The sequence below is a fragment of the Pseudoxanthomonas sp. LARHCG66 genome (assembly GCF_052871755.1).
In genome coordinates, this window is sequence record NZ_JBIXJW010000005.1 from 115,344 (window position 1) to 170,858 (window position 55,515).

The 55,515-nt window shown below is 66.0% G+C and carries 56 protein-coding genes and 2 tRNA genes (1 of these 58 cut by a window edge); 13 read left to right on the forward strand and 45 right to left on the reverse strand.

All coding sequences use genetic code 11. The features are described 5' to 3' along the window. The 17 genes in view from fabG to ACIPRS_RS15505 are tightly spaced (at most 24 nt apart) and all read right to left on the reverse strand, a layout consistent with a single transcriptional unit that may run on beyond the window. Positions 1-197 carry the 5' portion of a 3-oxoacyl-ACP reductase FabG gene (gene fabG, locus ACIPRS_RS15425; protein WP_446539188.1) on the reverse strand. Its footprint begins 568 nt before the window's first position, so 197 of the gene's 765 nt are visible here — the first part of the coding sequence; it begins with the start codon at positions 195-197; the stop codon falls past the left edge of the window. Continuing rightward, the gene (locus ACIPRS_RS15430; RefSeq protein WP_446539189.1) at positions 194-649 is read right to left on the reverse strand and encodes an ApeP family dehydratase; all 456 of its coding nucleotides are present in this window, start codon (positions 647-649) and stop codon (positions 194-196) included. Before ACIPRS_RS15430 ends, fabG begins: the two co-directional genes overlap by 4 nt. Beyond that, entirely contained in the window at positions 650-1,840 is a 1,191-nt protein-coding gene (locus tag ACIPRS_RS15435) for a beta-ketoacyl-ACP synthase (protein WP_446539190.1), read from the reverse strand. Next, positions 1,837-2,364 carry a DUF3261 domain-containing protein gene (locus tag ACIPRS_RS15440; RefSeq protein WP_446539191.1) on the reverse strand — a complete coding sequence of 176 codons (528 nt, stop codon included), beginning with the start codon at positions 2,362-2,364 and terminating at the stop codon, positions 1,837-1,839. The genes ACIPRS_RS15435 and ACIPRS_RS15440 overlap by 4 nt, the downstream gene beginning before the upstream one ends. 8 nt (positions 2,365-2,372) lie before the next feature. Further along, on the reverse strand, positions 2,373-3,605 hold the full coding sequence (locus ACIPRS_RS15445) for an NAD(P)/FAD-dependent oxidoreductase (RefSeq protein WP_446539192.1): 1,233 nt from the start codon (positions 3,603-3,605) through the stop codon (positions 2,373-2,375). Next, a complete protein-coding gene (locus ACIPRS_RS15450) occupies positions 3,602-5,962 on the reverse strand; it encodes an MMPL family transporter (RefSeq protein ID WP_446539193.1) in 2,361 nt (786 codons plus the stop codon). The genes ACIPRS_RS15445 and ACIPRS_RS15450 overlap by 4 nt, the downstream gene beginning before the upstream one ends. Next, positions 5,955-6,587, reverse strand: a complete 633-nt coding sequence (locus ACIPRS_RS15455) for an outer membrane lipoprotein carrier protein LolA (protein WP_446539194.1) — start codon at positions 6,585-6,587, stop codon at positions 5,955-5,957. The genes ACIPRS_RS15450 and ACIPRS_RS15455 overlap by 8 nt, the downstream gene beginning before the upstream one ends. Beyond that, positions 6,584-7,015 carry an acyl-CoA thioesterase gene (locus ACIPRS_RS15460; protein ID WP_142124719.1) on the reverse strand — a complete coding sequence of 144 codons (432 nt, stop codon included), beginning with the start codon at positions 7,013-7,015 and terminating at the stop codon, positions 6,584-6,586. The genes ACIPRS_RS15455 and ACIPRS_RS15460 overlap by 4 nt, the downstream gene beginning before the upstream one ends. Then, positions 7,005-8,546, reverse strand: a complete 1,542-nt coding sequence (locus tag ACIPRS_RS15465; RefSeq protein WP_446539195.1) for an HAL/PAL/TAL family ammonia-lyase — start codon at positions 8,544-8,546, stop codon at positions 7,005-7,007. The genes ACIPRS_RS15460 and ACIPRS_RS15465 overlap by 11 nt, the downstream gene beginning before the upstream one ends. Then, on the reverse strand, positions 8,539-9,483 hold the full coding sequence (locus tag ACIPRS_RS15470) for an acyltransferase (protein WP_446539196.1): 945 nt from the start codon (positions 9,481-9,483) through the stop codon (positions 8,539-8,541). Before ACIPRS_RS15470 ends, ACIPRS_RS15465 begins: the two co-directional genes overlap by 8 nt. Then, entirely contained in the window at positions 9,480-10,259 is a 780-nt protein-coding gene (locus ACIPRS_RS15475) for a glycosyltransferase family 2 protein (RefSeq protein WP_446539197.1), read from the reverse strand. The genes ACIPRS_RS15470 and ACIPRS_RS15475 overlap by 4 nt, the downstream gene beginning before the upstream one ends. After that, positions 10,249-11,931, reverse strand: coding sequence for an AMP-binding protein (locus tag ACIPRS_RS15480; protein WP_446539198.1), 1,683 nt, complete (start codon positions 11,929-11,931; stop codon positions 10,249-10,251). Before ACIPRS_RS15480 ends, ACIPRS_RS15475 begins: the two co-directional genes overlap by 11 nt. Then, a complete protein-coding gene (locus ACIPRS_RS15485) occupies positions 11,924-12,475 on the reverse strand; it encodes a hypothetical protein (RefSeq protein WP_446539199.1) in 552 nt (183 codons plus the stop codon). Before ACIPRS_RS15485 ends, ACIPRS_RS15480 begins: the two co-directional genes overlap by 8 nt. A 17-nt stretch (positions 12,476-12,492) precedes the next feature. After that, a complete protein-coding gene (locus ACIPRS_RS15490; RefSeq protein WP_142124725.1) occupies positions 12,493-12,747 on the reverse strand; it encodes an acyl carrier protein in 255 nt (84 codons plus the stop codon). 24 nt (positions 12,748-12,771) lie between these two features. Beyond that, on the reverse strand, positions 12,772-13,032 hold the full coding sequence (locus ACIPRS_RS15495) for a phosphopantetheine-binding protein (RefSeq protein WP_142124726.1): 261 nt from the start codon (positions 13,030-13,032) through the stop codon (positions 12,772-12,774). Next, the gene (locus ACIPRS_RS15500; RefSeq protein ID WP_446539200.1) at positions 13,019-13,816 is read right to left on the reverse strand and encodes a lysophospholipid acyltransferase family protein; all 798 of its coding nucleotides are present in this window, start codon (positions 13,814-13,816) and stop codon (positions 13,019-13,021) included. Before ACIPRS_RS15500 ends, ACIPRS_RS15495 begins: the two co-directional genes overlap by 14 nt. Then, positions 13,809-14,552 carry a beta-ketoacyl synthase chain length factor gene (locus ACIPRS_RS15505; protein ID WP_446539201.1) on the reverse strand — a complete coding sequence of 248 codons (744 nt, stop codon included), beginning with the start codon at positions 14,550-14,552 and terminating at the stop codon, positions 13,809-13,811. Before ACIPRS_RS15505 ends, ACIPRS_RS15500 begins: the two co-directional genes overlap by 8 nt. 140 nt (positions 14,553-14,692) lie before the next feature. Between ACIPRS_RS15505 and ACIPRS_RS15510 the strand changes: the two genes are divergently transcribed. From ACIPRS_RS15510 to ACIPRS_RS15520, 3 genes are all read left to right on the forward strand, one after another. Further along, a tRNA-Ala gene (locus tag ACIPRS_RS15510) sits at positions 14,693-14,768 on the forward strand. Between the two features lie 53 nt (positions 14,769-14,821). Next, positions 14,822-14,897 (forward strand) — tRNA-Glu (locus tag ACIPRS_RS15515). Between the two features lie 211 nt (positions 14,898-15,108). Then, positions 15,109-15,336: a hypothetical protein gene (locus ACIPRS_RS15520; RefSeq protein WP_142124729.1), complete on the forward strand. Its 228-nt coding sequence runs from the start codon at positions 15,109-15,111 to the stop codon at positions 15,334-15,336. 24 nt (positions 15,337-15,360) lie between these two features. Here ACIPRS_RS15520 and ACIPRS_RS15525 read toward each other — a convergent pair whose 3' ends face one another. Further along, a complete protein-coding gene (locus ACIPRS_RS15525; RefSeq protein WP_337732015.1) occupies positions 15,361-15,843 on the reverse strand; it encodes a DUF1249 domain-containing protein in 483 nt (160 codons plus the stop codon). A gap of 115 nt (positions 15,844-15,958) precedes the next feature. Next, complete coding sequence (ppsR, locus tag ACIPRS_RS15530) at positions 15,959-16,780, reverse strand: posphoenolpyruvate synthetase regulatory kinase/phosphorylase PpsR (protein ID WP_192202550.1); 822 nt, start codon at positions 16,778-16,780, stop codon at positions 15,959-15,961. A gap of 154 nt (positions 16,781-16,934) precedes the next feature. Here ppsR and ppsA point away from each other — a divergent pair, with 154 nt between their 5' ends. Together ppsA and ACIPRS_RS15540 are read left to right on the forward strand one after the other, a co-directional pair. Further along, the gene (gene ppsA / locus ACIPRS_RS15535; protein WP_446539202.1) at positions 16,935-19,325 is read left to right on the forward strand and encodes a phosphoenolpyruvate synthase; all 2,391 of its coding nucleotides are present in this window, start codon (positions 16,935-16,937) and stop codon (positions 19,323-19,325) included. A gap of 63 nt (positions 19,326-19,388) precedes the next feature. Beyond that, positions 19,389-20,369: a mechanosensitive ion channel family protein gene (locus ACIPRS_RS15540; protein WP_446539203.1), complete on the forward strand. Its 981-nt coding sequence runs from the start codon at positions 19,389-19,391 to the stop codon at positions 20,367-20,369. 57 nt (positions 20,370-20,426) lie between these two features. Here ACIPRS_RS15540 and orn read toward each other — a convergent pair whose 3' ends face one another. Next, positions 20,427-20,996, reverse strand: a complete 570-nt coding sequence (gene orn, locus ACIPRS_RS15545) for an oligoribonuclease (protein WP_446539204.1) — start codon at positions 20,994-20,996, stop codon at positions 20,427-20,429. Between the two features lie 100 nt (positions 20,997-21,096). Between orn and ACIPRS_RS15550 the strand changes: the two genes are divergently transcribed. Further along, entirely contained in the window at positions 21,097-21,567 is a 471-nt protein-coding gene (locus ACIPRS_RS15550; protein WP_446539205.1) for a DUF2721 domain-containing protein, read from the forward strand. On the opposite strand, the gene tadA is transcribed toward ACIPRS_RS15550, so the two are convergent. Continuing rightward, positions 21,564-22,031 carry a tRNA adenosine(34) deaminase TadA gene (gene tadA, locus ACIPRS_RS15555; RefSeq protein ID WP_446539206.1) on the reverse strand — a complete coding sequence of 156 codons (468 nt, stop codon included), beginning with the start codon at positions 22,029-22,031 and terminating at the stop codon, positions 21,564-21,566. The genes ACIPRS_RS15550 and tadA overlap by 4 nt on opposite strands. Positions 22,032-22,254: 223 nt before the next feature. On the opposite strand from tadA, the gene ACIPRS_RS15560 reads away from it, so the two are divergent. Next, on the forward strand, positions 22,255-23,121 hold the full coding sequence (locus ACIPRS_RS15560) for a right-handed parallel beta-helix repeat-containing protein (protein ID WP_446539207.1): 867 nt from the start codon (positions 22,255-22,257) through the stop codon (positions 23,119-23,121). A gap of 69 nt (positions 23,122-23,190) precedes the next feature. On the opposite strand, the gene guaA is transcribed toward ACIPRS_RS15560, so the two are convergent. The 3 genes from guaA to folD all read right to left on the reverse strand — a co-directional run bounded on the left by guaA (position 23,191) and on the right by folD (position 27,374). Then, the gene (gene guaA, locus ACIPRS_RS15565) at positions 23,191-24,756 is read right to left on the reverse strand and encodes a glutamine-hydrolyzing GMP synthase (RefSeq protein ID WP_446539208.1); all 1,566 of its coding nucleotides are present in this window, start codon (positions 24,754-24,756) and stop codon (positions 23,191-23,193) included. Between the two features lie 62 nt (positions 24,757-24,818). Next, entirely contained in the window at positions 24,819-26,276 is a 1,458-nt protein-coding gene (guaB, locus tag ACIPRS_RS15570; RefSeq protein WP_446539288.1) for an IMP dehydrogenase, read from the reverse strand. Between the two features lie 189 nt (positions 26,277-26,465). Beyond that, positions 26,466-27,374, reverse strand: a complete 909-nt coding sequence (gene folD / locus ACIPRS_RS15575; protein ID WP_446539209.1) for a bifunctional methylenetetrahydrofolate dehydrogenase/methenyltetrahydrofolate cyclohydrolase FolD — start codon at positions 27,372-27,374, stop codon at positions 26,466-26,468. A gap of 85 nt (positions 27,375-27,459) precedes the next feature. Here folD and ACIPRS_RS15580 point away from each other — a divergent pair, with 85 nt between their 5' ends. Together ACIPRS_RS15580 and ACIPRS_RS15585 are read left to right on the forward strand one after the other, a co-directional pair. After that, positions 27,460-27,756, forward strand: coding sequence for a DUF1244 domain-containing protein (locus tag ACIPRS_RS15580; RefSeq protein WP_337732024.1), 297 nt, complete (start codon positions 27,460-27,462; stop codon positions 27,754-27,756). Between the two features lie 13 nt (positions 27,757-27,769). Then, a complete protein-coding gene (locus tag ACIPRS_RS15585) occupies positions 27,770-28,543 on the forward strand; it encodes an alpha/beta hydrolase (RefSeq protein WP_446539210.1) in 774 nt (257 codons plus the stop codon). A gap of 9 nt (positions 28,544-28,552) precedes the next feature. Here ACIPRS_RS15585 and ACIPRS_RS15590 read toward each other — a convergent pair whose 3' ends face one another. The 3 genes from ACIPRS_RS15590 to ACIPRS_RS15600 form a co-directional block, all read right to left on the reverse strand. Further along, positions 28,553-30,394 (reverse strand): monovalent cation:proton antiporter-2 (CPA2) family protein, encoded by a 1,842-nt coding sequence (locus ACIPRS_RS15590; protein ID WP_446539211.1) that lies wholly within the window; start codon positions 30,392-30,394, stop codon positions 28,553-28,555. Between the two features lie 31 nt (positions 30,395-30,425). Further along, positions 30,426-30,677, reverse strand: a complete 252-nt coding sequence (locus ACIPRS_RS15595) for a hypothetical protein (RefSeq protein ID WP_446539212.1) — start codon at positions 30,675-30,677, stop codon at positions 30,426-30,428. 117 nt (positions 30,678-30,794) lie between these two features. Beyond that, on the reverse strand, positions 30,795-31,568 hold the full coding sequence (locus ACIPRS_RS15600) for an SDR family oxidoreductase (protein ID WP_446539213.1): 774 nt from the start codon (positions 31,566-31,568) through the stop codon (positions 30,795-30,797). A 113-nt stretch (positions 31,569-31,681) separates the two neighbouring features. On the opposite strand from ACIPRS_RS15600, the gene ACIPRS_RS15605 reads away from it, so the two are divergent. Beyond that, positions 31,682-32,632, forward strand: coding sequence for a helix-turn-helix domain-containing protein (locus ACIPRS_RS15605; RefSeq protein ID WP_446539214.1), 951 nt, complete (start codon positions 31,682-31,684; stop codon positions 32,630-32,632). Here the strand turns inward: ACIPRS_RS15605 and moeB are convergent, their stop codons facing one another. From moeB to ndk, 9 genes are all read right to left on the reverse strand, one after another. After that, complete coding sequence (gene moeB / locus ACIPRS_RS15610) at positions 32,633-33,772, reverse strand: molybdopterin-synthase adenylyltransferase MoeB (protein ID WP_446539215.1); 1,140 nt, start codon at positions 33,770-33,772, stop codon at positions 32,633-32,635. It lies immediately after the preceding gene. 36 nt (positions 33,773-33,808) lie between these two features. Continuing rightward, positions 33,809-35,026: a molybdopterin molybdotransferase MoeA gene (locus tag ACIPRS_RS15615; RefSeq protein ID WP_446539216.1), complete on the reverse strand. Its 1,218-nt coding sequence runs from the start codon at positions 35,024-35,026 to the stop codon at positions 33,809-33,811. Beyond that, positions 35,023-36,423, reverse strand: coding sequence for a ribosome biogenesis GTPase Der (gene der, locus ACIPRS_RS15620; RefSeq protein ID WP_446539217.1), 1,401 nt, complete (start codon positions 36,421-36,423; stop codon positions 35,023-35,025). Before der ends, ACIPRS_RS15615 begins: the two co-directional genes overlap by 4 nt. A gap of 181 nt (positions 36,424-36,604) precedes the next feature. Then, positions 36,605-37,792: an outer membrane protein assembly factor BamB gene (bamB, locus tag ACIPRS_RS15625; protein ID WP_446539218.1), complete on the reverse strand. Its 1,188-nt coding sequence runs from the start codon at positions 37,790-37,792 to the stop codon at positions 36,605-36,607. Next, positions 37,789-38,424: a YfgM family protein gene (locus ACIPRS_RS15630; RefSeq protein ID WP_446539219.1), complete on the reverse strand. Its 636-nt coding sequence runs from the start codon at positions 38,422-38,424 to the stop codon at positions 37,789-37,791. Before ACIPRS_RS15630 ends, bamB begins: the two co-directional genes overlap by 4 nt. Before the next feature lie 61 nt (positions 38,425-38,485). Beyond that, the gene (locus ACIPRS_RS15635; protein ID WP_337732035.1) at positions 38,486-39,301 is read right to left on the reverse strand and encodes a RodZ domain-containing protein; all 816 of its coding nucleotides are present in this window, start codon (positions 39,299-39,301) and stop codon (positions 38,486-38,488) included. After that, a complete protein-coding gene (gene pilW / locus ACIPRS_RS15640) occupies positions 39,298-40,119 on the reverse strand; it encodes a type IV pilus biogenesis/stability protein PilW (RefSeq protein ID WP_192202569.1) in 822 nt (273 codons plus the stop codon). The genes ACIPRS_RS15635 and pilW overlap by 4 nt, the downstream gene beginning before the upstream one ends. Continuing rightward, complete coding sequence (gene rlmN, locus ACIPRS_RS15645) at positions 40,109-41,296, reverse strand: 23S rRNA (adenine(2503)-C(2))-methyltransferase RlmN (RefSeq protein WP_192202788.1); 1,188 nt, start codon at positions 41,294-41,296, stop codon at positions 40,109-40,111. The genes pilW and rlmN overlap by 11 nt, the downstream gene beginning before the upstream one ends. Positions 41,297-41,342: 46 nt before the next feature. Beyond that, complete coding sequence (gene ndk, locus ACIPRS_RS15650; protein ID WP_162337947.1) at positions 41,343-41,768, reverse strand: nucleoside-diphosphate kinase; 426 nt, start codon at positions 41,766-41,768, stop codon at positions 41,343-41,345. 219 nt (positions 41,769-41,987) lie between these two features. Here ndk and ACIPRS_RS15655 point away from each other — a divergent pair, with 219 nt between their 5' ends. From ACIPRS_RS15655 to ACIPRS_RS15665, 3 genes are read left to right on the forward strand one after another with little or no spacing between them, the layout of a single operon-like run. After that, entirely contained in the window at positions 41,988-42,617 is a 630-nt protein-coding gene (locus ACIPRS_RS15655) for a TetR/AcrR family transcriptional regulator (RefSeq protein ID WP_192202570.1), read from the forward strand. A gap of 25 nt (positions 42,618-42,642) precedes the next feature. Continuing rightward, on the forward strand, positions 42,643-45,015 hold the full coding sequence (locus tag ACIPRS_RS15660) for a 3-hydroxyacyl-CoA dehydrogenase/enoyl-CoA hydratase family protein (RefSeq protein ID WP_446539220.1): 2,373 nt from the start codon (positions 42,643-42,645) through the stop codon (positions 45,013-45,015). 23 nt (positions 45,016-45,038) lie between these two features. Continuing rightward, complete coding sequence (locus ACIPRS_RS15665; protein WP_446539221.1) at positions 45,039-46,244, forward strand: acetyl-CoA C-acyltransferase; 1,206 nt, start codon at positions 45,039-45,041, stop codon at positions 46,242-46,244. Between the two features lie 72 nt (positions 46,245-46,316). On the opposite strand, the gene ACIPRS_RS15670 is transcribed toward ACIPRS_RS15665, so the two are convergent. The 9 genes from ACIPRS_RS15670 to rpsA all read right to left on the reverse strand — a co-directional run bounded on the left by ACIPRS_RS15670 (position 46,317) and on the right by rpsA (position 55,469). After that, a complete protein-coding gene (locus tag ACIPRS_RS15670; protein ID WP_446539222.1) occupies positions 46,317-46,661 on the reverse strand; it encodes a tRNA-binding protein in 345 nt (114 codons plus the stop codon). 5 nt (positions 46,662-46,666) lie between these two features. Next, entirely contained in the window at positions 46,667-47,965 is a 1,299-nt protein-coding gene (locus ACIPRS_RS15675; protein WP_446539223.1) for an NAD(P)/FAD-dependent oxidoreductase, read from the reverse strand. A gap of 60 nt (positions 47,966-48,025) precedes the next feature. Beyond that, positions 48,026-48,928, reverse strand: coding sequence for a UTP--glucose-1-phosphate uridylyltransferase GalU (gene galU, locus ACIPRS_RS15680; RefSeq protein WP_337732040.1), 903 nt, complete (start codon positions 48,926-48,928; stop codon positions 48,026-48,028). After that, the gene (locus ACIPRS_RS15685; protein WP_446539224.1) at positions 48,925-50,838 is read right to left on the reverse strand and encodes a polysaccharide biosynthesis protein; all 1,914 of its coding nucleotides are present in this window, start codon (positions 50,836-50,838) and stop codon (positions 48,925-48,927) included. Before ACIPRS_RS15685 ends, galU begins: the two co-directional genes overlap by 4 nt. A 21-nt stretch (positions 50,839-50,859) precedes the next feature. Continuing rightward, positions 50,860-51,831: a lipopolysaccharide biosynthesis protein gene (locus tag ACIPRS_RS15690; RefSeq protein ID WP_446539225.1), complete on the reverse strand. Its 972-nt coding sequence runs from the start codon at positions 51,829-51,831 to the stop codon at positions 50,860-50,862. After that, positions 51,831-53,009, reverse strand: coding sequence for a lipopolysaccharide assembly protein LapB (gene lapB / locus ACIPRS_RS15695; RefSeq protein WP_192202578.1), 1,179 nt, complete (start codon positions 53,007-53,009; stop codon positions 51,831-51,833). Before lapB ends, ACIPRS_RS15690 begins: the two co-directional genes overlap by 1 nt. A gap of 4 nt (positions 53,010-53,013) precedes the next feature. Continuing rightward, positions 53,014-53,301: a LapA family protein gene (locus tag ACIPRS_RS15700; RefSeq protein WP_192202579.1), complete on the reverse strand. Its 288-nt coding sequence runs from the start codon at positions 53,299-53,301 to the stop codon at positions 53,014-53,016. Positions 53,302-53,374: 73 nt separating this feature from the next. Continuing rightward, positions 53,375-53,680, reverse strand: coding sequence for an integration host factor subunit beta (locus ACIPRS_RS15705; RefSeq protein WP_192202580.1), 306 nt, complete (start codon positions 53,678-53,680; stop codon positions 53,375-53,377). A gap of 97 nt (positions 53,681-53,777) precedes the next feature. After that, positions 53,778-55,469: a 30S ribosomal protein S1 gene (gene rpsA, locus ACIPRS_RS15710; RefSeq protein ID WP_337732044.1), complete on the reverse strand. Its 1,692-nt coding sequence runs from the start codon at positions 55,467-55,469 to the stop codon at positions 53,778-53,780. Positions 55,470-55,515: the final 46 nt, after the last annotated feature.

The window sequence follows — 55,515 nt, forward strand, 5'->3', positions numbered from 1 at the left end:
GCTCCGCGGCCCAGGTCGCGGATCTGGCCAGCGACAGCCTCGGCTTCTTCCATCCGGCTGCGGCAATGCACGACGATGTCGAAACCATCCTGCGCAAGACGCAGCGCGATGGCCCGGCCGATGCCCCGGCTCCCACCGGTGACCAGAACGGTGCGCTCCCCGGGCGTGCTGTCGCCGGTGGTGGTGTCTCCCCTCATTGCTGCGTCGTCTCCAGATAGGCCATCGCGTCCGGCGGTTCGAACACGGACACGTTGGCAGTTGCCAGTTCTTCGCCGTCCCCCAGGATGCGGCAGCTGAACATTCCAAGCCCATTGTCGCCCAGCAGCTCGCGCGTTGCCTCTACCCGAAGCAATGCGCCCGTGCGGAACCACGAAACCCGGCTTTCGTAGCGGCGCGTGCCCAGCAGGAAGCCGATCGACGGCTCGCGGCCGGAGGCGCGGGCGTGGCAGCCCGCCCACGCGGCGATGGCCTGCGCCATGTATTCGACCCCCACCCAGGCGGGGACGCCTTCCGCATGGCAGAACGGTCCTTCATCGGGCACGCGCACTTCCACTGCCACGCTGTCTTCGCCCCAGGCAACGAGGCGATCGACCAGCCGCATCGTTCCCCGGTGCGGCACCACACGTTCGATGTCGTACAACTCACCCATTCACTCAGCTCCGAATACCAGCACCGCATTGCTGCCACCGAATGCGAACGACTGGCTCAGCACATGGCGCAGCGGGCCGTCGGCAGTGCTTCCGGGCCGCGCGAAGGACAAGGGCGGCAAGGCCGGATCCGGCACGCCATCCCACCAGTGCGGTGGCAACCGGCGCTGCGGGTTGTCGACCATTGCCAGCCAGCACAGGCCGGCTTCGACGGCACCCGCGGCGCCGAGCGTGTGGCCCGTCAGTGGCTTGGTGGAGCTCACCGGCACCTCGGACCCCAGTGCAGACGCCACCGCGCGGCTTTCCATCGCATCGTTCTGCGGCGTGGCCGTGCCGTGCAGGTTCACGTAGTCGATCTGCCCCGGCGACAGTTTGGCCCGCGCGAGCGCCTGGCCAATGGCGTCGATGGCGCCGATGCCCTGCGGCTCGGGCGCGGAGATGTGGTGGGCGTCTGAGGTTTCACCCCACCCCGCCAGCCGCACCGGCCCGGGCGAGCGTGTCATCAGGAAAAGGGCGGCACCCTCGCCGATGTTGATGCCGCGGCGGTGCGCCGAGAACGGATTGCATCGCTCGGCCGACACCGATTCCAGCGCCATGAAGCCGCGCACCGTGAACTGGCACAGTGAATCCGCGCCACCCGTGATGACGGCGTCCACCAGCCCGGCACGCAGCAGCCGTGCCGCGGATGCCATTGCCTTGGCGCTGGACGAACACGCGGTGGAGATCGTCCAGGCCGGTCCGCGCGCACCCGATTCGGCTGCGAGAAAACGCGAAGGCGCACCGATCTCCTGTTGCACGTAGTGGAACCCCTCGGGCCACTGTCGATGACGATGCCAATGCACCATCGCCTGCTCCGCCTCGCCTATGCCCGAGGTGCTGGTGCCGACCACGATGGCCACGCGTGCAGGCCCATGGCGTTCGATCGCCTGCTGCACCTGGTCGTGGATCTGCAGGTAGGCGGCGCGCAGCAGTGCGTTGTTCCGCCCGCGGAGCTGCACCGGATGGTGGTCGAGCGCGGGCAGCGCGGTGGTCACCGTACCCATCGCGAGGCGATGGCCAGGCACCAGGGTGTCGTTCTGTCTCACGCCCGAGGGAGCATCGTCGCGAAACAAGGCATCGCGCACCGACGCCTTGTCTGCGCCGAGTGCGCATACCAGCCCGAGATCGTTCAGGAAGAGCGCGTCGCCGCTCACGGGATCGGGGCTCCGCCGGCCGTCGATTCAATCGTCAGATGATAGCCGTCCGCCTTGTTGTGAACCCGCAACGTGGTCGCATCCACGCGCTCCCGCACCAGCCATGCGTGGCCATCCTTGCGCAGTTCGCGCTTGTCGCCGGACTCGACCAGTTCCCAGCCCACGGGCAAGGCGGCGCGCACGGCGTCCGCGGGCCACAGGCTGAACTGCACGTCGTCGAGCACGCGTTCACCCCGCACCGCCGCAGGCAGCCACGCCGCACGTTCTTCGGACAAGGTCGTGCCGTCCCATTGCAGGCGGACGCCGGTACGGCCCATGGCCTGCACGGCCAAACGCACGGCGTCGGCGTCGACTTCCAGCAATGCGTCGAGCTCCCGCACGTGTTCGCCGAAACGGAACACGAGGCGTTGCTGCAACGCGACCTTCTGGCCCAGCGCTGCCGGTGCCAGGCGCAGCGAAGGCAGCACGACCGCAGGCGATGCCGGACGCGTGGCGCACGCGGCCAGCAACAGTCCCGTCAGCAAGCAGGCGATCAGCCGGTGCACAGCTGCTCCAGGACGTGCAGGCGACGCTGCGTGTCGGCCACATAGGGGTTCTTCCTGTCCCACGCGTAGCCCGCCAGGATCGAACAGATCATCCGGCGGATGTCAGGCTGTGCATCGGGGTGGAAGATGATGCGCTGGAAACCACCGGCGTACCAGGACTCCACGAAACGCCGGAAGGTCTGCACGCCGCCCCGCAGCGGCACGGAAAAATCCGCTTCCCAGTCCACGGTTTCGCCCGCGTAATGGCGGGCCAGGCACTCGCTGGCCAGCTGCGCCGACTTGAACGCGATGGTGACGCCCGACGAGAACACCGGATCGAGGAACTCGCCCGCATTGCCCAACAACGCATAGCCCGGGCCCCACAGCGACGATACGTTCGCCGAGTAACCGGTGATCTGGCGCACCGGCAGCACCGCCCACTCGGCATTCTTCAGCAGGCGGGTCAGGTTCGGATCCTCGCCGACGATGGCCTGCAGGCGTTCGAGCCCGGTGCCCTGGTAGCGGTTGAGGAAGTCCATCTCCGCCACCACGCCCAGCGAGCAGCAACCATTGGAGAACGGGATCGTCCAGTACCAGACGTCCACGTGTTCGGGATGCGTGGTGATCAGGATCTTGTTGCGGTCGAACCCGGCGTCATGCGCGATGTGGTCGCGCACATGGGTGAAGATCGCCCCGCGCACCGGAAAGTTGGAAGGCGACTCCAGCTTCAGCAGACGCGGCAGCAGGCGCCCGAAGCCACTGGCATCCAGCATGAAATCCGCTTCGATGACGTATTCCTCGCCTTCCGGCGAACGCACGGTCACGCGCGGCGTCTCGCCCGGCTCGGCGGAAAGCACTTCATGGCGGTAACGCACTTCCGCCCCCATGCGCTCGGCGCCCTTGGCCAGCACGTGGTCGAACTCGGCGCGTTGCACCTGGTAGGTGGTGCCCCATCCCGGCGAGAACTTGTCGCGGAAATCGAACTCCGTGGTGCGCTCGCCACGCACGAACGCCGCACCATTCTTGTACTGGAAGCCGGCTTCCACCACGTCCTGCAGCAGACCGGCCGCCTCGATGTACTCCATGCTCTGCGGCAGCAGGCTTTCGCCGATCGAGAAGCGCGGGAACTGCTCGCGCTCGACGATCAGGACCTTGCGCCCCTGCTGGCGCAGCATCGCCGCGGCGACGGAGCCCGCGGGGCCCGCGCCGATGATGAGGATTTCCGTGCGTTCCGTCTTCATGCAGAGGTGTTTCCGTTCGAGGGGAGAGATTCCGGCGGAGGCCGGAACAGGGGGGAAAGCAGCCATACCAGGCCAATGCCGAACAACAGCGTGAGACCGAACGCGCGCAGCGCCGGGGTTGCCGACAGGCCCAGCAGGCCGAACGAGAGCCACGTACTGGCCGCGCCCACGCAGACCGCGAGCCATGCACTCGCGTCGCCGCGGTGCTCGACCAGGAAGATGCCGTAGTCGATCCCCATGCCCAGCAGCAACATCAGCGCCAGCACGTTGAACAACTGCAGCGGCTGGCCCAGCCAGCCCAGCAGCGCGACCGTCAGCAGGCCGGCCAGCAAGGTCGGCGTGATCACGCGCCACGCCTGCCCGCGGTAGCGGATCGCCAGCACGGCGAACACCACGCCCACGCCCGCCAGCAGCAGGCCGGTCATCATCCGCCGGTAGTGCGCGAGCAGGCGCGAGATGTCGGCGGTGCGATTGACCCAACGCACGCCGTCCAGCCCCGCCGCCTGTGCGGCGAAGGTGTCCAGCGCATCCTGGCGGGACAGGTCGTTCACCATCACCACCGACGCCACGCCCTGCCCCACCTGCCCGAGCCACAGATGCCGCACCGGCAGGGAAGCGGGCGACGCGAGGAAAGCGTCCATGTCGATGGAGGCGGCAGCGAACTCCCCACGCGGCACGGTCTCGCCGGTTACGTCCGACAGCCGCGCCAGCACGTCGCGCTCCACGCGTGCCGTCAACGCGGCATCCTCGTCCTGCCGACGCTGCGACGGCAGCCAATCGCTCAATGCACGGTGGCCACCGACCAGGCCTTGCTGCTCCACCTGGCGCAGCCGGGCGGTGAGGTGTTCTTCGCGCTGCAGCACCTGCTCGGCATCGCGCCCCTGGACCAGGAAGAACTGCGCCGGGCTGGGCATTCCCAGCAATCGCCCCACTTCGCGCTGCTGCGCGATCAGTGCCGGCGGCGATGATTGCAGGCCGCGCAGGTCATCGTTGGCTCGCAGCTTGATCAGGCCGGGTACCGCGACCAGCAGCACTGCGGCCGCCAGCACGCCAAAGGCACGACGGCTGGCCAATCTCGGCCATCGCGCGAGCGTGCCGCCCAGCCAGCGCGAGAATGCGGTGGTGCCCATGCGCCCCCCATCCAGCCAGGGAAACGCGAGGATCACCGTCAGGAATGCGGCCGTCAGCCCGACCACCGAGAACAGCGCCATCTGCCGCAGCCCGGGGAACGGCGCGAGCCCCAGTGCCAGGTAGGCCATGGCACTGGTCAGCAAGGCCAGCCACAAGCCCGGCAGCAGGTGCCGCAGCAATGACCAGCGACGCTCGGCGGCCACGCCCTGGCGCGAGGCGAACCAGTGGATGCCATAGTCCTCCGCGACGCCCACCAGACTGGCGCCGAAGATCAACGTCAGCAGATGGATCTTCCCGAACACCAGTACGGTGACGGTCAACGCCACCGCGCAACCGACCAGCAACGACAGCGCCACCAGCAGCAGCGGACGCAGCGAACGGAATGCCAGCCAGACCAGCAGCAATACCGCCGCCAGTGACCCCCAGCCGATGGTGTTGACCTCGCGGCTGGCCTGCACGGCCGCGGATTCCGCGTGCAGCGGCACGCCCGCCTTCAGCACCTGTATCCCGGGCGCGGCGGTGATCGCTGCGGACGCCGCGCCATCCAGCAGATCCTGCAACCGGCGTTCCCCGTCGAGCTTGAACGCGGATTCGCGCAGGGTGAACTGCAGCACGGCCCAGTGACGTCCTTCCGCCTGCAGCAGGCCATCGCCATCCAGCGCCAGGCCCGTGGAAGCGGCCTGCGCCTGCCACCACTGCGGCCACAAGCCCAGTGGATCACTGCGCCACTCGGTCAGGCGGGGCGCCCCCATCGGCCCATACAGGGCGGCGAGCGCGGATTCGGCCAGGGCATCGGCGGGTGTCTGCGCGAGCGCCTGCCGTTGCGCCAGTGTCAGCAGGCGGTCGCGATGCGGCGCGAAGAAAGTCCGCGCCTGCGCGAACCAGTCCTCCGGCGAGGCGTCCTTGACCAGCAACCCAGATGCCGTTGTGCCGGGAGACGACTGCACGAATGCATGGAAAGCTGCGCGCGCCTTCAGCGCCGCTTCCGGCGTATCCGCCCCCAGCATCACCACTACGTCGCGCGAACTGTTCCCGGCGATGCGCCGCGTGGCATCGGCGATCGCCGGGTCTCCGGTGTCCTGGGGCAACAACGCCAGCACGTCGCTGTCGATCCGCGGTGCCTGCCAGAACCGCCACTGGTGCCAGGCCACGGCCGCCAGCACCAGCAACCATGCAAGCGCCAGCCAACGCCAGCCCCGCAGCGGATGAAGGGACGGCTCACTCAAACCGGGCCGCCTCGTCGCGCGACAGGGTCGCCGGTGTTTCGCTCATCGCGCTGAAGCGCAGGTGGGTGACGTCGCCATTGGCTTCACGCAATTCGACCTCGCGCACGTAACGGTCGCCGGACAGGCGCACGGACGTGAACGCCTGCGCCAGCTGCCGTGAACGCGGCGCCAGCGTCATCCGCCACCCCTTGCCGGCTGCAGGCTCGGCTTTCACGTCGAAGGTCGACGTCAATGCCTTCATGTCGCCACTCATCAGCGCGAACATCATCGCATTGACGCTGCGAAGTCCCGGCTGCTGGCGTGCGTCCACTTCCACCCGCCGGCCGCCGTCGCGCTGCCGGCTGAGGATGCGGTCCTGCGTGATCACGATTTCGGAGGGAAACGGCGCGACCGTGGTCCAGACCACGCCCTTGCCACGTGCAAGCAGGAAACGACCGCTGGAACGCAACGGATTCCTGAAGCCAGCGACCTGCTTCTCCTGCGCGAACTCGCCGCGCAGCAGCGGCACCTGCGCGACCTGCCCTTGCACCTGCGCCAGCGGATCGGCTGCTGTCGCCGGCAGGATGCTTCCACCCGCCGCGACGGCCAGCAGGAACGCGGACAGGAATCCGCGGATCGTCTTCATGGCGCCTCCACTCCCAACCGCTGCCACAGGACAGGCGGGCACAGATACAGCATCTCGCCTGAAGCCGCGTCGACCGCGACCTGGATGGTGTGCGCGCGCGTCATCACCTCGCCGCTGGCGGCATCACGGATCTCGTAGTCCAGCTTCAACCGGTTCTCCCACTCGCTGATGCGCGCGGCCACCACCAGCGGCTGCGCGTACCGCAGTGGCCGGATGTACTTCACGCGCGTGTCGACGATGGGCCAGAGATAGCCCGACACCTGCATCTGCGGGTAGTCGTAGTCCAGGCGCTGCAGCAACGCGCACCGGGCGATCTCCAGATACTTGAAGTAGTGCCCGTGCCAGACCACCTGCATGGCATCGCAGTCATGGAAGGCCGGGCTCAGCGCGACTTCGATGGCCAGATGATCGCGCTGCTCAACCGGCATAGACGTTCCACCGCTCTTCGCGGATGTCGGCCAGCAACTGGCGAAGCTCGCCATCCAGTGCGCGGTCCTCTTCCACCAGCGGAATGCGCGCGCGCAGGTCCGCGTACATCGCGGCAGGACCATCGCGCAGCGTCGACTGCAGGCCCACGCGTTCGCGCAGTTCGAGGGCCTGGCGTGCCGACACCAGCATCCCCGCCATCACCTGCTCGGTCAGCTCGATCACGCGCAGGCAGTCCCGCGCGGCGATCGTGCCCATGCTGACCTTGTCCTGGTTGTGGCATTCGGTCGAGCGCGAGAAGACCGAGGCCGGCATGGTCAGCTTCAGCGCTTCGGCCGTCCACGCCGAAACGCTGATCTGCAACGCCTTCAGGCCATGATTGATGGCGGCGCGCGGCCCCGTCGCACCGGACAGGTTGGCGGGCAACCCATGGTTGTAGCGGGCGTCGACGATCAGGGCCAGTTGGCGATCCAGCAGGTCGGCCACGTTGGCCACGGTGTTCTTCAACGAATCCATCGCGAAGGCGATGTGGCCGCCGTAGAAGTGGCCGCCGTGCAGGATCTGCTCGCGGTCCGGGTCGATCAGCGGATTGTCGTTCGCACTGTTGAGTTCGGTCTCGATCAGCTGGCGGAAGAACGGGAGCGCGTCCTCCAGCACGCCGATCACGTGCGGCGCGCAGCGCAGCGAATACCGGTCCTGCAGCCGTTGTTCGTTGCGCGGAGGACGGTCGCTGTGCAGGTCCTCGCGCAGGCGCTGGGCCACCCGCGACTGGCCCGGGTGCGGCTTGGCGGCGAACAGCACCGCATCGAAATGGTGCGCGTTGCCGTTGCTTGCCAGCACGTTGAACGCAGTCAGCCGGGTGGCAAGCCGCGACAGGTACTCGGCGCGATGGAACGCGAGACATGCCAGCGCCGTCATCACCGCGGTGCCGTTCATGATCGCCAGGCCCTCCTTCGGGCGCAGCGTGAGCGGCTTGAGACCGATCTCGGCCAGCACCTCGGCGGCCGGTCTGCGACGGCCGGCATGCATCACCTCGCGCTCGCCGCAAAGCACCGCCGCCACGTACGACAGGGGCGTCAGGTCTCCACTCGCGCCCACCGATCCTTCCGCGGGAATCAGCGGCAGTACGTCGTGGCGCAACAACGCTTCCAGACCTTGCAGCAACGGCAGGCTGACACCGGACATCCCGCGCACCAGCGATGCCAGACGCGCCGCGAGCACTGCGCGCGTTTCGGTTTCATCGAGGAAACGGCCGAGACCGCACCCGTGGTAGGTGTACAGATGGTGCGGCAGTTCCGCGACCAGCGCCGGCGGAATGTTCACCGTGCAGGAATCGCCATACCCGGTGGTGACGCCATAGATGACGCCGTCCTCGTCCAGCAGCCGATCCAGGAAATCCGCGCCGCGCGTGATCCGCGCGCGGAATTCCGCGTCGTCCGACAGCACGGCCGGTACCTGCCGCCGTGCGAGCGCCACGACATCCTCGATGCGAAGAGGGGCATCACCGAAGACCGGGGACACGGATTCATTCATTGCGGGCGTCATGCGTTACCTGATCCCAGAAGGGGTAGAAGTTGAACCAGTCATAGGGAGAAAGGCGGACCTGCCGTTCCATCCACGCCGCGAACTGCGCAGCGTAGCCGGCCAGGGCGGCATCGCGCGAGCCACGTGGCAGTTCGATGCGTTCAGCAAAGGCTTCCAGACGCACGCGGTAGCCATCGCCATCATGCGTGCAGGCCATCGTGAACACGGGACACTTCAGCGCAGCGCCCAGCACGTAGGCCCCGATGGGAAACGGTGCTGCATGCCCGAGGAACGATGCCGTCACGCTGCGGCCGCCGCGCAGCGGCACCCGGTCGCCCGCGATGGCAACGAACTCGCCGCGCGCCACGCGCTCGGCCAGCTTCACCGCATCGGCAGGTCCCAGGTCGGTGACCTGCAGCAGTTCGACCCGACTGCCGGCATCCAGGCGACGGATCAGCCGGTTGAAGCGCTCGGCATGCGCGGTGTGCACCAGCGCGGTCAGGCGGAACCCGGGCACCTGGTCGGCCATGATCTGGCACAGCTCCAGGCAGCCCAGGTGCGCGGTGACGATCAAGCCGCCCTCGCCCGCCTTCACGCGGGCCAGCACATCCTTCCGCTCCATCCGCACCCGTTCCACCGGGTAGCGCTGGCCCAGCGCCAGGATCTTGTCGAGCAGGGTTTCGGCGAACATCGCGAAGTGATGCAGGCTCTGCCACATACCCGGCCGCCGTGGCGGCATGGCCTGGTACGCATGCGCCCGCTGCAGGTATTGCAGCGACGCGCGGCGCGCCGTGCCGTTGGCGAGCCAGTGGGTGAACACCACCGGATACACGCAGAGACGGAACGGCCAGCGCCCCAGCCAGCGATGTACCGCACACAGCAGCAGGATGCCGCGCACGGACGTGGATTCGCCGATCTCGGCCCAGTGCTGACCGCGCTCGCTCATGCGGCCCTGTCCACGGCGCGGCGCGCCAGAAGGCGCGGCAGGCGGCGCACCATGCCGAAGAACAGCCGGGCATGCATGCGGCTGATGCGCACGTTGTCGCGCCACACATCGAAATGGGACACGCCATCGAGCGGATAGGTCACCCGGGTGGGCAGGTTGCGCACCCCGACGCTCCGCCAGAACAACCGGACCAGCACTTCCACATCGAAGTCCATGCGACGCCCGATGGTTTCCTCATCGATCAACTGCAGCACCGGCGGCAGCGGATATACGCGGAACCCGCACATCGAGTCGCGGATGGCAAAGGACAGCGTGTTTATCCAGACCCATACGTGGGTGAGATAACGGCCATACAGCCGCCCCTTGGGGACGCTGTCGTCGTACAGCGGCACGCCACAGACCACATCGTCTGGATGCGCCCGCGCCATTGTCAGGAAGGCGGGGATATCGGCGGGATCGTGCTGGCCGTCCGCGTCGATCTGCAGGACATGGGTGTGGGCATGGGCGCCGGCCCAACGGAAACCGGCCAATACCGCGCCGCCCTTGCCCTGGTTCTCGGACAACCGCAGCAGGCGCACGCGCGGCCCATGCAATGCCGACAGGCGATCCAGTTCGGCTGCGCAGGCAGCGCTGGAGCCGTCATCCACCAGCAGGCAGGGCACATCCGACGCCAGCACACCCTCCACCATCGTCGCGATGGCGTGCTCGTGATCGAACACCGGGATCACCACCAGGGGACGGAAGGTGGACGACATGGGCGCGGGATCACTCGACATCGGCGAACACTACGCGACCACTCGCATGCGGCCCGTGCACGGAGGTGTAGCGGAACACCAGCGTGACGCGCTCCGGGTGCCATTCGAGATCAAGCCGGACCACATCCCCCGGCCGGGCGACACGCTGGAATTTCAGCGCCTCCATGCGCAGGAAATGTCGTGGCACTGCGAACACCTCGCGCGCCAGCTGCACCGCCCAGTCCAGCTGTGCGACGCCCGGCAGGATGGCGGCCTGCGGGAAATGTCCGTCGAACACAGCAAGCGAGGCATCGAGCGGCAACTCGACCTTCGCATGCGTGGCGTCCCGCAGGATCCAGCGCGCTGCCGGCCGTTCGGGACGGAACAGTGCCGTCAATCCTGCTTCGGTCACCTTGCCTTGTGCATTCACTGGCAGCGCCGCAACGAAGCGCCAGCGGCGCGGGCGCGTCACGGCATCCTGATGGCCGGCAAGGTGGCGCGACAGGGTCTGCGAAAGCGCGCGCCGCATCGATGCATCGTCCGGCACCTGCGCGTCGTCGTTCATCACCACGACCGCCGCCAGCGTGCTGCGTGCGCCTCCCAGCAACAGCACGCGAGCCTCCTTCACCGCAGGATGCGACAGGATCTGCCGCTCCAGCGCGTCCAGCGACACCCGCCGCTCCTCCACCTTGACGATGCGGTCAGCGCGACCCAGCAAGCGGAAGCCGCCGGCGCCATCCGGCTCTGCGCGATCCTGGCTGTGCCACCAGGCGTCTTCATTCAAGTGGGGCGAACGCACCTCCAGCGCGCCGTCCCGTATCCGCCAATCGACTCCCGGGAGCGGCCGCCACGCCGGCTGTTCTTCCCGCCACTGGCGCCATGCGATGCCACCGGTCTCGCTGCTGCCGAGAATTTCCGTGGGAGGCACGCCCAGCAGTTGAGCGGCGGCATGCGCGGCTTCGGCGGGCAGCGCGCCGCCCGAGGAGAACACCGCACGCAGCCGTCCATGCAGCGACGACCACGACAGCTGGGCCGGCAGGCGCTTCAGGTGGGCCGGACTGGCGACCAGCACGGCGTCGTGGTCTTCCATCGCCGCCAGCAGGTCCTCCGGGAAAAACGCGCGCGGCACGATGGCGCGACCGGCGGCCAGCGGCCACAGCACGCGGAACAGCAACCCGTAGATGTGCTGGTGAGACACGGTGCCATGCACCGCCACACCCTCCAGACCCGCGCCCAGCGCGGTTTCCAGCGCCTCGACTTCCGCACAGAACTGGGCAAGGCACTTCTCGATCGCAACGGGTTCGCCGGTGCTCCCCGAGGTGTATACGGTCAGGCGCGTGGTCCTGGCGTCCAGGGGAGAAAGCAGGGTCTCGCCCTCGTCATCATCGGCGCATGCCAGGGATGCATCCGGCCAGTCGCCTGCGAACCCGTCCACGCGGCTCCGCAATCGTGCCTGCGTGCCGGCCAGGGCATCGCCCGGCAGCACGACCGTCTTGCCGGCGTGCCATGCACCGTACAAGGCGACGGCGAAGCGTGCGGCATCGTCGAAATGAAGCGCCCAGGTCGTGCCGGCCCGGGCCTGGAAGCTCGCATGCCAGCGCAGCACGTCGCGATGGAAATGTACGTGATCACGGGCCTCCCGGCCCGCCACCATGAAGGCACGGGCAGGCACCGGCTGCACGGCGACGTCCGTCAGGCTGCGCCACTCAGCCATGCCGATGGCTCGCCTTCACGCGCTGGCGCACCAGCCACTCGCCGCCGAACAACAGCCCGATCAGACCGTAGGCGATAAGTCCGTTGTACAGCGCCCATGCGCGGTCGGACATCCACAACGCGGTGACCAGCGCCGCCGTGCCGTTGAACACGAAGAAGCCGCACCATATCTGCGTCACCCGGCGCGTGTACGCCACCCCTGCAGGCGGCAGGTCGGGCTCCGTCAGCCGGGCGATGCGCTCCACCGCCGATGGCGGGAATACGAGGCTGGCACCGAACACGAGCAGCATCACTGCATTGATCAGCGCCGGATAGAGTTTCAACGGCAGCGCCTGGTTGAAGACCGTGGCCAGCCCCGCGAGGACCGCGGCCCCCGCCGCGGCGGCCAGCCACACTGCCTGACGGGTGGCGGCGGCGCGAAGCAAGGCCAGCACCAGCAGCAGGACGGCCAGCCATCGTGGCTCGAAGCGGCCCATGGCCCAGTACACCACCAGCGGGTACGCCACGGACAACGCCACGAAGATGATCGCGCCGATGCGGGACACGCGGAGGCGGCCTGCGCTCAGGCGGCTTGGTCGCGGATCAGGCCGTACAGCACGTCCACGATGTCCTGCACCGTGCGCACCGACTTGAAGGCATCCGGCTGCAGGCTGCGCCCCAGCAGTGGCTTGAGCTGCACGATCAGGTCCACCGCATCGATGCTGTCGATGTCGAGATCGTCGTAGAGACGGGCCTCGGGCGTGATGCGCGCGGGCTCGATCTCGAAGCTGTCATGCAGGATCGTGACGATCCGGTCGAAAAGTTCGTTCTTGGTCATGTTGCCAGTCCTACCCGTCCCTGCTCAGGCCTTGCCTTGCGAGGCGACGAAATCGGCCAATGCGCGCACGCTGGCGAAATGCCGACGGGTTTCCTGCGAGTCGGCCGAGAGCGCCACGCCATACCGCTTCTGCAGCGCCAGGCCCAGTTCGAGCGCGTCGATCGAATCCAGGCCAAGGCCTTCCACGAACAGCGGCGCGCTGGTGTCGATGTCGTCCGGGGAGATGTCCTCCAGCGACAACGAAGAAATGATCAATTCCTTGATCTCGTGCTCAAGTGCCTGCACGCGATGGATCTCCCGCAAAGTAGATGGCCAGATATTCCGTGAGTCGCCGGGCTGCCAGCGCCTCTCCCCCCGCCGATGGGTCCGCCCCCTCCGTTCCATTCAGGAACGGGGCGATCGGCAGGTCTTCCTGAACATCGATCACCATATGGAACCGCACCGGCGGCACACGATACCACTTATCCCCTTTCCCCAGCGTCGGTGGCAAGCACGTGATCCGTACCGGCGTGATGTCCAGTCTGCCGCGCACCGCGATGTTGGCGGCGCCGCGTTGCAGCTTCAACGGCTGCCCCGGCGTGGTCCGCGTTCCCTCGGGGAAAATGACCAGCGCGCCGCCCGCCCGCACTGCGGCGATGCAGTCCTCGACCAATCCCGCACCATCGTCGTTGGATACGTAACCTGCGGCCCGTACCGGCCCGCGCATGAACGGGTTGCGCGCGACCGCGGACTTCACCACGCAGTCGGCGTTCGGCAATAGCGACACCAGCAGGACCACGTCGATCAAAGAGGGATGATTGGCCAGCACCAGCAGACTGTCGCGCGCCAGGCGCTCGCGCCCACGGATCTCGTAGGTCATCACGCCCAACCGCCGCATCAGTTCGACATGCGCGGCAAAGCTGCGCTGGACGAGGCGGCGGGACCAGCGGCGGCGGCGCTCCGGGTCGCGCACCAGCCACAGGAGGGGCGGCAGGACGCAGGCGCCCAGCAACAGTCCGCCGGCTCCAAACGCCAGGAAGCTCAGCCCGGTCCCGACGACACGCCACGCATGATCCAGCCGGTCACGCATCTCGCCGCCACTGCCACGCCATCCCGTCGCTGATCCAGCGCAGGGAAAGGTCGCCGGACAGCAGGAAACGCAAGACATCCAGGCCATGCGGCAAGTGGCTGGCTTCTGCATCCGTCTCGCCGGCAACGCCTTCGCTTCCCCACCCGAGTCGCAACGTGGGCGCAGCGCCATCGGCAAGCGCCAGTCGCCAGCACCAGGCAAAGCCGGCATCCGGTTCATCCGGGAACCCCGCATAGATCGCCGGCAACGGAGCGTCGTAGACGACCAGCATCACTTCCGGCGCGCCGTCTGCGAGCAACGCGGCGGCCTCCACGCACGCGGTTTCGACGGTCGCCATGCCGCCCGCCAGCGCAATGTAATTGCCGCGCTCGCGCCGGAGGATGGAATACAGGGCGGCGATCGCGTTGTGGACCGACAGGCCGAACGTCGTCGGCGATGGCGGCTGCTCAGCCGCGAGTGCTTCGAGCAGTTCCATCGAGCGCGCCACGTCGCCATGCCGGGATGCGAACACCATCGGCACGCCATGTTCTTCCGCGCGCTGGCACCAGCATGCCGTCTGGATCGCCATCCGGCCGAGTCGCTCGATGCGACGGCGCTGCATGGCCGGAACCTCCGTGAGCGCGGGCGTGTCGTCCCCCATCGGCAGCCAGGGCGCCCTGGCCCACGCGCGCCATGCGTCGTGGTCCACCAGTCCCGGTGCCCATGCGCTCCATTCCTTCACTGAGAAACCGATCATCCGCCGCGCAAAGCCCCGCCGATTCCGAATCGCCCTATTTCACCCGCATGCCCGGAGATTCGCCAGTTGTGAATTTTTTCGTAAGGGATGCTTGCGCATCGCAAAGAGGCTGGCTATCATTTCGCTCCTGCCAGCACGTTGGGGCCATAGCTCAGCTGGGAGAGCGCCTGCATGGCATGCAGGAGGTCGGCGGTTCGATCCCGCCTGGCTCCACCAACATCCGGACAATAGGCCGTCCGGAATGAAAAACCTGGCAACATTTTACGTGTGTCCCCATCGTCTAGAGGCCTAGGACATTACCCTTTCACGGTAGCGACCGGGGTTCGAATCCCCGTGGGGACGCCAACTATCTTGCAGGCCCGGGAAACCGGGCCTCTTTTTTTTGCGTTTCTCCCGGTCGAAGGATCGTAACGCGTCTTTCGCAGGCATTTACAAGAAACTCACCGCAAACGGCGTAGAAGCGACTCCACGCTGCCCTCCCTCGCAATGGATCGGCAGGCGCGTGTACCCAGTAGGTGCAGTCGAAGCTGGTGCCCCTTTGCCGGAGCCTGCCGTCATGACACACGATTCCCTTGCCGACGAACTGGTCGCCCAGCTCCCGATCAACCGCGATACGCGGTGGACCGCGGGTTCGCTGGGCCTGGATGAAGCCGCCTTCGACGCCGTCGCCCAGCGCCTGCTCGAACTCGAAACGCTGGGCGCCGTCGACGTGATGAACCTGTCGCGTGACGCGAACAACGGACTGCGCCGCCTCAATGCCATCCGCTTCATGCGGGTGGCCTGACGCTGCTGCGGTCGGGGTTGCGCGTCAGGCGACGTCGCGCGTGATGGTGGCCGGGCGCAGGGTCGCCACGCCGTGGCCCTGTTCCGCCAGGTATTCAAGCCATTTGCCCAGGAACGTATTCATGCGCATCCGATGGCTGATCACCTCCGCCGGCGGGGGGTACAGGCCGATGACATCCTGCCAGCGCCTGCCGACATAACAGTGCGTGGCCTCCGCTTGATGCGCGTCCCGGTACAGGCGCACGAAGGCGGAAGGATCGGGTTCGCCCGTGAGCGGATCGCAGAGGTCATAGGTCAGTCGCAGTTCCACCGTGTAGCGGTGCGTCTCGATGACCTCCAGGCGCACGTCCAGCCCGTCACCGATGCTGGACAGGTACGTTCCCGGCTGCAGGTGCTCCGGCGCGAACAGCCGCGTGAGCCGCGCATGGTTCTCCGCGTAGAGCGCCATCAGCCAGCCGAAGCGGCTGAGCCGGGGGATGCGTGCGGTGCGTGCGAGGGCCTGGGACATGGGTCGATCCTACACGCCGAACCGCACGCGCGGCAGCATTGACGACCCGTGGCGTGCGGCCTAAGTTAAGGGTTCCCCGGCGTTGCTTTCCGGGCCCACGCAAGCGCCCTCCCCCTCAGTACATGTCGCGCTGCAGGCCCAGCGTGGACAGGACCTTGCTCGAGATCTCCTCGATCGACTTGTTGGTCGTGCTCAGCGTGGGCAGGCGCTCGACCTGGAACATCGCCTCGGCGGCGGCCACTTCGCGCTTGCAGGTTTCCATCTTCGCGTAGCCCGAATTCGGCCGGCGTTCCTGGCGGATCTGGTGCAGGCGGTCGGGGTCGATGGTCAGCGCGAACAGTTTCCGGCGATAGGGTCGCAGGCGCGCAGGCAGGCGATCGGTTTCAAGGTCGCCATCGGTCAGCGGGTAGTTGGCCGCGCGGATGCCGTAATGCAGCGCCAGGTACACGCAGGTCGGCGTCTTGCCGGCGCGCGATACCGCCACCAGGATCACGTCGGCCTCGTCGTAGTTCACCGCCATGCCATCGTCATGGGTCAGCGCGAAGTTCATGGCGTTGATGCGGCGGTGGTAGGTCTCGAAGTCCACCAGGCCGTGCGCCTGACCCACCCGTGATTGGCGTTGCTGGCCGAGCTCGCGCTCCAGCGGCTCGATGAAGGGGGCGAACACGTCCAGCATCAGCGCCCCGCTCTCCGCGATGCATGCACTCAGCGCCGGATCCACGCAGGAGTTGATGACGATGGGACGGCTGCCCAGCTTTTCGCCCGTGCGCCGGATGCGGTCGGCGGCATCCCGCGCTTTCTCTTCGTCATCGACGAAGGACAGGCGATCCGTCTGGAAGCGCATGCCCGCAAATTGCGTCAGCAGGCTGTGGCCGATGGTCTCGGCGGTGATACCGGTGCCATCCGAGACGTAGAACACCGCACGCAGCTCAGACATGGCCACCCGTTCCCTGCTTCACCATGGAAATCCCCTTCAGATCAAGCTTGTCTGCAATTGGTATGCACTGCATCATATCGCTTCTTTCCCCATGGACACGGCACCCCACGCCGATGGTCATCGGCATGGCGCGGCCTGCTTCGGAGCATTGCGCTTGAACGAGAACATCCTGTGGTTGCACGAGCTGCGCCTGGCCGACCTGGCCCGCGTGGGTGGCAAGAATTCGTCCCTGGGCGAAATGATCGGCCACCTGGCCAACCTGGGCGTGTCGGTCCCGGGCGGCTATGCGACCACGGCCGAGGCCTTCAAGGCCTTCATCGCCCACAACGATCTGTCCAAGCGCATCTTCGACAAGCTGGCCACGCTGGATGTCGAGGACGTGGCGGCGCTGACGGCCGCCGGCAAGGAGATCCGCGGCTGGGTGATCGACGCGCCGCTGCAGCCTGACCTGGATGCGGACATCCGCACCGCCTACGCCACGCTGTGTGCCGGGAACGGCGGCGGCGAGGTGGCGGTGGCCGTGCGCTCGTCGGCCACGGCCGAAGATCTGCCCGATGCCAGTTTTGCCGGCCAGCAGGAGACTTTCCTCAACGTCACCGGCGCCGACGATGTCGTGCACAAGGTGAAGGAAGTCTTCGCCAGCCTCTACAACGACCGTGCGATCGCCTACCGTGTGCACCACGGGTTCAAGCACGAAGACGTGTTCCTGTCCGCCGGCGTGCAGCTGATGGTGCGCTCGGGCGTGGGTGCCTCCGGCGTACTGTTCACGCTGGACACCGAATCCGGTTTCCGCGACGTCGTCTTCGTCACCTCCAGCTTCGGCCTGGGCGAGATGGTCGTGCAGGGCGCGGTGAATCCGGACGAGTTCTACGTCTACAAGCCCACGCTCAGGCAGGGCAAGCCGGCCATCCTGCGTCGCTCGCTGGGCGGCAAGGCGCTGCGCATGGTGTATTCGGACGTGCGGGGCGAGCGCGTCAGGACCGAAGACACGCCGGTGGCGCTCCGCAACACCTTCTCCATCAGTGACGCGGACGTGCAGGAGCTGTCGAAGCAGGCGCTGGTGATCGAAGAGCACTACGGCCGCCCGATGGACATCGAATGGGCGAAGGACGGCGTGACCGGCAAGCTGTTCATCGTGCAGGCACGTCCTGAAACGGTGAAGTCGCGTGCCAAGGCCACGCAGATCGAGCGCTACGCGCTGCAGCAACGCGGTGACGTGATCGCGGAAGGTCGCGCCATCGGCCAGAAGATCGGCAGCGGCGTGGCCCGCGTGGTCCGTTCGCTGGACGACATGGCCCGCGTGCAGCCCGGCGATGTGCTGGTGGCCGACATGACCGATCCCGACTGGGAACCGGTGATGAAGCGCGCCAGCGCCATCGTTACCAATCGCGGCGGCCGTACCTGCCATGCCGCGATCATCGCGCGCGAGCTCGGCGTGCCGGCCGTCGTCGGCACCGGCAACGCGCTGGACCGGATCGAGGACGGCGTCGAGGTCACCGTCAGCTGCGCCGAGGGCGATACCGGTTTCATCTATGCCGGCAGCCTGCCGTTCGAACGCACGACGACCGACCTCGCGGCGATGCCCGAAGCACCGCTCAAGATCATGATGAACGTCGCCAACCCGGAACGCGCGTTCGATTTCGGCCAGCTGCCCAACGCCGGCATCGGCCTGGCGCGCCTGGAGATGATCATCGCCAGCCACATCGGCGTGCACCCGCTGGCACTGCTGGAATACGACCGCCAGGACCTGGATGTCCGCAGGAAGATCGATGCCAAGACTGCGGGCTATGCCGACCCGGTCAGCTTCTATGTCGACCGCTTGGCCGAGGGCATCGCCACCATCACCGCCTCGGTCGCGCCGCACCCGGTGATCGTGCGCCTGTCCGACTTCAAGTCGAACGAGTACGCCAACCTGATCGGCGGCACCCGCTACGAACCGCATGAAGAGAACCCGATGATCGGCTTCCGCGGCGCCAGCCGCTATGTCGATCCGTCGTTCGAACCGGCGTTCGCGCTCGAATGCCAGGCCGTGCGCCGCGTGCGCGACGAGATGGGCCTGGACAACCTGTGGGTGATGATCCCGTTCGTGCGCACGCTGGAGGAAGGTCGCAAGGTCATCGAGGTACTCGCCAAGCACGGCCTGCGCCAGGGCGATGGCGCTGCCGATGGAAAGCCGGGCTTGAAGATCATCATGATGTGCGAAGTGCCGTCGAATGCCCTGCTGGCCGACGAGTTCCTGGATATCTTCGACGGCTTCTCGATCGGCTCCAACGACCTCACTCAGCTGACGCTGGGCCTGGACCGCGATTCCAGCATCGTCGCCAACCTGTTCGACGAACGGAATCCCGCCGTCAAGAAGCTCCTTTCGATGGCGATCAAGGCAGCGCGTGCCAAAGGCAAGTATGTCGGCATCTGTGGCCAGGGCCCCAGCGATCACCCCGACCTGGCCGAATGGCTGATGGCCGAAGGCATCGAATCGGTGTCGCTGAATCCGGATACCGTGGTCGATACCTGGTTGCGGCTGGCGAAGACGAAGGCGGGTTGATCCGCTGCGATCATCTTCACGCAAACGCGGTTACCATCCTCCTGTAAACCCGGCACGCCCCTGATGGGGCGTGCTGCATTTCAGGAGTCCTGCATGTCCGCGTCCCCCACCACGCCCCCTGCCCTCCCCGACATCCCCACCGAACCGACGGTACTGCTCAACGAGCTGCGCGGTATCGACTGGCTTCAACTGCTGGAAACCTGGGGCCTCAAGCTGCTCGCTGCGGCCGTCATCTTCCTGGTGGGGATGTGGCTGGCCAAGCGGCTGAGCGCGGGGTTGGAACGCGTCCTCGGCCGCACGCACGCGGACGCCACGCTGGGCGGCTTCCTGCGCCGCGCGAGCTACGCCGCCATGATGGTGCTGGTCATCATCACCGCGCTCACCTCGCTGGGGGTGAATCCCACGTCCATGCTCGCCGTACTGGGTGCCGCCGGTCTCGCCGTCGGCCTGGCGCTGAAGGATTCGCTGTCCAACATCGCGTCCGGCGTCATGCTGATCGTGCTGCGTCCGTTCCGCGACGGCGACTTCGTGCAGGCCGGCGGGCTGGAAGGCATCGTCGAAGAAGTCCGCATCTTCCAGACCCGGATGCGTACGCTCGACAATCGCCTGATCGTGCTTCCGAACAGCCTGATCACCACGGCGCCGATCATCAATTTCACCGCCAAGCCGCACCGGCGCATCGACATCCCGGTCGGCGTCGGCTACGACGACGACCTCAAGCAGGCGAAGCAGATCCTGCTGAAGATCGCGCAGGATCATCCTCTCGTGCTGCAGGACCCGGCACCGAGCGTCATCGTGTCCAAACTGAGCGAAAGCAGCGTCGATCTGATCCTGCTGGCGTGGGCGAAGACCAAGGATTTCGGCGAGACGAAGAGCGACCTGACCGAAGCCGTGCGTACCGAGATCATCGGCAACGGGCTCAATATCCCGTACCCGCAGCGCGACCTGCATGTGTATCACCACAACAGCGACGGCACGCCCCTGACCGACATCATCACCAAGGGTGTTGCCGACGATGGCGACGTGGCCAAGCCTGCCGTGTAGGAGCGGCTTCAGCCCCGACCACGGCCCGAGGGAGAAGCATCGGGGCTGAAGCCACTCCTACAGGGCCTCGCCGGCGAGCGCCGCCATGTGCCTGCGGTAGTGGCGCAACTCCTCGATGGAGTCGCGCACGTCACTCAGTGCGGTGTGGCTGGATTGCTTGCGCACCCCTTCCAGCACCTGCGGCGCCCAGCGGCGCGCCAGTTCCTTGAGCGTACTGACATCCAGGTTGCGATAGTGGAAGTACTTCTCCAGCCGCGGCATCAGGCGATGCAGGAAGCGACGGTCCTGGCAGATCGAGTTGCCGCACATCGGGGAGGCGCCAGCGGGCACCCACTCGTTGAGGAACGCAACAGTCTGCGCTTCGGCCTGGCCCAGGGTCACCTGGCTCTCCACCACCCGCTTCCACAAGCCCGATTTGCCATGCTGGTTGCGGTTCCAGTCGTCCATCGCCTCCAGCATCGCGACCGGGTGCGCGATCGCGAACTCCGGACCTTCGGCAAGCACATTGAGGCGGGAATCGGTGACTACCGTGGCGATCTCCAGGATCGAATCGCGGTCGGTGTCCAGGCCGGTCATCTCCAGGTCGATCCAGATCAGGCGGTCGTTGTGCGTGTTTTGCGATGCCATGCAGCAGTCCGTGACGGAAAGAAGGCCCGGGTATCCACACCGGGGATGCGGGCGTACCGCATCATGTCATCATAACGCAGACCATTCCCGTGACCGGCCCATGAATCCGACCACCGACCACGCCGTGCTCACCGCGATGCTGGCGCCGGCGTTCTTCCTGACCGCGACCGCATCGTTGTTGCTGTCGGCCAACAACCGTCTTGCACGCATCATCGACCGGGCGCGCACGCTGCTGCGCGAGCTGGCCGACATGGAAGATGACGCGGAGCGGGCCCTGCTGGAAAAGCGCATCGCACTGCAGCGCCAGCGCAGCCTGATCATCCTGCGCGCTGGCCAGTTGCTCTATGGCGCCATCAGTTGCTTCGTCGGCACCAGCCTGGCGGTGGCGGTGGATACGTTCACCGGACACAGGCTGGGCTCCCTGCCCACTTGGCTTGCGGCCCTGGGGGTTGTGGCCATGCTCGCGGCCAGCCTGCTGCTTGCCCGTGAATCGACACTGGCTGTCACGGCGATCAATGAAGAGATGGACCACCGCAAGGTGAAGCGCAAGGCGCCCCCATCCACCGGCTAGACCAGGGGACGGCCGCGCTTGGCGCGGAAGTAGTTGGTCAACCGGCGCCCCGCTTCGTCACCCAGTACCCCACCCAGCACCTCCACGCGATGGTTGTGGCGTGGGTCCGCGAGCACGTCGAACACGCTGCCGCAGGCACCCGTCTTGGGATCACCGGCACCGTAGACCAGCCGCGCCACGCGTGCATGCACCAGCGCCATCGCGCACATGGCGCACGGCTCCAGCGTGACATACAGCGTGGTGCCGACCAGGCGGTGATTGCCCGATACCCTGCCCGCCTCGCGCATCGCCACGATCTCGGCATGTGCACTGGGGTCATGGTCAAGGATGTTGCGGTTCCAGCCTTCGCCAAGCACCTGGCCGTCGGCACCGACCAGCACGGCACCCACCGGGATCTCGTCGAATTCGCGCTCGGCGCGGTCGGCCAGCGCGAAGGCGCGGCGCATCCAGTATTCGTCATCCACGTCGTCGCGTCCTTATCGCCCGCCCCATGCCAGTTCAGAGATTGTCGCCTGCAGCTCCCTCGACGCACAACGGTGAAGTGCGCGGGAACAGGTCGCTCGTCACAGCCAGTGAGACGACATTGAATAGAATCGTCGTGGGGACTCCGCCGATACCACCGACTCGCCTGTGCAAGTGGAGGATTTGCGCGTGCCCATTCCATCAATCGATCACAAGGATGCGCAAATGTTCAACAAGTTCATTGCAGTGCTCGCCCTGGCCACCCTCGGCGCCCCCGCTCTCGCGCAGGAGGCGGGTACGACCACATGCTCCACCATCATCACATCCCTGCCATACACGATCACCGCGCCCGGCTACTACTGTCTGCGCAATGATGCTGTCATCCAGAGCCACTACGGCGTCCACATCGCCTCCAGTGACGTGGTACTCAACTGCCGGGGCCGTAGCATCCAGGCAGAGACGTTGTCAGCCGGCTCGGACGGTATCGCTGGCATGCCCGGATTGGAGAACGTGACCGTGCAGAATTGCGTGGTAAGGAACTTCGACCGGGGGATCACAGCGGGTTACGAGGGTCGCAATACCCAAGTCCTCAACAATCGCGTCGAGAACGTGCTGTCCAACGGCATTGCGGTCTGGGGTCACGACGCCCGCGTGGTAAACAACCGCGTGTCCAATATCCTCCCCGACACCGCCTACCAGGTTGTCGGGATCAGCCTGTTTCCCTTTTCGCCTGAGGTTTCAGCCACCGGCCAGGAAGCTATCAACAACACCATCGCGGGCCTGACGGCCGATTACATGCTAGTGGGCCTGATGATTTCCGGCTCGACCAATCCGCGCCTGGTCAACAATCATGTCCTTGATCTGCGTCGCCGCACGGACACGAATGCCATCGGAATCTGGTTCACCGGCTGGGCGCAGGGCGCGTCCACCACGGGCGGCCAGTTGATCAACAACGCATTGATGATGCGCGAGCCCGGGGTGTCGGGACTCTCGGGCCAACCCGCACTTTGCAAGGGAAACACCTCGGTAGGCATCACCGTGTCGGGCTTCGAGTCCTGCCTGGTGCACGCAGACAACACCACCATCCAGTGACGCGTCAGACCGCTGGAAGGGATTCCGGCGGATTTCCTCGCGGCGGCGGCCATGTGCCGCCGCCATCCATCACTCCCACTCGATCGTCGCTGGCGGCTTGCCCGAGATGTCGTAGACCACGCGCGAGACGCCACGCAGTTCGTTGATGATGCGATTGGAGACCGTGCCCAGGAAGTCGTACGGCAGGTGCGCCCAGTGCGCGGTCATGAAGTCGATGGTTTCGACTGCGCGCAGCGCGATGACCCACTCGTAGGCACGTGCGTCGCCCACCACGCCCACCGACTTGACCGGCAGGAACACCGCGAACGCCTGCGAGGTCTTGTCGTACAGGTCGGCCTTGCGCAGTTCGTCGATGAAGATCGCATCCGCCTTGGCCAGCAGTTCGGCGTACTCCGGCTTCACCTCGCCCAGAATGCGTACACCCAGGCCGGGGCCGGGGAACGGATGGCGGTAGACCATCGTGCGCGGCAGGCCGAGTTCCACACCCAGGCGACGCACTTCATCCTTGAACAGTTCGCGCAACGGCTCCACCAGGCCCAGCTTCATGTGCTCGGGCAGGCCACCGACGTTGTGGTGGCTCTTGATGACGTGCGCCTTGCCGGTCTTGCTGCCGGCCGACTCGATCACGTCCGGGTAGATCGTGCCCTGCGCCAGCCACTTGGCGTTCTTCAGCTTGTTCGATTCTTCCTCGAATATCTCGACGAACAGGTTGCCGATGATCTTGCGCTTGGCTTCGGGATCGTCAACACCCTTCAGCGCGGTGAAGTAACGGTCGGCGGCATTGACGCGCACGACCTTCACGCCCATGTGCTCGGCAAACATCGCCATGACCTGGTCGCCTTCCTGCCAGCGCAGCAGGCCGGTGTCGACGAACACGCAGGTCAGCTGTTCGCCGATGGCCTTGTGCAGCAGCGCCGCGACAACCGACGAATCCACCCCGCCCGACAGGCCCAGGATCACTTCATCGGAACCGACCTGCTCGCGCACGCGGGCGATCTGGTCGTCGATGATGTTGGCGGCGGTCCACAACGTCTTGCAGCCGCAGATCTCCGCGACGAACCGGCGCAGCAGCGTCTGGCCCTGTTTGGTGTGCGTCACTTCCGGATGGAACTGCACGCCGTACCAGTGCTTCTCTTCCAGCGCCATCGCCGCAACCGGGATGCGGTCGGTGGTGGCGGTGATCGTCCAGCCCGGCGGCGCTTTCGCGACGTGGTCGCCGTGGCTCATCCACACGTCGATGCGCGGCGCGCCCTGGTGATCGCTCAGGCCGCCCAGCAGTGCGTCATGCGCGACCAGCTGCACCTCGGCATGACCGAATTCGCGTGCATCGGCGGCTTCCGTTGCGCCGCCCAGCTGCGCGGCCAGCGTCTGCATGCCATAGCAGATGCCCAGGATCGGCAGCCCGCTGTCGAACACCTGCTGCGGTGCTGCGGGCGCGCCGTGCTGCGTGGTCGATTCCGGGCCACCGGACAGGATGATGCCCTTGGCGCCGAACTTCGCGATCTCCTCGGGATCGTGGTCCCATGCCCAGATCTCGCAGTAGACGCCGATCTCGCGGATGCGGCGGGCGATCAGCTGCGTGTACTGCGCGCCGAAGTCGAGGATGAGGATCTTGTCGGTATGGATGTTGGTCATGGTGTCCTGCGGCTACAAAAACGAAGAAGGGAAACGCTGGCGTCTCCCTTCTCCGGCAACGATCAGCCCATCCGGTAGTTCGGTGGCTCTTTGGTGATCTGTACGTCGTGCACGTGGCTCTCGCGCTGGCCAGCGCCGGTGATGACCACGAACTTCGGCTTGCTGCGCATCTCCTCGATGGTCGCGCAGCCCACGTAGCCCATCGTGGCACGGAGGCCGCCGACCAGCTGGTGGATGATGCCGCCGACCGAACCACGATAGGGCACGCGTCCTTCGATGCCTTCCGGCACCAGTTTGTCGGCGTCGCTGGCGTCCTGGAAATAGCGGTCCTTGGACCCCTTTTCCATCGCACCCAGGCTGCCCATGCCGCGGTAGCTCTTGTAGCTGCGGCCCTGGAAGAGTTCGACTTCGCCCGGCGCTTCCTCGGTGCCGGCGAACAGGCCGCCGATCATCACCGTGGATGCGCCCGCGGCGATCGCCTTGCCGATATCGCCCGAGTAGCGGATGCCGCCGTCGGCGATCAGCGGGATGCGGTCCTGCAGGGCTTCGGCCACCATGTCGATGGCGGTGATCTGCGGCACGCCCACGCCGGCCACCATGCGGGTGGTGCAGATGGAGCCCGGGCCCACGCCGACTTTCACCGCGTCGGCACCGGCATCCATCAGCGCGAGCGCGGCATCGCCGGTAACGATGTTGCCGCCGATGACCTGCAGCAACGGGAAGCGCTTCTTGACCCAGCTCACGCGGTCCAGGACGCCCTGCGAATGGCCGTGCGCGGTATCCACGATGATCACGTCCACGCCCGCAGCCACCAGCGCTTCGACGCGCTGGTCGGTGTCGCCGCCCACGCCGACGGCAGCACCCACCATCAGGCGGCTGGAACTGTCCTTGGCGGCATTGGGGTTGTCGGTCTTCTTCTGGATGTCCTTGACGGTGATCAGGCCGCGCAGGTCGAAGGCATCATTGACCACCAGGACCTTCTCGATGCGGTGCTTGTGCAGCAGTTGCAGCACTTCGCCATCGCTGGCGCCTTCCTTCACCGTGATGAGGCGATCCTTCTTGGTCATGATGTGGCGGACCGGATCGTCCAGCTTCGTTTCGAAGCGCATGTCGCGGCTGGTGACGATGCCGACCAGCTGGCCGCCATCGACCACCGGCACGCCGGAGATGTTGCGCGCGCGGGTGAGCTTGAGCACCTCGGCGATCGTGGTTTCGGGCCCGACGGTGAAAGGCTCCTTGATCACGCCGGCTTCGAACTTCTTGACCTTGGCCACTTCGGCGGCCTGCTGTTCGACGGTCAGGTTCTTGTGCAGGATGCCGATGCCGCCCAGCTGGGCCATGGCGATGGCCAACCGCGCCTCGGTGACGGTATCCATCGCCGCCGAGACGATCGGCAACTTCAACCGCAGGTCGCGCGTCAGCCGCGTTTCCAGGTTGACGTCCTTGGGCAGGACGGTGGAATGGGCGGGGACGAGGGAGACGTCGTCGTACGTCAGTGCTTCAGCCTGGATGCGCAGCATCGGCGGGCCCGGATAGTTGGGGAAGCGCGGCATTATACCCTGATCGAAGGGGCTTCCGCCTGCTGCCGCAACTGGAACGATGCTTTCCCGGTGCCGCCCCGTGTCTGTGGGAGCGACGCAAGTCGCGATGAGGGAATCGGATGGCTTCATCGCGACTTGCGTCGCTCCCACACCCAGACAGAACGCCGCTCAGGGGCCCGCTTCGGCGGCTTCCAGCGTGTTCTGCATCAGCGTGGCGACGGTCATCGGCCCCACGCCGCCCGGGACGGGGGTGATCCAACTGGCCCGCTCCGCGGCCGCGTCAAAGCCCACGTCGCCCACCAGCCGGCCATCCTCGAGCCGGTTGATGCCCACATCGATCACCACGGCGCCCGGCTTGACCCATTCGCCGGGGACCAGGCCGGGCTTGCCCGCCGCCACCACGAGGATGTCGGCGTCGCCGACCCGGGCCTGCAGCACGTCGCGCGGGGTGAACTTGTGGCAGCTGGTGACGGTGCAACCGGCGATCAGCAGTTCCAGCGCCATCGGCCGGCCGACGTGGTTGCTGACGCCGACGATCGTGGCGTTCTGGCCTCTTACCGGGCGGTCCGTGTACGCGAGCAGCGTGGTGATGCCGCGCGGCGTGCAGGGACGCAGGCCGAACTGCCGCAGCGCCAGATGGCCGACGTTGGCGGGATGGAACCCGTCCACGTCCTTGCGCGGATCGATGCGCTCGATCAGGCGGGTCGCATCCGGAATGCCGGGCAGCGGCAGCTGGACGAGGATGCCGTGGATCTTCGGATCGGCATTCAGCTGATCGATCAGGTCCAGCAGTTGTGCCTCGTTGGTGCCTTCCGGCATGTCGTAATCGTAGGCGGCGATGCCCACCTTTTCGGCCGCACGCCGCTTGTTGCGAACATAGACCGTGGAGGCCGGATCACCGCCGACCAGCACCACCGCCAGGCCCGGCCGCGCCTGGCCCGCAGCCACCCGCGCGTCCACCCGGACCTTCAGTTGGTCCAGCAGGTTTTCGGCAATGCGGCGGCCGTCCAGGATTCGGGCAGTCATGGGAGCGTGGGGTGTAGAGTCGATGCATATTGTCCCCGATTCCTTCCCCATGTTGTAGGAGCGCCGCGTGGGCGCGATGCTGCTCCCCTTCGTCTCAAGGCATCGTGCCCATGGGACGCTCCCACGGATCAAGACCATGACCGATACCACAGCCCTCGAGGCGGCCGCGTTCCGCCGCCTGCTCAAGCACCTCAATACCGACCGCACCGACGTGCAGAACATCGACCTGATGATCCTGGCCGGCTTCTGCCGCAACTGCCTGGCCGACTGGTACCGCGAGGCCGCCGTGGAGGCGGGCATCGCGATGGACAAGGAGCAGGCGCGCGACGTGATCTACGGCATGCCGTTCGCCGAATGGAAGGCGCAGCACCAGCGCGACGCCACGCCCGAACAGCTGGCCGCCTTCAAGGCAGCACAGGAGCGGCATGGGTAGGCGCAGCCGTCGCATGCTGCTCTGGTCGACGGCGATCGCCGCAGCCTGCTATCTCGCCGCCTGCGCGTTGCTCTATTCGCAGCAACGCCGGTTGATCTACTACCCGCAGCTCACCCGGGTGGAACCCGCGCAAACCGATATCGCCCTCGCCCGCCCCGGCGCCACGCTGCGTGGCTGGGTGGTCAATCCGGGGCGCCGGGATGCCGTCGTGTACTTCGGAGGAAACGCCGAATCGGTGCAGGCCAACCGGGACGACCTTGCCCGCTGGCTTCCAGGCCATACGGCGTATCTTTTCGCGTACCGCGGCTATGGCGCCAGTGACGGCTTGCCCAGCGAGGCGGCATTGCTGGCGGACGCGCTCGCGCAGTTCGACGACGTGGCTCGACGGCACCCGGGTGGGCAGGTCTCCGTGGTCGGGCGCAGCCTCGGCAGCGGAGTCGCCACGCATGTCGCCGCGGAACGGACGGTGCCACGGCTGGTGCTGGTCACGCCCTTCGACAGCCTGGCCGCCGTGGCGCAATCGCACTACCCCGTCTTTCCGGCACGATGGCTGCTACGCGACCACAACGACTCGTCGCAGCGCCTGCCGCGCCATCGGGGTGAGCTGCTGGTGCTGCGGGCGGGACGGGATGTGGTGGTGCCGCCCGCAAACACCGACCGGCTGCTCAAAGCCTTCAAGGGCCGTGCGCTGATCGTGGACTTCCCGCACGCGGGCCATGACGATCTGTCGCTGGACCCCCACTACTGGCCCGCCTTCAGCGACTTCCTCGAAACCGGCGCGGACTGAGCGCGCCGGCTACTCCTCTTCTTCCTCGCCGATGATCTCGGCGGCTTCCTCGTTGAGCGCCCTCGCCTCGCGCTTGGGCTTGGTGAAGGGCGTCGGCGTGGGCTTGGCGGGCCTGGCGTTGCCGTAGAGCGCCGGGATGCCGGACCTGAGGTCACCGCCCGCAATCTCCAGTTCCAGGCGTTCCGCATCCCGCCGACGGATTTCCAGTGCGATCGTCTCGGCGTCCTCGGGCGATATGCCCACGCTCGCCAGCGCCGCCTTGCCGAACTCCACCGCGGATTCGAACGTCTCCCGGATCTGGAAATCCACGCCTGCGGCGATCAGCGCCAGCGAGTGCTCACGGTCGAACGAGCGCACCAGCACCTGCGCCTGCGGGAACTCGTGCTTGACCAGTTCCACGATGCGGTTGGCCGCTTCCTTGTCGTCGATGCAGATGGCGATGGATTGGGCCGTCTGCGCGCCGCATGCACGCAGCACGTCCAGTCGCGTGCCGTCGCCGTAGTAGATCTTGAAGCCGAACTCCTCGGCGCTGCGGATCATCTCGATGTCGGTATCGATGATGGTGACGTCCACGTCGCGCGCCAGCAGCGACTGGCTCATCACCTGGCCGAAGCGACCGAAGCCGATGATCAGCACGCTGCCGCTGAGGCCTTTCGCCTCCTCGATGCCTTCCATCGAGGGCTGCTCCGGATGGGTGAACCGGCGCAACAGCAGCACGAAGAGCGGCGTCAGCGCCATCGACAGCACCACGATGGCGGTGAGGTTGGCATTGACGGTGGCGTCGATGATGCCGGCCGCAGCGGCGGCGGCGAACAGCACGAAGGCGAACTCGCCGCCCTGCGCCATCAGCACCGCGCGGTCGAGCGCTTCGGCATGCGAACTGCGGGTGACGCGCGCGACCATGTAGATGCAGGCGGCCTTGACGGCCATCATCGCAAGCACCGCGCTGACGATGAGCGGCCAGTTGGCCGCCACCACGCCCAGGTCCAGCGCCATGCCCACGCCCAGGAAGAACAGGCCCAGCAGGATCCCGCGGAAGGGTTCGATGTCGGCTTCGATCTGGTGACGGAAGGTGGACTCGGACAACAGCACGCCGGCCAGGAAAGCGCCCATCGCCATCGACAGGCCACCCAACTGCATCAGCAACGCGGCACCCAGCACCACCAGCAACGCGGCGGCGGTCATCACTTCGCGCGCCTTGGCCGCAGCGAGGATGCGGAAGAAAGGGTTCAGCAGCCAGATACCGGCGGCGATCAGCCCGGCCAGCGACGCGACACCGATGCCGATCGCGATCCAGCGCGAGCCCTCCTGCGGCTCCACCACCTGGGGCGACATGAAGGCGACCAGCACCAGCAACGGTACGATCAGCAAGTCTTCGAACAGCAGGATCGATACCACCTTCTGGCCATGCGGCAACGCGACGTCGCCCCGCTCCGCCAGCAGTTGCATGACCACCGCCGTGGAGGTCAGCACGAAGCCCATGCCACCGATGAACGACACCGCCAGCGGGTAGCCGAACACCAGGCCCACGCCGGTCAGCAATACCGTACAGACCGCGATCTGCAGCGTTCCCAGCCCGAAGATCTGCTTGCGCAGGCTCCACAGGTGGCTGGGCCGCATTTCCAGGCCGATCACGAACAGGAACATCACCACGCCGAGTTCGGCAACGTGCAGGATGGACTGCGGATCGGAGAACCACTTCAGACCGAACGGACCTATCACGAGGCCGGCGGCGAGATATCCCAGCACCGATCCCAGGCCCAGGCGCCGGAAGATCGGCACGGTCACGACGGCGGCACCCAACAGGGCGACGACACTTACCAGTTGGCTGGCACCGGATTCTGCACTCATGCGGGCAGTCTACCGGATGGATGCGCCCGCTCTACCGGCCCGGTGCCTTCATGGCCAGCCATGCGCCCGCTGCCACCGGTACCGCGAAGATCAGCAACTGGATGGGCAACTCTTCCTGCAGCGAGTAACCGTGCGACATGCCCGTACGCAGGTTCCAGAGCACGGCGAGCAACCAGCCCAGGCTGAAAAATGCCGCTGCAGCGCGACGCCTGGCTGGCTTGGCCAGCCACATCGCAAAGCCCACGACCAGCAGGCCGACAACGATGAAGATCAAGGTCCGCACGGTGTGGTCCTCCCCGGGAACTGGCTCGCGCGGGGCAGCCCGCGCGCCCACATTACCGCACTCCAGTACCACGCTTCCGGTCCGGGAACGGGCCACGCAACCCGACCCCAGGCATGCTCACTTGGTGGTGTAGCCGCCGTTGATGAGGATGGTCTGCCCGGTGATCCACCAGCCATCGCTCACCAGGTGGCGGATGAAGGGCACCACGTCTTCGATGTCCGTCAGCCCGGTCTTGCTGCTGGGCGAAAGCGCGGCCGCACTCTTGTGGTAGGCGACGGCGTCGGCGCCTTCGGCTGGATAGAAGAACGGTGTATCCATGGGGCCGGGGCCGACGGCCGTCACCGAGATGCCGCGTGCGCCGAATTCCTTGGCCGCAGCGCGGGTGAAGTGTTCCACCGGCGCCTTGGTGCCTGCGTACGCCGCATAGAACGGGGTGAACGCGCCAAGAAGCGATGTGACCAGGGTGCACACCTTGCCGTTGTCATTGAGGTGCCTGCCGGCCTCCTTCAGGAAGAAGAACGCGGTCTTGGCATTGACCGCCGCCATGTCGTCGTACTCGGCTTCGGAAATGTCGGCCATCGGTTTCTTCAGCACCTTGCCGATCGTGTTGATGGCGATGTCGGGGCGCCCGACTGCCGCGACGGCATCGGTGAACAGCCGCTCCATGGCCCCGGCGGTGGTCAGATCACCCTGCAGCGCGACAGCCTTTGCGCCAGCGCGCTCGATGGCAGCGACAGTAGCCTCTGCCTGTGCCCTGCTGGCCGCGCTGTTGTAGTGAATGGCAATGGCACGGGCACCCTGCGCGGCGAGGTCGCGGGCGATCAGGCCGCCCAAATTCTTGGCACCGCCGGCGATCAGGACGACTTTGCCGCGGATGGAATGGTCGGTCATGGGAATTTCCTTCAGGGGGCGATAGGGGCGGTCGACTGCAGGGAGCGCCAGCGGTAGGCAGTCCCGCTCGACGCCACTAAGATGCGTGCGAAGCGGCTCGCCTGGCTTTCACGATGTCCCGTCCACTGTCAAATTCTCCGGTGCCCGATGGCCCGCACGATGGCTGGCAATCGTCGTATGACGCGGCCAACCACGCGTCTGAAGGGACGCCGCAATACCGGGTGCTCGCGCAGGCGCGTTGGCCCGGCGTGGAACTGCTGGTCTGCCGCGAGGACATCCGCCAGCGCACGCTGTGGGCGATCGACCAACCGTGCCATACGGTCATCGTCCACCTGGGCGGCACCATGCGCGAGCTGGATACCGAGATTGATGGCGCCGGCTCCACCCATGCGCCTCCGTCGCCGGGCGACATCTGGCTGATCCCCGCGAAAAGACGCTATGCCAGTCAGGCGAAGGGACAGGTCATCACCTACGCCGAGTTGCGGCTGTCCCCGCTCGCCGAGGTGGACGTGGGCAGCGGACAGCGCGCGCCCATCGAAGGTCTGATGCCGCGCCTGGGCCACCGCGATGAATTTCTCCACTACAGCGTGGCCCGACTCGGGCGTCTGAGCCAGCAGGACGACGACCTGTCGGTGATGATGGCCGAACGCCTGCAACTGGTCCTGCGGCAACACCTGTACGACGGCTACCGCTTGCCCATGATGCGCGCGCCCGCATCGGCCCGGCTCGCGCCGCGCGCGGCGCGCCAGCTGTGCGACCACATCGAGGCCCGCCTGGACCAGCGCATCACGCTGGCCGAACTGGCGATGCTGGTCGAGATGAGCGTGCACCAGTTGCTGATCGCATTCCGGCGCGACTTCGGCACCACGCCCGCGCAGTACATCTTGGCTCAGCGTCTTCGCCGGGCCCGTTGGCATCTGCTCAACAGCAACGCCGACATCGCGAACATCGCCGTCGACTGCGGTTTCGCCAGCCACAGCCACCTCAGCGCGGCATTCAAGCGCGATACGGGCATCACCCCGCGTCAGTTCCGCGACGGGCTGCGCATGCGCGCGATGGAGTGATCAGGCCGGCGCGCGGCAGAACGCGGGGTAGTCGATGTAGCCGGAGAACGGCAGATCGAGCGCGCACACCGCGCAGTCCGGGTCGTGCCGTAACCGGGTTTCGCGGAAGCGCATGGACAGCGCGTCGAAGTGAAGCAACCGGCCCGTCAGCGGGTCGCCGATGCCCAGCAGCAATTTGATGACTTCGGTGGCCTGCAGCAGCCCGATCACCCCGGGCAGCACGCCCAGCACGCCGGCTTCGGCGCAGTTGGGAGCGAACTCCGGCGGCGGCGGTTCCGGGAACAGGCAGCGGTAACAGGGCGCATGGCCACGATGGCGGCCGGCATCGAACACGCTCACTTGCCCCTCGAAGCGTTGCACCGCGCCATACACCAGCGGCTTGCCCAGCTTCACGCAGGCATCGTTGAGCAGGTAGCGCACCGGGAAGTTGTCGGCCCCATCCAGCACCACGTCCACGCCCTCCAGCAGGCGTTCGACATTGTCCACCGTGACGCGCTCGGCCACGGCTTCGATCCGGGTGCGCGGATTGAGTGCAGTGAGCGTTGCCTGCGCGGAGGCAACCTTGGCCTGGCCCACCCGCGCTTCGGTATGCAGGATCTGGCGCTGCAGGTTGCTGCGGTCGACCACGTCATCGTCCGCGATGCGCAGCTGCCCTACCCCGGCGGCGGCAAGATAGAACGCCGCAGGGGATCCGAGGCCGCCCGCCCCGATCATCAACACGCGCGACTGCTGCAGGCGCAGCTGGCCCGCCGCGCCCACTTCGGGCAACAGCAGGTGTCGGGAATAGCGCTCGTTGAAGTCGCGGGCGTCATCGGACAGGACGGGCATGACGACCGGGCGCCCTTCTTCGATCCAGCGCGACGTTCCGCCTGCGACGGAGAACACTGCCGTATAGCCGGCGGCTTCCAGCACGCGCGCTGCCTCCATCGATCGCCCGCCCTTCTGGCAGACCAGCACGATGCTGGCGTCACGATCCGGCAGGTGGGCGAAAGGATCGGCTTCCAGCTGCGCCTTGGGAATGCCGCGCGCACCCTCGGCCTGGCCGCTGGCACGCTCGTGGTCTTCGCGTACATCAATGAAGACGCTGCCTTGCGCAAGCAGCGGGGCGACGTGTTCGGGGAGGATTTCGCGGATGGCCATGGTGTGATTATCGCGCAACTCGCCACGCGGGCCGCTTCAGCAACCGATCACGTCCACGACGTCGCCCGCCGAATAGTCGCGCGCGCCTTCGGGCAGGACGATCAGTGCATTGCTGTCGGCGACCGCGCGCAACTGGTGGGAAGCATCCGCAGCGTTGGGCATGACCTGCAATCGTCCATCGTCCCCGCTTTCCATCCATCCTCGCAGGAATTCCAGGCGCTCGTGCGTCTTGCGCCAGGGCGCGCGCAACACCGCCCTCCATTGCGGACGAGGCTCACGACGACGCTGCAGGCCATCCAGCAGGGCCCGCCCGAGCGTCAGGAACGTGGCCAGCGAGGACACCGGATTGCCCGGCAGGCACAGGAACAGGGCCCGGTCCATCTCGCCGAACAGCACCGGCATCCCGGGCCTCATGCGTACCCTCCAGAAATGGATGCGACCCCGCGCTGCCAACAGTGCTGGCAGATGATCCTTCTCGCCGGCGGACACGCCGCCGCAGGTGATGACGACATCGAACGCGGCAGCGGCGTCGGCCAGCGCAGTACTCATGCGCTCCGGGTCGTCGGGAAGCGTCGGCCAGGCGGTCGGTTCCAGCCCTTCCGCGCGCAGCAGGCCCATCAGCAGTTCGCGATTGCTGTTGTAGATCTGGCCGGGCGCCAGCGGCAACCCGGGTTCCACCAGTTCGTCGCCGGTCGTGAACACGGCCACGGTCGGGCGTTGTGCGACTGCCAGCGAGGCTATCCCCAGCCCGGCGGCCAACGACACCCGGGCCGGCGTCAGTACCTGACCATCGGCGAGCACGCGTGCGCCCGCCTGCACGTCTTCGCCCGCGCGCCGCACATCCGCGCCGGGCCGCAGGCCGGCCGGCACACGCACCATGCCGTCGTGCAGGGTGCAGTCTTCCTTGATGGCGACGGTGTCCGTACCCGCAGGCAGCGGCGCGCCCGTGGTGATGCGGACGCATTCCCCGGCGCCGACCTGCATAGCCTGCAGTCGGCCGGCGAACTGTTCACCGGCCAATCGCAACAGGGTGTCTTCCCCCGGCAGCAGGCTGGCGTGGGCGAAGGCGAAGCCATCCATGCGGCTGTTGTCGAACGGCGGCAACGGGAGGGAGGCGGTGATGTCCTCGACCAGCACCCGGCCGCTAGCGCGGGTGACGGCGATGCGCTCCGGGCCCAGCATCCGGTTGCCGGCGACCTGCCGGATGATCTGTCCGGCTTCGGCGAAGCCGATGCGAGACGGGTATCCGGTCACTTGCCGCGCTTGACGTGCCGGATCAGGCGGCGCTTCTTCGCGATCTGTTTTTCCGTCAGCACGTTCTTCTTGCCTTCGTAGGGGTTGGCGCCCTCGCGGAAGATGAAGCGCACCGGCGTACCGACCAGCTTGAAGCGCTTGCGGAAGAAGTTCTCCAGGTACCGCTTGTATGACTCCGGCAACACCTTCAGGCGCGTGCCATGGACGATGAAGGTCGGCGGATTGGCGCCGCCCGGATGCACGTAGCGCAGCTTGGAAACGTGGCCACGGATGCTCGGGGGCGGGTTGGTCTCGTAGGCGACTTCCAGCGCTTTGTTGACTTCGCTGGTGCCGAACTCCTTGGTCGCCGACGCATGCGCGCGGTGGATGGCCTTGAACAGTTCACGCAGGCCGGAGCCGTGCAGCGCGGAAATGCGGACCACTTCGGCCCATTCCACGAACCCGAGTTTGCGCGCCAGCAAGGCCTCGGCCTGCTCCCGCTGATAGGTCGTCAGTCCATCCCACTTGTTGATCCCCACGACCAGCGCACGGCCCGCATCGAGCACGGCGCCCAGCACGCTGGCATCCTGGTCGGTGACGCCTTCGGTCGCATCCAGCAGCAGCACGGCCACCTGGCACTGCTCGATGGCCTGCAGCGTCTTGACCACGCTGAACTTCTCGACGGCCTCCTCCACCTTGCCCTTGCGTCGCAGGCCGGCGGTGTCGATCAGGCGGTACTGGCGACCGTCGCGCTCCATGTCCACGGCAATCGAGTCGCGCGTGGTGCCCGGCACCTCGGAGGCGATCATGCGTTCTTCGCCCAGCAGGCGATTCACCAGCGTGGACTTGCCCACGTTGGGGCGGCCCACGAAGGCGACCCGCATGCGGTCGGGATCGTCGTCCAGTCCGGCAGTGGCACCTTCTTCGGGCAACCGCTGGTGGACTTCCTCCAGCAGGTCGTCGATGCCCTGCCGGTGCGAAGCCGAGATCGTGATGACGTCGGAGAAACCGTAGCGGGCGAAATCCGCCAGCGCGGTGGTCTCGTTGATGCCATCGATCTTGTTGATGACCAGCAGCGTGGGGCGCGCGGCCTTGCGCAGCCAGGCCAGGATCTCGTCGTCGAGCGCGGATGCGCCTTCACGGCCATCGACGATGAACAACACCAGGTCGGCCTCTTCGGCCGCCGCACGTGCCTGGCGTGCCGTGGCACCGGCCAGGCCCTCTTCCTCACCGGCGATGCCGCCGGTATCGACGACCAGGAAAGGGGCGTCCTCGTCGAGTCGGCAGACGCCGTAGTTGCGATCGCGCGTCACGCCGGGCTGGTCATGCACCAGGGCGTCACGACTGCGGGTCAGCGCGTTGAACAGGGTGGATTTGCCGACGTTGGGACGACCCACCAGGGCGACGAGGGGCAACATGCAGAGGCAACCGGAAAGGAAAATGTTGCCGGAGGCGTGTCGCCGCGCGCAGGGCACGGCCGCTCCGGTCTGGCAACGGGCCGCCATGGTATCGGAATACGCCCCCTTCCGCGAAAAAGGGCCGCAATGCGGCCCTTTCCGGCAAGACAGGAGTGGGCCGGCCCACTCCTTACTGACGGGGTTACTTGAACCCGAAGGCGGTCAAGCCGCCCTCCACATCCTGTACCAGCAGGATGCCGTCGGCGACGACAGGCTTGCCACGCAGGGCTTTGCCCCCCACGCGGGCGCGCGCCGCGACCTCGCCATTGTCCGTCTTCAGCCAATGCAGATAGCCGTCGTAGTCACCGACCACGGCGTAATCGCCATGGATGGTGGGTGCCGTCAGCGAGCGTCGCGCGAGGGTGATGTTGGACCACAAGGCGCTGCCGCTGTACTTGTCCAGCGCCCAGACGGTACCCGTCGGATCGGCCACCATGACCGCGCTGCTGGTGACCGCCAGGCCACCCGCGCCGCCATTGTCGCGCGTCCACAAGGGGCGACCCGAAGGACCTTCCAGCGCAACGGTCTCCATCTTGTAGCTGGTGGCATACAAGGTGGTGCCTTCCAGCACCGGGGCGCCATCCACATCGGCCATGCGCTCGAGTTCGCTGCGGCCTTCCGGCGTACCTACCGCCTGCGTCCACATGGGACGACCATCGCCCGCCGACAGTGCGGTGACCGTGCCGTCGTCGCTGCCTGCGAACACGACGCCCGGACCGACCACGACCGGCGCGTTGCCGCGAACGGTCAGGCTGGGAAGCTCGTTGGTCCAGAACCAGCGGCGCTCGCCGTTTGCCGCATTCAATGCCGTGACGCGGCCATCATTGCTGCGCACGTAAACCAGGTCCGTCCCGATCGCCGGCGCCGCAATGACTTCGTTCGGCACCTTCACCTGCCATTTCTCGGCACCAGTGGCGGCATCCAGGGCGATGACCTGGCCGTCCAGTGTTCCCACGACCACCAGGCCCTGGCCGGCACCCGGACCACCCGACAGTCGCAAGTCGGATTTGTACTGCCATACCTGCTTGCCCGTCTGGAGATCGAAGGCACGCACGCCGCCTTCGACCGCAGCGGCATATACCCGGCCACCGTCCACCACAGGCGCCTGCTGGATGCCCAGTCGATCCTCGCCTTTGCCGGCATTCGCGCTCCAGAGCTTGGACACCGACACCGATTGCGTGATGTCGACCAGTTCCGCTGGATCGGTCGGCTTCTCGTCGGGCTTGTCGTCGCCGTCGAACCAGCCCTTTACCGTACTGCAGCCCCCCAGGGCGCCGATCAGGAGTGCTGCCGTCAGGAGACGGACGGGAAAACCATGGGTGAGCTTCATGCAGCGTCTCCGCTCTTGGGCGGCGTGCCGCCGGCGTGGATGAGTTTCAGCTCCACGAGCCGACGCTGGGGGGATGCCACATCGAGCGTCGTCAACGCACGCGTGTACGCATCCTGCGCTTCCTTCAACTTGCCTGCAGCCAGCAGCGCGTCGCCACGGACTTCCAGGCTCGATGCATCATCGGCCTTGTCCAGCAGCTTCAACGCATCGTCGTGCTTGCCGGTATCGATCAGCAGGCGCGCCAGGCGCAGGTTCACAAGCGGCCGCAGCGAATCGACCGGCGTCAGGCCGCGCAACGTGGCGATGGCGGCATCACGCTCGCCCGCCTGGATCTGTGCCTTGGCCAGCTGGAGACCGGCCACATCGGCGTACAGCTCGTCTTCCTTCATGAGCGAATCGACGGCGCCCTTGGCCTGCTTCAGGTCGCCCTTCGACAGATCCTCGACAGCCGCCTGGTATGCCTGGTAGGCCTGTTCCTTCTTGCCCGCCTGGCTCTTCTGCCACCACTGCCAGCCGAAGATGACACCCAACCCCAGGATCACGCCCCCCAGCAGGCCGGCACCATTGTTACGGAGCCAGCTACGGACGCGTTCGCTTTGTTCGTGCTCGTCGAGCAGATCATCAATCGCCATGCGCTCTCTTGCCCCGTCGAGGCGGGGTCTTGGTCTTTAGTTGGACAAACCCGCGCGCGGGTCAGTCACCGACCGGCGCTAGGGAACCCTCAGAGGATACCGTAAAGCGCGCAACATTCGCTCGCTGGTACGGTGCCAGATTCACCGTACTACCGGCATGCTGAACCTCGACCGCCGTGGCATCGCCCAACTTGATGCGGCCGACTTCACCCCTCGCGTACGTGCGTTCTTCGCCCGCCCGGATCAGCGCATGCTCGACCTTGCGGCCAGCGGGATCATTGACTTCGACCCAGCTGTCACCCTTGAACGTCAGCGTCAGCCACGAGGCCGCCGCGCGCGGCAGTGGCGCCAGTGACGCCACATATGGCGTCGCCTGAGGCCTGGCGACCGGGGTGTTCCCTTCCCTCTCGCCTGGCGAACCCGACGCGCTCGGCACGACGTCCAGCGACGCGGTCGCCGCATCCGGTGCCGGTCCGGAGGTCGGACGCAAGGCCATCCACACCGGCGTTGCGATCACGAGCGTCAACACGACGTACACCGCACGCCGCTTGAAGCTTTCGAAGAAATACTGGAAGTGCGGCGTATGGCTGTGGCTGACCAGTTCGACCGGCTTCGATACCACCGCTTCCGCCTGCTGCAGGAAGGGTTCGACATCCACCTTGAGGAGGCGACCGTAACTGCGCAGCTGCCCGCGCACGAACACCGCCCCACCTGACTGGTCCCACTGCCCACCTTCGAGGGCGTGCAGCACCTTCAATGGCATCTTCAGGCGCTGGCTGACCTCCTGCAACGACAGGCCGGCCTGCTCACGCGCCAATCTCAGCGCCTCACCGCACCCCTGCGGCGGCGCCACTCCCCCACCTACCGTGTCCATCATGGCCCTGCATTTCCCCCAGAGTTGACGTCCTGCGCGTCGGGGAACTCCGCCCGAATCCGCTGAACATATCGACTGGCAGCGGCCTTGTCGCCGAGTCTATCCTCGATTTGTGATGCGAGTTTCAACACCGCGGCAGTCGCTGGCCCCGAAGCCAGCCTGCGCTCGATGAAGGCACGTGCCGGCAGATAGTGCTGCCGGTCGAATTCCAGCTCCGCCATCGCGCCAAGAGCGGTCGTGTTGGACGGGTCGCGCGACAGGGCCAGACGCAGGTCGCGCTCGGCCCTTTCGGTCTGTCCGCTGGTCAGGGCGCAACTGCCGGCATTCGCCATCGCCAGCACGGGCGTCGCATAGCCGGGCGCCTGGACCGCGCGGTCGAACCAGACCAACGATTCGGCCGCCGCACCATTGGCGCACAACCAGGCCCCGTAGTTGTTCTGGGCCGCGCCCTGCCCGGGCGCCAGCTCCGCCGCACGGCGGTACAGCTGGCCGGCCTCCTGCGCCCGCCCGCGCCGGTCTTCGATCACCGCCAGGAGGGTGGTGGCATCCGCCGAGCCGGGATCCAGCTTGAGTGCGGAGCGCACATCCTTCTCCGCGGGATCGAGCTCGCCGGCATGCAAGCGCTGGGTGGCGCGCGCGAGCATCGTCTGCACCGACTGGCGGCGCTTGACCTCCGGACTGTCCTTGACCGAGTACTCGGGCGCGACCTGCTGTCCGGAGAGGGACTCCATCTTGCCCTTGGGGCGAACGAAGGTGAGGCGACTGCAGGCGGTGGCCAGCAGGAGGGGGATCAGCAGCAGGCAGATCGCCTTATGCCGCATCGTCGATGCCCTGTTCCTGCAATTGCCGGCGGAACTCGGCCTGGCGACGCGTACGGTCCATCACCTGGCCCTTCAACTGGCCGCAGGCGGCATCGATGTCGTCACCGCGCGTGCGGCGGACCATCGTCAGCACCTGCGCGTCGAGCAGCAGTTTCTGGAACGCGCGGATTTCATCTTCCGGAGAGCGCTCGTAGCGCGTGCCCGGGAACGGATTGAACGGAATCAGGTTGACCTTGCCGGCATCCTTCAACTGCGCGGCGTTGCTGAACTTGCGCATCAGCTGGGCCAGCTGGCGCGCGTGTTCTGGCTGGTCGTTGACGCCCTTCATCAAGGTGTACTCGAACGTCACCGAATCGCGCTTCTTGTTCGCACGCAGGTAGCGCACGCAAGACGCCATCAGCTCGGCGATCGGGTACTTCTTGTTGAGCGGCACGAGCTGCTCGCGCAGTGCGTCGTTGGGCGCGTGCAGCGAGACCGCCAGCGACACGTCGGTCTCGGTGGACAGCCGGTCGATCATCGGCACCAGGCCGGAGGTCGACAGCGTAACGCGCTTGCTCGCCAGGCCGTAGCCCAGGTCGTCGCGCATGATGTTCATCGCGCGCACGACATTGTCGAAGTTGAGCAGCGGCTCGCCCATGCCCATCATCACCACGTTGGTGAGGCGACGGTTCTGCGCAGGCACGTTGCCCAGGTGGCGCGCTGTCACCCACACCTGACCGATGATCTCGGCGGTGGTCAGGTTGCGATTGAAGCCTTGGGTAGCCGTGGAGCAGAACGTGCAGTTCAGCCCGCAGCCCACCTGCGACGACACGCACAGCGTGCCGCGGCTCTTGTCGGGGATGTACACGGTTTCGACGGCATTCTTGCCATCAACCCCCATGCCGAGCAGCCACTTGTGGGTGCCGTCGGTGGAGGGCTTGTCGAACACCACCTGCGGCACGACAACCTCGGCATGCTCCTGCAGCTTGGCGCGCAGGTTCTTGCCCAGGTCCGTCATCTGGTCGAAGTCGGTGACGTAGCGATGGTGGATCCACTTCATCACCTGGTGGGCGCGGAACTTCTGCTCACCGAGCTTTCCGATGAAGAACTGCTCAAGGCCCTCGCGATCCAGGTCCAGCAGGTTCTGTTTCGCCGGCACGGACGCACCGATGGCCACGGACGGTGCGTCCGTGGCCATTTTCAGTTCGATCGGTGGCAGTTCGTGGCTGCTCATCACTCTTCGCTCAGCGCGAGAACACTTCGGTGGCGGCGAAGAAGTACGCGATCTCGATGTTCGCGTTCTCGACCGAATCCGAGCCGTGTGCGGCGTTGGCATCGATGGAATCGGCGAAGTCGGCGCGGATCGTGCCCGGCGCGGCGTCCTTCGGATTGGTGGCACCGAGGATGTCGCGATGCTTCAGCACGGCGTTCTCGCCTTCCAGCACCTGGATGGCGACCGGACCGGAGATCATGAACTCGACCAGTGCATTGAAGAACGGACGTTCGCGATGCACGGCGTAGAAACCTTCGGCCTCACGGCGCGACAGGTGCTTCATCTTCGAGGCGACGATCTTCAGGCCGTTCTTTTCGAAACGGGCATAGATTTCGCCGATGACGTTCTTGGCGACGGCATCGGGCTTGACGATCGACAGGGTGCGCTCCAGCGCCATGGGGATTTTCTCCGTTGGGCGGGCCACTGAAGGCCCAAGGTTAACATGAAAAACCCGCGTCGAAACGCGGGCTTAGACCAGAAAGCGTAGCGAGATTCTAACGTATCCCAGCGCAGGATGCAGCCTGCGTCACAGGCCGATTGCTGCCTTGCAACATGACACGGCCCCACGGTCAGCGGAGAATCAATCAAACAAGCGTTTGATTAAGCCGGAGGCTCCATGGGCAATACCACGCACTTCTCCACCAAGGAACGGATACTGGGGGCCGCGGAAGAGCTCTTCGCCCAGTACGGCTTTGCAGGCACCTCCCTGCGGCAGGTGACGAGTCGCGCAGACGTCAACATCGCGGCCGTCAACTACCACTTCGGCAGCAAGGAAAACCTGGTCAACGAGGTGTTCCGTCGCCGCATGGACGACATGACCGCCGCCCGCCTCACCCTGCTTGAAAAGGCACTGGCCGGGCGCCCGGGCGAGCTGGAACCCATCCTCGCCGCCTTCGTCGAGCCGGCGCTGGCGCTGGCCCAGGATCGCCACGGGGGCGGCGCCTTTGTCCGGGTCATCGCCCGCGCCTACGCCGAAAAGAACGATGGCCTGCGCAAGTTCCTCTCCGACCACTACGGCCATGTGCTGCGCGAGTTCGGCAAGGCGATCGCCGCCTGCGTGCCGGGCCTCAGCAAGGAAGAGCTCTACTGGCGGCTGGACTTCTTTTCCGGCGCCCTGACCTACGCCATGGCCGACTTCGGCCTGATCAAGCGCCCCACGGGCGTCACGGAAGCGGCGCACCGTGAGCGCGCCGCCCGCGAACTCATCCGCTTCGCCGAGGCCGGCCTGCGCGCCGACCATGTCTGAAACCCCTGCAATCCAAGGAAATTCCATGTCCAATCCATTGCTTGTACGCAAGGCGGCCGTTCTGGGCGCTGGTGTCATGGGCGCGCAGATCGCCGCGCACCTGACCAATGCCGGCGTCGACACCGTGCTGTTCGACCTGCCTGCCAAGGAGGGCCATCCCGACGGCATCGTGCAGAAGGCCATCGCCAACCTGGCCAAGTTGAGCCCTGCCCCTCTTGCCAGCAAGTCGCTTGCCGAAGCCATCACGCCCGCCAACTACGAGACAGGACTCGAGCACCTGAAGGGCTGCGACCTGATCATCGAGGCCATCGCCGAACGGATGGACTGGAAGCAGGACCTCTACAAGAAGATCGCCCCGTTCGTGGCCGATCATGCGGTACTGGCAAGCAATACATCAGGCTTGGGAATCAACAAGTTGGCGGAAGTTCTTCCAGAACAACTTCGCCATCGCTTCTGTGGCGTGCACTTCTTCAACCCACCACGCTACATGCACCTGGCCGAACTGATTCCGGCCAAATCCACCGATGCCACCGTCCTCGAAGGTCTGGAGACCTTCCTGACCACCACCCTGGGCAAGGGCGTGGTCTATGCGAAGGACACCCCCAACTTCATCGGCAACCGGATCGGCGTGTTCTCGATCCTGGCCACCGCCCACCACACCGGCGAATTCAAGCTGGGGTTCGACGAAGTGGACGCCGTCACTGGCCCGCTGATCGGCCGCCCGAAGTCGGCGACCTACCGCACCTCGGACGTGGTCGGCCTGGACACGATGGCCCATGTCATCAAGACCATGGCCGACACCCTGCCCGACGATCCGTGGCACGCCTACTTCAAGTCGCCGAAGTGGCTGGACGCGCTGATCGCCAAGGGCGCGCTTGGCCAGAAGACCGGTGCCGGCATCTTCCGCAAGGTCGGCAAGGACATCGTGGTCCTGGACCTGGAGAAGCAGGATTACCGCGCCGCCGACCGCACGGCCGCGCCCGAGGTGGCCGAGATCCTGAAGATCAGGAATCCTGCGGAGAAGTTCGCCAAGCTGCGCGAGAGCCAGCACCCGCAGGCGCAGTTCCTGTGGGCCGTGTTCCGCGACCTGTTCCATTACAGCGCCTATCACCTGGCCGACATCGCCGAAACCGCGCGCGATGTCGACCTGGCCATCCGCTGGGGTTACGGCTGGTCGCTCGGTCCGTTCGAGACCTGGCAAGCCGCCGGCTGGAAGCAGGTGGCGCAGTGGATCGCCGATGACATCGTGGCCGGCAAGGCCATGAGCAGCGCACCGCTGCCGAACTGGGTGTTCGACGGCCGCGAGGGCGTGCATGGTGCCGAAGGCAGCTACAGCCCGGGCCGCAACGCCAAGCTGCCTCGCTCGGCCCTGCCGGTCTACCAGCGCCAGCGCTTCCCGGATCCTCTGCTGGGCGAAGCCTTTGCCCAGGGCGAGACCGTCTACGAGAACGACGGTGTACGCCTGTGGACCGACGGCGACGGTATCGGCGTGGTCAGCTTCAAGACCAAGATGCACACCGTCTCCGACGCCGTGCTGGACGGTCTGCAGGAAGCCATCGCCATCGCCGAGCAGAAGTTCAAGGGCCTGGTGATCTGGCAGCCGAAGGAACCCTTCTCGGCCGGTGCCGACCTCGCAGGCGCCCTCGGTGCGCTGCAGGCGGGCAAGATCGCCGAGTTCGAAGCGATGGTGGCCAATTTCCAGGCCACCAGCCAGCGGATCAAGTACTCGCTGGTACCCGTGGTTGCCGCCGTGCGCGGCCTCGCGCTGGGCGGCGGCTGCGAGTTCCAGATGCACAGCGCACGCACGGTTGCGTCGCTGGAAAGCTACGTCGGTCTGGTAGAGGCCGGCGTGGGCCTGCTGCCCGCCGGTGGCGGCCTGAAGGAAATCGCCGTGCGTGCCTCGCAGGCCGCCGGCGCGGGAGGCGACGTGTTCGCCGAGCTGAAGAAGACCTTCGAGACCGTGGCGATGGCCAAGGTGTCCGCTTCCGCCGTCGAGGCCAAGGAGCTGGGCCTGATGCGCGCGGGCGACAAGATCGCCTTCAATGCCTACGAACTGCTGCACATCGCCAAGCAGGAAGCCCTGGCGCTGGCCGAGACCGGCTACCGCCCGCCCCTGCCTGCCCGCCGCATCCAGGTGGCCGGTGACGTCGGCATCGCCACCTTCAAGATGATGCTGGTCAACATGCTGGAAGGCCGCTTCATCAGCCCGTACGACTACGAGATTGCCGTGCGCATCGCCACCGTGCTGTGCGGCGGCGAAGTCGACCGCGGCGCACTGGTGGACGAAGAGTGGCTGTTGAAGCTGGAGCGCAAGCACTTCGTTGAACTGGCGCAGCAGGAAAAGACCCAGGCGCGCATCGGCCACATGCTGAAGACCGGCAAGCCCCTGCGTAACTAAGCGACGGACAAGGACACATCGAAATGAGCAAGCAGATCCAAGAAGCCTATATCGTCGCCGCCACCCGCACGCCGGTCGGCAAGGCGCCGAAGGGCGTATTCCGCAACACCCGTCCGGACGACATGCTGGCACACGTGCTGAAGTCCGTGGTCGCGCAGGCCCCGGGCATCGACCTGAGCCGCATCGATGACGCCATCATCGGCTGCGCGATGCCCGAGGGCGAGCAAGGCATGAACGTGGCGCGCATCGGCCTGCTGCTGGCGGGCCTGCCGAACACCATCGCCGCGCAGACCATCAACCGTTTCTGCTCGTCCGGCCTGCAGGCCGTGGCGATGGCCGCGGACCAGATCCGCCTCGGCAACGCCGACCTGATGCTGGCCGGCGGCACCGAAAGCATGAGCATGGTGCCGATGATGGGCAACAAGATCGCCATGGCGCCCAGCGTGTTCGACAACGACCACGTGGCCATCGCCTACGGCATGGGCATCACCGCCGAGAAGGTGGCCGAGGAATGGAAGATCTCGCGCGAGGACCAGGACGCGTTCGCCGTTGCTTCGCACCAGAAGGCCCTCGCCGCGCAGGCGGCGGGCGAGTTCAAGGATGAGATCAGTCCCTACGAAGTGATCTCGCGCCAGCCCGACCTGGCCGGCAACACGGTGCGGCTGAAGAAGCTGCTGGTCGAACAGGATGAAGGCCCGCGTGCGGACACCTCGCTGGAAGGTCTGGCCAAGCTGCGGACCGTGTTCCGCAATCCGCAGTTCGGCGGCACCGTCACTGCCGGCACCTCGTCGCAGATGAGCGATGGCGCCGCCGGCGTGCTGCTGGCCTCGGAGCAGGCGATCAAGGATTACGGCCTGACCCCGCTGGCCCGTTTCGTCAGCTTCTCGGTCGCTGGCGTGCGCCCGGAAGTGATGGGTATCGGCCCGATCGCAGCTATCCCGAAGGCCTTGAAACAGGCCGGCCTGACCAAGGACCAGCTGGACTGGATCGAGCTCAACGAAGCTTTCGCCGCGCAGGCGCTGGCGGTGATTCGCGACAGCGAACTTGACCCTTCGAAGATCAATCCGCTGGGGGGCGCCATCGCCCTCGGCCATCCGCTGGGTGCGACTGGTGCGATCCGCACTGCCACGATTGTCCACGGCATGCGTCGGCGCCAGCAGAAGTACGGCATGGTCACCATGTGCATCGGCACCGGCATGGGCGCGGCGGGCATCTTCGAATCGCTCTGACGTTACCCGCACTTCTGTGTTGAACGAAAAAGGCGCCGAAAGGCGCCTTTTTCACCGGTGCGGCGCCTTCGCTCACGCCATCCGCGCACCGTTCGGCACCGGCCGCTCCGCCGTGGTGATCACCACGCCGGCATCGGTGTGGAAGCCGGTCAGCAGGAACTCGGACAGGAAGCCGCCGATCTGCTTCGGAGGGAAGTTGATGACGCCCACGATCTGCCGCCCGACCAGGTCCTCCGCGGCATAGAGCGCGACGATCTGCGCGCTGGTCTTCCTGACCCCATGTGGCCCGAAGTCCACCCAGAGCTTCCACGCCGGTTTGCGCGCCTGCGGGAATGCCTCGACTTTCAGCACGGTACCCACGCACAACGCGACACGTTCGAAATCCGCCCATTCGATGAGATCGTTCGTTTCCGTCATGTCGGTCACCTGTGCTCCATCCTGTCTTTCCACACATCCTTGAATTCCGCCCACCAGTAGCCGAGCTGCGCGCCCATGAAGCCGGCAGGTTTCAACGCGGATACCAGTCCATAGTCCGAAAACTCACGCCAGCGCGGATCTTCCTGGACGATGGCGCTGGCGATGATCTCCCCGGCGAACGTGGTGGGTGCCACGCCATGCCCGCCGAACGCCTGCGCAACCCACAAGCCGTCCTCCACGCGCCCCACCTGAGGCATCTGGTGGCGGGCATAGCTCATCAGGCCCGACCATGCGTAGTCGATGCGGACGCCTTCAAGCTGGGGGAACACCTTCAGCATGTCGCGATACAGCAATCTCCGTACCTCCGCGGCCGACCGGTCCAGCACGGAGATGCGTCCTCCCCACAACAGCCGCGTGTCCGGTAGCGGTCGGTAGTAGTCGAATGCGAACCGGGTGTCGTAGACCGCGGCCTGCGTCGTGAGCGCGTCCCGCATCCGTGCATGCAGCGGTTCGGTCACCATCACATAGGTGGCGATGGGCAATACGCCCGCATCCACGCGACGATGCAGGCCGGCAAGATAGCCCCCGCAGGCCAGCACCACATGACGTGCCCTGACCTGCCCCTGCGGCGTGGCCACGCGCCATCCCACGCCATCCCGCACCAGCGCGGTCGCAGGCGAGCGCGCGAACAGAGAAACCCCTTGTTCCTTTGCCACGCGTGCAATGCCGCGCGCGTACTTCAGCGGATGAAAATGGAATGCGTCGGGCTCGAACAGGCCGTCGTGATAACGGTGCGTCCGGATGTGGCTTCGCAGCGTTTCCTGCGGCATCCATCGCCAGTCCTGACCATATTGATCCGCCAGCAGGCGCTGCCGGCTCCGCAACACCTCCGGATCCTTGAACCAGTTGGCCCAGATGATCCCGGCGTGCGTGTCGTCGCAGGCAATGGCATGGCGCGTGATGCGTTGCCGGATCAGGTCGACAGCATCCGTTGTGCCGTCATAAAGAGCCCTGGCGCGCTGGGCACCCAGGTCGTGCAGGAGCGCGTCCTCACCCCGCGAGAATCCGCCGAACACGAAGCCCCCGTTGCGACCCGAGGCACCATACCCGGCCGCTTCGGCCTCGAGCAGCACGACATCACGGACGCCCCTCTCCGACAGGCCCAGCGCGGTATTGAGCCCGGCAAACCCGCCGCCGACGATGCAGACCGATGCATCCACGCTCCCGTGCAGAACTGGCGATACCGGGACCGCGCCAGCCGTATCGAGATAGTAGCCGGCCCCGGAGGTGTCGACCGCAGACATGGCATCCATCGAGTGACTCGAGGCGAAGGGTTTCGATCAGACGTTCGGCAACGCGGAACCCTACTCGAGTTCCCGCACGCCCAGTTCGGCCAGGGCATCCTGCATCATGACGCGTGCCGCATCACTGAGTTTCTCGTGGTCGAGTGCGTAGCGGATGGTCGCTTCAATGAGGCCGATATGCGTACCGCAGTCGAAGCGGGTGCCCTTGAAGCGATAGGCATGTACCGGTTTTTCCAGCAGCAGCGCCGCGATGGCATCCGTCAGCTGGATCTCGCCACCGGCGCCCGGCACCGTACCTTCCAGCAGGGCGAAGATGCGCGAATCGAGCACATAACGGCCGACGACCGCCAGATTGCTGGGCGCGACCTCCGGCTTCGGCTTCTCCACGATGCCACGGATGCGCCCCTCCCTTCCGGTGAAGGCGTCGGTGGCCACGATGCCGTAACTACCTGTCTGGTCATGCGGCACATCCTGCACCGCGATGACGCTGGCGCCCGTCGTTTCGGCGGCGTCGGCCATCTGCTTCAACGCACCGGGCCCACGGTTCCATATCAAATCGTCGGGCAGCAGGACCGCGAAGGGTTCATCGCCCACGATCGGCTTGGCGCACAGCACGGCATGCCCCAGACCCAGCGCCTCGGCCTGCGTCACGAAAACAGCGCGTACGTGGCTGGGCAGCACATTCCGCACCAGTTCGAGCTGCTCCAGCTTTCCGGCCCGCTCCAGCTTTTGCTCGAGCTCATAGGCCTTGTCGAAGTAGTCGGCAACCGCATGCTTGTAGCGGTTGGTGACGAAGATCAAGGTGTCGCACCCGGCCTCGACCGCCTCATCCACGGCGTACTGGATCAACGGCCGATCGATGATCGGCAGCATCTCCTTCGGCACGGTCTTGGTCGCGGGCAGAAAGCGGGTGCCGAGACCGGCGACGGGAAAAACGGCCTTGCGGATTCTGGCAGTGGTCATCGGGTCCTGCGGGCATCGCGACTTGGGAATACCACGATGTTAGCCGAAGAATCATCCTGGTCGTTTGACAACGGTGCGAACTCGGGAACCGCGATCCGCAGCACCTCTCCCAACTCGTTCGTATCGTACCGAGCGTGCGCTGCCCGCATGCGCTGCAGAGCCAGTTCGATGAACTCGGGCGCCACTTCGCGCGCAAGCGCCTTCATGATCTTCGAGTGAGAGGTGGGCTGGTAGCGCTCATCTGCGTGGAAAAGCGTTTCGTGCAGCTTCTCCCCGGGGCGAAGACCGGTGTAGACGATGGCGATATCGCGCCCGGGTTGCCTGCCGGCCAATCGGATCATCTGTTCCGCCAGCAGGCGGATCGGTACCGGATCGCCCATGTCCAACGTGTAGATGGATGCATGCGCTGCGCCTGAAGCGGCCTGCAGGATCAGCTGGCATGCCTCGGGAATGGTCATGAAATAGCGCGTCACGTCCGGATCGGTGACGGTAACCGGCCCGCCCTTGCGGATCTGCTCCCGGAACAAGGGGACTACGCTACCTGCGGAATCCAGGACGTTGCCGAAACGCACCGTGACGTATCGCGTTCCCGAGCGCGCATCATCGAGCGCCTGGCATGCCATCTCCGCAAGGCGTTTGGTCGCACCAAGCACGTTCACGGGATCCACGGCCTTGTCCGTGGAAATCAGCACGAAGGTCGCGACACCCGCTTCACGACACGCACGTGCCACCGTTTCGGTTGCCAGAACATTGTTGCCAACCGCTTCTCGCAGATGCCCCTCAAGTAACGGCACCTGTTTGTAAGCTGCGGCATGGAATACGGCATCAGGCTCTGCCATCTTCAGCGCGTGCTCAATGACGGCCGCATCTCCGCAGTTGCCGAGTATCGGAAGAACCTCAAGATCCGGGAAAGCTCGACGAAGATCGCCCTGGATCGTGATGAGCGCCAGTTCGTCGATTTCAACCAGTGCGATCCGCTGGGCACCATGGCGAGCACATTGCCGGCAGAGCTCCGAACCGATGGACCCGCCCGCACCGGTCACCATCACGGTCCGTCCGCCCAGCCAGCCCCGGATGAGCTTCCAGTCAGGCGTGACGGATTTTCGGCCAAGCAGGTCCTCGATCGCGACCTCCTTGAGGTCGCCCGGCATGGACTGTCCTTCCAGCACGTTGACCAGTCGGGGCACCATGCGGAAAGGCAGCCCGGTGCTTTCGCAGATCGCCACCACGCGTTGCATCGCCGGCGCATCGAGGGACGGCATGGCGATGACCAGCATGCGGGCAGCGGTTTCGCGCGCAACCGCCGCCGCGTTCTCCAATCCCCCCAGCACGGGAATGCCCTGCAGTTTTGATCCGTGCAGCCGTGACGCGTCGTCAAGGAAAGCGACCGGTTGATAGATTCCCGTGCGCCGGAGCTCGCGTACAAGAGCCTCACCTGCCCGGCCGGCGCCGAGAATCAGCACTCGGGACGCACTTTCGTTGCTGCGATTAATCTGACTGTCCTTCCATGCACGGTAAGCGAGCCTGGGCAGACCAAGGAAGCCCACCAGGGCAAACGGGTAGAAGCCCAGCACTGCACGCGGCGTGGAACCGAACCGGTTGTAGAAGAACAGACCAAGGACAACGCCCAGGAAGCCCAGCGCACACGCCTTCACGATATTCCAGAGGTCTGGAAGACTGGCAAAGCGCCAGAGACCGCGATACAGCCCCATCCACCAGAACACGGCGCCCTGCGCCAGCAGAACGATCGCGATCTCGTTCGACCAAAGGGGAAACGCCGGTGCTTGGGCGAGCATTGCGTACCGAAGACGATGCAATACCTGCCAGCACAGCCACACCATCGTCAGATCATGGGCCGCTACCAGAAGGCGCGGCATGAAGCCACTCAATCGATCCCGCCAGGACTCCATCAGCTCCGTCTCCGTGTGCTATCAGCTACGCCATCCTCGGCGCAATAAAACCCACAGCGCCCCACCGAACCCGTAGACGGCGATCACCGCGCCCAGGGTAGCTGCCACCGTTGTCCGGGGCATGCCATAGATTAACAATAAGGTAACGCCGCCGAACACCATGTAAATCACGGTTACGGCAGCGTGCCCGAATCGACGCGCGCCGATCTGGTAGAGATGGCCCACATGAGGTGTCCACCATTGTTCCCCCCGGAGCATGCGCCCCAGTAACGTGAAGCCCGCGTCGACGAGAAAAGCACACAAGGGCAACAGCAGCAGGGGCGCGCTGGCCGGTGGCAGCGCAAGGAACGCGGCGGTGGCAAGCCCGGCCAACGCATAACCCAGTGCACCACTGCCCACGTCCCCCAGGAAGATCCACGCCCTAGGGAAGTTGAAGGGCAGGAAGCCGACGCAGGCCGCCAGCAACGCCAGAGCAAGCCAGTGCCACCCCCCCACCAGCAAGCCAGCATAGGCCAGTGCCGCCAATGCAGCCTGGCTGGCTGCCAGGCCATTGATGCCGTCCATGAAGTTCCAGACATTGACCAGCACCATGGTCATGCCAAAAGCCGCCACAGCCGGCAACCACTGCCCGCTTTGCCATCCCGCCGCCGCTGCCAGGCTCAGCGCCGCCACCGCCTGGACCGCCAGTCGCAGCCAGGGCGACAAGGGCCGATGGTCGTCCCACCACCCTATCCCGGCGACAATCAACAGGCCGGGCGCGAAGCCCAGCCACAGCACATCCATGGCCTCTGGAATCAGCGCAAGGTACAGGCCGGCAGCCACGAGTACGGCCACAATCGCGATGCCGCCGCCGCGGGGCGTTGCGACGCTGTGACTCCTGCGCTCACCCGGCTGGTCCATGAGGTTGCCGCGCAGGGCGTATCGGCGCGCCAGCCAGGTTCCCAGGGCGGCAGCTGCCGCCAGCAGCAGAAGCCAGACGGGCACGCTCGGCATCAGACGACCGCGTAGTTCAACAGTGGCTTGATCGTGCCCCACTCCTTGCAACTCGGGCATTGCCAATGATGCGTCCTGGCGCCGAAGCCGCACTGGGTGCACCGGTAGCTCGGATTCCGCACCAGCAGTTGATCGGTGATGTGCTTGAGATCATGCAGCGTGGCCGACGCGTCCGCACCTTCCGCCAGCGTGAGGTCGATCAGTGCCGCTTCGCCGCGCACCGATGGCCGGTCCTTGAGCTGACGTGCAAGGTAGGCCCGTGCGGCGGCAACGCCGTCCTGCCGTTCGACCAGGCGCGTCAACGCCAACACCGGGGCGATTCCCCGGTAGTGCTCGCACATCTCCGACAGGAATGCCCGCGCTCCGGACAGATCACCCACTTGCTCGTAGCCGGCCAGCAGGCTCGGCAACACCTCGGGAAGGTAGTCCGGGTCATGTCGCGCAGCGCGTTCGAACGCGCGAATCGCCGCTTCCGAATTGCCCGCATCGGTTTCAATGCGACCTTCGAGGATGCCCGCACGTACGCTGCCTGCATCGGCCTGGTAGGCGCGTGCCACTGCTGCCCGGGCAGCTTCGACGCTGTTCGCTGTCCGTTGCCGCTCGGCCAGTTCGCACTCGAACTGGGCGATCAGCTTGCCCATCGGTTCGGTCGTGACCTCTTCGTAACGTCGCGCGTTGTCGATCGCCTTCTCCCAGTCGCGCTCTGCCTGGTAGATGCCGATGAGGTGCTTGAGCGCCTGCGGAGCACGCTGGTCGATGCGCGCCAGATCGGTGAACACGGTTTCCGCGCGATCCAGAAGGCCGGAACGCATGTAGTCCTCGCCCAATGCGAGCAAGGCTTGTACGCGCTGCGCATCACTCAGGTCAGCCCGTTGCACAAGGCCCTGGTGCAGGCGGATGGCGCGATCCACTTCGCCACGACGACGGAACAGGTGGCCCAGGGCAACCTGCGTCTCGAAGGTTTCCTTGTCCAGCTCCGCGATATGCAGGAACAGCTCGATCGCCTTGTCCGGCTGCTCGTTGAGCAGATAGTTCAGGCCCCGGAAATAGGTACTCGACAGTCGACTGACCTGTGTGTCGCCGTGACGTTGTCCGCCGCGACGGCCGATGATCCACCCGCTGAGCGCAGCAAGCGGAAGAAACAGGAAGAACCAGAACCATTCGGTCAGGAAAGCCATGGGTTCAGGCACCGCCATCGATGGCCGATGACGTCCCCGCCCCGTTGGCCGCGGGCTGGGCGGCGCGGGTCGCCTTCCTGAGCTTGGCGTACAAAGGCCAGACCAGGGTGGCCAGCACGATCAGGCCGCCGATCACCACCCCCAGCAGCAGGGACAGCATGATGCCGACGCCGGAAGACGTCTGGAATTCGGTGAAAAGGAGTTTCAGCGTGATCGGCTGCGTATTGAGCACGCCGATGATGAGTCCGTAGGCCAGGAACAACAGTGCGACGACCAGGCGGAACATGTTCATCAGGCGACTCCTTGCGGGATGCGCCTAGCTTAACGGAGTAGACGCGGAACGACACACACGCGTCGATGGCGGGTTATTCCCCGCTTTCCTCGATGGGGGTGACGTCACTGACGCGTTCGCGCAGTTCCTTGCCCGGCTTGAAATGAGGGACATGCTTGGCCGGCAACGCGACCGACTCGCCGGTCTTCGGATTGCGTCCCATCCTGGGCGGACGGTAATGCAGCGAGAAACTGCCGAATCCGCGGATCTCGATACGGTCGCCCTGGGCGAGGGCCCCGCCCATCATCTCCAGCAACGCCTTGACGGCCAGGTCCACGTCCTCGGCCTTGAGGTGCGGCTGGCGGCGGCTGAGGATCTCGATGAGTTCGGATTTGGTCATCGCATGCGGAATTCGGACGGATGAACCCGCGCCGGCCCGGGTACTCCGGGCCGGCGGGGAACGGTACTGCTAGTGGTACTGCAACGGCGCGAGCCGCTTACTCGGACTTGCCACCATCCAGCTGTGCACGCAGCAGCGCGCCCAGACTGGTGGTACCGGTGGAAGCTTCGGCAGCGGACTTGTTGTACTCGGCCAGTGCCTCGGCGGTTTCGGCTTCGTCCTTGGCCTTGATCGACAGCTGCAGCGTGCGGCCCTTGCGGTCCATGCCGATGAACTTGGCTTCGACCTTGTCGCCGACCTTCAGGTGCTGGCTGGCGTCGTCCACGCGGTCGTAGCTGATGTCCCGCGCCATCACGTAGCCTTCGATGCCATCGGCCAGTTCGATCGTGGCGCCCTTGGCGTCCACTTCCTTCACCGTACCTTCGACCTTCGAGCCCTTCGGATGGGTCGCCATGTACTGGCCGAACGGATCCTGCTCCAGCTGCTTCACGCCCAGGCTGATGCGCTCGCGCTCCGGATCGACCGCCAGCACCACGGCTTCCAGCGTGTCGCCCTTCTTGAAGTTGCGCACGATGTCTTCGCCGGTGGTGTTCCAGCTGATGTCGGACAGGTGGATCAGGCCGTCGATGCCGCCGTCCAGGCCGATGAAGATGCCGAAGTCGGTGATCGACTTGATCTGGCCGGACACCTTGTCGTTCTTCTTGTGGGTGGCCGCGAAGGTTTCCCACGGATTGGCGGCAACCTGCTTCATGCCCAGCGAGATGCGGCGACGCTCTTCATCCACGTCCAGCACCATCACTTCGACTTCGTCACCGACCTGCACGACCTTGGACGGATTGACGTTCTTGTTGGTCCAGTCCATTTCGGAGACGTGCACCAGGCCTTCGACGCCCGGCTCGATCTCGACGAACGCGCCGTAATCGGTGACGTTGGAGACCTTGCCGAACACGCGGCTGTTGGCCGGGTAACGGCGGGCGATGTTGTCCCACGGATCCTCGCCCAGCTGCTTCAGGCCCAGCGAGACGCGGTTGCGCTCACGGTCGTACTTCAGCACGCGGACATCCAGCTCCTGGCCGACTTCCACGACTTCGGACGGATGGCGCACGCGCTTCCAGGCCATGTCGGTGATGTGCAGCAGGCCGTCGATGCCGCCCAGGTCGACGAACGCGCCGTAGTCGGTGAGGTTCTTGACCACACCCTTCAGCACCACGCCTTCCTGCAGCTTGTCCATCAGCTGCTCGCGCTCTTCCGAGTGCTCGCTCTCGACCACCGCGCGGCGGGAGACGACGACATTGTTGCGCTTGCGGTCCAGCTTGATGAGCTTGAACTCCAGCTCCTTGCCTTCCAGGTAGCCGGGATCGCGCACGGGGCGCACATCGACCAGCGAACCCGGCAGGAATGCGCGGACGTCCTTGATGTCGACGGTGAAACCACCCTTGACCTTGCCGCTGATGCGGCCGGTGATGGTTTCGTTCTTCTCCAGGGCTTCTTCCAGCTCGTCCCACACCATGGCGCGCTTGGCTTTCTCGCGCGAGAGGACGGTTTCACCGAAGCCGTTCTCGAGGGAGTCGAGTGCGACCTTGACTTCGTCGCCCACGCCCACGTCGATTTCACCGGCGTCGTTCCGGAACTGTTCGATCGGCACGATGCCTTCGGACTTCAGGCCCGCGTTGATCACCACCACGTCGTTGCGGACTTCCACGACGACGCCGGTGACGATCGCGCCCGGCTTCAGCTTGGCCAGATGGGTCTGGCTCTGTTCAAACAGTTCGGCAAATGATTCGGTCATTGAAAAATACTCGGTTGATGACACAGACCGGGCGCACCTGAAGATG

Bases quoted from the DNA above. Each gene is read 5' to 3' on its own strand.
- ACIPRS_RS15490 (WP_142124725.1), bottom strand. From the start codon at position 12,747: ATGACCAAGAACGAACTTTTCGACCGGATCGTCACGATCCTGCATGAC.
- bamB (WP_446539218.1), bottom strand. From the start codon at position 37,792: ATGAAGCTCACCCATGGTTTTCCCGTCCGTCTCCTGACGGCAGCACTC.
- ACIPRS_RS15480 (WP_446539198.1), bottom strand. From the start codon at position 11,931: ATGGCTGAGTGGCGCAGCCTGACGGACGTCGCCGTGCAGCCGGTGCCT.
- ppsR (WP_192202550.1), bottom strand. From the start codon at position 16,780: ATGTCTGAGCTGCGTGCGGTGTTCTACGTCTCGGATGGCACCGGTATC.
- ACIPRS_RS15700 (WP_192202579.1), bottom strand. From the start codon at position 53,301: ATGAACATGTTCCGCCTGGTCGTCGCACTGTTGTTCCTGGCCTACGGA.
- ACIPRS_RS15605 (WP_446539214.1), top strand. From the start codon at position 31,682: ATGTCCCGTCCACTGTCAAATTCTCCGGTGCCCGATGGCCCGCACGAT.
- ACIPRS_RS15505 (WP_446539201.1), bottom strand. From the start codon at position 14,552: ATGATCGGTTTCTCAGTGAAGGAATGGAGCGCATGGGCACCGGGACTG.
- ACIPRS_RS15690 (WP_446539225.1), bottom strand. From the start codon at position 51,831: ATGCCGAGCGTGCCCGTCTGGCTTCTGCTGCTGGCGGCAGCTGCCGCC.
- ACIPRS_RS15460 (WP_142124719.1), bottom strand. From the start codon at position 7,015: ATGCCGGTTGAGCAGCGCGATCATCTGGCCATCGAAGTCGCGCTGAGC.
- ACIPRS_RS15465 (WP_446539195.1), bottom strand. From the start codon at position 8,546: ATGAATGAATCCGTGTCCCCGGTCTTCGGTGATGCCCCTCTTCGCATC.
- ACIPRS_RS15655 (WP_192202570.1), top strand. From the start codon at position 41,988: ATGGGCAATACCACGCACTTCTCCACCAAGGAACGGATACTGGGGGCC.
- moeB (WP_446539215.1), bottom strand. From the start codon at position 33,772: ATGGCCATCCGCGAAATCCTCCCCGAACACGTCGCCCCGCTGCTTGCG.
- ACIPRS_RS15705 (WP_192202580.1), bottom strand. From the start codon at position 53,680: ATGACCAAATCCGAACTCATCGAGATCCTCAGCCGCCGCCAGCCGCAC.
- guaA (WP_446539208.1), bottom strand. From the start codon at position 24,756: ATGACCAACATCCATACCGACAAGATCCTCATCCTCGACTTCGGCGCG.
- ACIPRS_RS15590 (WP_446539211.1), bottom strand. From the start codon at position 30,394: ATGAGTGCAGAATCCGGTGCCAGCCAACTGGTAAGTGTCGTCGCCCTG.
- ACIPRS_RS15665 (WP_446539221.1), top strand. From the start codon at position 45,039: ATGAGCAAGCAGATCCAAGAAGCCTATATCGTCGCCGCCACCCGCACG.
- guaB (WP_446539288.1), bottom strand. From the start codon at position 26,276: ATGCTGCGCATCCAGGCTGAAGCACTGACGTACGACGACGTCTCCCTC.
- rlmN (WP_192202788.1), bottom strand. From the start codon at position 41,296: ATGGCCACGGACGCACCGTCCGTGGCCATCGGTGCGTCCGTGCCGGCG.
- rpsA (WP_337732044.1), bottom strand. From the start codon at position 55,469: ATGACCGAATCATTTGCCGAACTGTTTGAACAGAGCCAGACCCATCTG.
- folD (WP_446539209.1), bottom strand. From the start codon at position 27,374: ATGGGGAAGGAATCGGGGACAATATGCATCGACTCTACACCCCACGCT.
- galU (WP_337732040.1), bottom strand. From the start codon at position 48,928: ATGACCACTGCCAGAATCCGCAAGGCCGTTTTTCCCGTCGCCGGTCTC.
- ACIPRS_RS15500 (WP_446539200.1), bottom strand. From the start codon at position 13,816: ATGCGTGACCGGCTGGATCATGCGTGGCGTGTCGTCGGGACCGGGCTG.
- ACIPRS_RS15670 (WP_446539222.1), bottom strand. From the start codon at position 46,661: ATGACGGAAACGAACGATCTCATCGAATGGGCGGATTTCGAACGTGTC.
- ACIPRS_RS15660 (WP_446539220.1), top strand. From the start codon at position 42,643: ATGTCCAATCCATTGCTTGTACGCAAGGCGGCCGTTCTGGGCGCTGGT.
- ACIPRS_RS15560 (WP_446539207.1), top strand. From the start codon at position 22,255: ATGTTCAACAAGTTCATTGCAGTGCTCGCCCTGGCCACCCTCGGCGCC.
- ACIPRS_RS15455 (WP_446539194.1), bottom strand. From the start codon at position 6,587: ATGAAGACGATCCGCGGATTCCTGTCCGCGTTCCTGCTGGCCGTCGCG.
- der (WP_446539217.1), bottom strand. From the start codon at position 36,423: ATGTTGCCCCTCGTCGCCCTGGTGGGTCGTCCCAACGTCGGCAAATCC.
- ACIPRS_RS15430 (WP_446539189.1), bottom strand. From the start codon at position 649: ATGGGTGAGTTGTACGACATCGAACGTGTGGTGCCGCACCGGGGAACG.
- ACIPRS_RS15445 (WP_446539192.1), bottom strand. From the start codon at position 3,605: ATGAAGACGGAACGCACGGAAATCCTCATCATCGGCGCGGGCCCCGCG.
- ACIPRS_RS15675 (WP_446539223.1), bottom strand. From the start codon at position 47,965: ATGTCTGCGGTCGACACCTCCGGGGCCGGCTACTATCTCGATACGGCT.
- ACIPRS_RS15580 (WP_337732024.1), top strand. From the start codon at position 27,460: ATGACCGATACCACAGCCCTCGAGGCGGCCGCGTTCCGCCGCCTGCTC.
- ACIPRS_RS15685 (WP_446539224.1), bottom strand. From the start codon at position 50,838: ATGGAGTCCTGGCGGGATCGATTGAGTGGCTTCATGCCGCGCCTTCTG.
- ACIPRS_RS15550 (WP_446539205.1), top strand. From the start codon at position 21,097: ATGAATCCGACCACCGACCACGCCGTGCTCACCGCGATGCTGGCGCCG.
- ACIPRS_RS15635 (WP_337732035.1), bottom strand. From the start codon at position 39,301: ATGATGGACACGGTAGGTGGGGGAGTGGCGCCGCCGCAGGGGTGCGGT.
- ACIPRS_RS15475 (WP_446539197.1), bottom strand. From the start codon at position 10,259: ATGTCGAGTGATCCCGCGCCCATGTCGTCCACCTTCCGTCCCCTGGTG.
- ACIPRS_RS15470 (WP_446539196.1), bottom strand. From the start codon at position 9,483: ATGAGCGAGCGCGGTCAGCACTGGGCCGAGATCGGCGAATCCACGTCC.
- ndk (WP_162337947.1), bottom strand. From the start codon at position 41,768: ATGGCGCTGGAGCGCACCCTGTCGATCGTCAAGCCCGATGCCGTCGCC.
- lapB (WP_192202578.1), bottom strand. From the start codon at position 53,009: ATGGCTTTCCTGACCGAATGGTTCTGGTTCTTCCTGTTTCTTCCGCTT.
- ACIPRS_RS15520 (WP_142124729.1), top strand. From the start codon at position 15,109: ATGACACACGATTCCCTTGCCGACGAACTGGTCGCCCAGCTCCCGATC.
- ACIPRS_RS15600 (WP_446539213.1), bottom strand. From the start codon at position 31,568: ATGACCGACCATTCCATCCGCGGCAAAGTCGTCCTGATCGCCGGCGGT.
- orn (WP_446539204.1), bottom strand. From the start codon at position 20,996: ATGGCATCGCAAAACACGCACAACGACCGCCTGATCTGGATCGACCTG.
- pilW (WP_192202569.1), bottom strand. From the start codon at position 40,119: ATGCGGCATAAGGCGATCTGCCTGCTGCTGATCCCCCTCCTGCTGGCC.
- ACIPRS_RS15540 (WP_446539203.1), top strand. From the start codon at position 19,389: ATGGGGCGTGCTGCATTTCAGGAGTCCTGCATGTCCGCGTCCCCCACC.
- ACIPRS_RS15630 (WP_446539219.1), bottom strand. From the start codon at position 38,424: ATGGCGATTGATGATCTGCTCGACGAGCACGAACAAAGCGAACGCGTC.
- ACIPRS_RS15525 (WP_337732015.1), bottom strand. From the start codon at position 15,843: ATGTCCCAGGCCCTCGCACGCACCGCACGCATCCCCCGGCTCAGCCGC.
- ACIPRS_RS15585 (WP_446539210.1), top strand. From the start codon at position 27,770: ATGCTGCTCTGGTCGACGGCGATCGCCGCAGCCTGCTATCTCGCCGCC.